The organism is Ensifer sp. ZNC0028 (genome assembly GCF_000799055.1).
Taxonomy (GTDB): domain Bacteria; phylum Pseudomonadota; class Alphaproteobacteria; order Rhizobiales; family Rhizobiaceae; genus Ensifer.
Window position 1 is genome coordinate 1 of sequence record NZ_JTLA01000107.1, and the last position, 56,394, is coordinate 56,394.

The following is a 56,394-nucleotide window of genomic DNA, read 5'->3' on the forward strand; positions in this document are numbered from 1 at the left end:
CGACCGCCCGCCCGACGCCGGCGGTGGTGCCGGCGGCCGTAACGCCCGTCCGCCCGGCAGTCGGGCGCACGGTGCCGCCGATGTACTATGCAATGCCCGACGAGCAGTTTCCGATCCCCGAGGTGAAGATCGCCGAAGTCGATCCGAAGTTCTGGCGGCAGGAGGTGGACTATCCGACCAGCGAGCGGCCCGGTACGCTGATCGTCGATACGCCGGCGAAGTACCTCTACCACGTGCTGCCGGGCGGCCGGGCGATGCGCTACGGCATCGGCGTCGGGCGCGAGGGCTTTGCCTGGTCGGGCCGGGCGATCGTCGCCTACAAGCGCAAATGGCCGCGCTGGACGCCGCCCGACGAGATGGTGGCGCGCCAGCCGAAACTCGAACCCTACAGCATCGCCAATGGCGGCATGCCTCCGGGCATCAAGAACCCGCTCGGCGCCCGGGCGCTCTATATCCACAAGGACGGCAAGGACACGCTCTACCGCATCCATGGTAGTCCGGAGGCGTTTTCGATCGGCAAGGCGGTCTCTTCCGGCTGTATTCGTCTGCTCAACCAGGATGTCGTCTACCTTCACGATCAGGTCCGCGACGGCAGCACCATCGTCGTCATTCCGGATCCGACCAAGGGCGACATGGCGATCGGTTAGGCGAGCGCAGGCGGCGAGCGCGGGAATTCTGCAACACTTCGAAGATGAGTCCCGCCTCGCGCAAGCGATCCACGCCAAAGAAAGATTTTCACCACATTTCGGTCACGGTTCGGCCCAACAGCCTTGGGCCTCCCCTCGGATCCTCCCAACCGAAATCTCCAACCCTGGAATGAATTAAAGTGTCGATGAATTTGTCCCGCCGGTCGCTGCTCGCGGTGGTCGCCAGCTCTGTTTTGAGCGCCTGCACGCAGATCCCGAAACCCGAACCGAAGCCGAAGCTGATCGAACCGATCGCCGGTGACGGCGGCTCGCCGGAGAAGGCGGCGGATGCGGCGGGCGTGCCGACGAAGACCTTCGACTATGCGAAGGTCTACGCCCCGGTGAAGGACGAAGGCTACGACGTTCCGGGCATCCAGTACACCGAGATCAAGTCCCAGTTTCTGCGCCAGGAAGTGGCCTACGCCACCAACGAGCCGCCCCATTCGATCGTCGTCGATACCAACACGATGTTCCTCTACTACGTGCTGCCGGGCGGCCGTGCGATCCGCTACGGCGTCGGTCTCGGCGCGGCCGGCCGCGCCTGGAAGGGCCGCGCCGTGGTGCAGTGGAAGCGCAAATGGCCGCGCTGGACCGTGCCGGACGACATGGTCGCGCGCCAGCCGCATCTCAAGAAATACGGCATCGATGCCGGCGGCATGGATCCGGGCCTCGACAATCCGCTCGGCGCCCGCGCCATGTATATTTTCCAGAACGGCCAGGACACGCTCTACCGCATCCACGGCTCGCCGCAGTGGCGTTCGATCGGCAAGAATGCGTCGGCCGGCTGCGTGCGCATGCTGCAGCAGGATGCGATCGACCTCTATGATCGCGTCAGAGGCAAGACGCCGCTGCTCGTCCTGTAACGGGCGACACTCTGGCGGAAATTCAGCGCCCTTGCCGGACGGATTGCCTCAGAGCGGCTGCGGAAGCGGCAGCCCGTCCGGTCCCATCAGCATATAGTCCGGCGACCGCCGCACCGGCTGCGAGTCCGGCAAGGGTTGCCCATCCGGCAGGGGCTGCGCGTTCTGCATCGGCTGCGATTGCACCATGCCACCGCCCGAGAGGTCGGTGACCACGATCGGCGTGCCGTTCGGCACGCGGTTGTAGAGATCGACGACATCCTGGTTGATCATGCGCACGCAGCCCGACGAAACCGACTTGCCGATCGTCCACCATTCCGGCGAACCGTGAATGCGGTAGAGCGTGTCTTCGCCGTTCTGGAAGATGTACATGGCGCGGGCGCCAAGCGGGTTCTTGAGGCCGGGATCCATGCCGCCCGCCTCGATGCTGAATTGCTGCAGCTCGGGCTGGCGCGCCACCATCTCGTTCGGCGGCTTCCAGCGCGGCCATTCGCGCTTGTACTGGATGACGCCGCGGCCGGCCCAGGCGAAACCGGCACGCCCGAGGCCGACGCCGTAGCGCATCGCCTGGCCGCCTTCATAGACCCGGTAGAGAAAATGGCTGCCGACATCGACGACCAGCGTTCCCGGCTTTTCACCGGTCGGATCGGCGACCATCTGGCGATAGAAGCGCGGATCGATCTTCTCGTAGGGAATGGCCGGCAGCGGGTAGGTCTCGTTCGGCTTCTCGCCGTACATGTCGGCCAGGAACGTATTGGTCTCGGGAACCGGTTCCGGCGCGTAGGAGCGCGTCACCGTGGGCCGCGGCGAGGCGCAGCCGGCGAGACCAGCGGCCGCCAACCCGGCGGAAAGCTGCAGGAAGGCGCGGCGGCGGATCTCTCTTTCGGGCATGGAATCCTCGATCGTCCTCTATTCGCTACCGGCGATGCAACCGACCCTTTAAGTCAATTGTGCGTCGCCAGCCGACGGAACGATCACAGGCCGGCGTAAGGGTCCGCCAGCGCCGCTTCGGGTCGGCTGATAGGATACTTAGTTCCCGAGATCTTCGCGGCCAGCTTTTCAGCGCCGTTTTTCTCAAGAAGCGCCCGGAAGCTCGGATGCATGCCGCCATCGACATAGGCGTTGATGGGCGCCGACGTCTGATTGGCCATCATGCCGGCGAGCTTCGCGTCCTCCGATTGCAGCCGCGCCACCAGTCCGGCATCGGGCGTGGAGATCGCCGCCGGGCAGGCGGCAAGCGGGTCGGACGGTTCGCCATCGGCAAAATCGGTGTTGAAGACGTAGCGGCGGCCGCAGGCCGCGACCTTCGGCTGGCGCTTTGTCGCCTCGAAGATGTCGTAGCCCTGCTTGATGTTCTTCCAGAAATCGAAGTTCGGGTCGCCGCGGTGCTTGGCCATGTTCTCCGCCGTCATGCGGAAGGGATAGGCCTGCACCTGGAACGTGCCCTGGCCGCCGGCGAGCGCGCGCTGCACCACGGCATAGATTTCGCCGACGCCCTGGTCGGTCATGGCGTAGCAACCGGACGACGAACAGGCGCCGTGCACCATCAGCGCCTCACCGGTGTAGCCGAGCGCCGATTCCAGCCGGTTCGGGTAGCCGAGGTTAAACGACAGGAAATATTGCGATTTCGGGTTCAGCATGCCGGCTGAGACGTGGTAGAAGCCTTCCGGCGCCTGGCGATCGCCCGACTTCGTCTTCGGGCCGAGCTTTCCGGACCAGCGGCACATGGGGTAGCTCTTCAACAGGGCGTACTGGCCCCGGCTGTTCTGCTTCCAGACCTCGAGTTCGCTTTCCTGCTTGAAGATGCGGATCAGCACCGGGCTTTCCGGCTTGCTGCCGTTCTTCGCCATGGCGGCGATCAGCTTTGCCGGGATCGGCGGCGGCTCGCGCACGTCGTCGGCGTCGAGCGCCATGCAGCCGGACAGCGCCAGAGCCATCGCGCCGATCGCCAGGGCATGCCGCATCCGTCGCAGCTGCGCGAATATCCTGCCGGCCTGAAGTGTCTCGGAAGAAGGGCTCTTGATCGTCTCGCGCCGCATGCGGGCTCCTGGAAATGCTTCCGCCACCAAGCGTCCTTCGTGTGGCGTGGTGCCGACCCGAAGCGTTCGACGCAGTTCGGTTCAGCCTTGAGTTCAGCGATTAAGCGGTGACAGCCCTGGCTGCAAGCCTTTGTCCCTGGCACTCACGATCAACAATTCTTGAACGCGCGCCGCCATAGCTGACCGCCGATTGGGTCGATGTTGAGACAAGATGGTGAATTTTTTCTCAACGCGGGCGCCGGAAAGGTCCCGATGCTTCAGTCCCGCGGTTCGCTTCCGGGCGCGTAGACGGTCTTCTGCTTGAAGGCGAAGACATTGCCGCAGCGGCAGCGCACCATGTGCTTGGCGGGGTCGGGAGAATTGCGCTCGGTGGAGAAGCCCTTCGGCATCACGTCGATGGTAAAGCCGCGACTGCTGCCCTTGCCGCTGTCGTTTTCCGACGCTTCGGCGAAGCCGGCGGCTCCACACTTGGCGCATTCCAGCTTTCTCGAATACCGATCCCGCGATGCCATGTTCAATCACACTCGATAGCGCTGCCGCATCCAGAAGGGGGGCGGCGGCGCTGGGGTTGCCCGAAACACCGAACTATAGGAGCTGGCTCCCCGTTTCAAGTTTGTCGGTGACGGCTTGCCGGCTGTGCGCCCTAGCGATAGCCGGTCGCGTCGGCCGGCTTGTTTGCCTCCATCACCTCGCGCATATAGCGCCAGCAATCGGGCCGCGAGCCGTCGAGATCGGTAAAGCCGTAGACCTGCGCCAACCCGCCGCTCGACAGCGACTGGCCGTTCCAGCGGGCCTTGTCCGGATCGGCTGCGAGCGCCGCAATGGCGCGGCCGACGAAGCGCGGCGTTTCCGAAATGACGAAATGCGGCTGGTTTTTCGTGGCGTCCTGCCAGTTGTCTTCCCCGACCTCGAAATGTTCGAGCATCATCTCCGAGCGCATCCACCCGGGCGTGATCGAAACCGCGGTGGCGCCGTGCGATGAAAGGTCCTTGGCGTGAGCCCAGGCCATGCGGTTGGCCGAAACCTTGGCCAAATCGTAGAAAGGTGACAGCCGGTAGTTCTCGGCATTGTATTCGGCGGTGCCGTCGGTCACCTCGACCAAGAGGCCGCCGGGTTTCTCGATCATCAGCGGCAGGGCGTAGTGGGCGGTGATCAGGTGGGTATCGACACCCAGATGCAGAAGCTTCAGCCCGTTTTCGAGATTGTGCTCCCAGACCGGCTTGTTCCACTCGAACAGCAATTCGCCGCCCCAGACGTCGTTGACGAGGATGTCGAGCCGTCCCTGTTCATTGCGGATGCGCTCGACGAGCGCCTTGACCTGCTTCGGCTGCAAATGGTCGACCTGGACGGGAATGCCCTTGCCGCCGAGGCTGGTGACGATCTCGGCGGTGTCCTCGATCGTTTCGGGACGCCTGTATTCGGACTGCTGTTGCCGCGTCGTGCGACCGGTCACGTAAACGGTGGCGCCGGCGGCGCCAAGTTCGGTCGCGATGCCGCGCCCGCCGCCGCGCGTCGCGCCAGCGACGAGGGCGACTTTTCCTTCGAGTGTCATGATTCTTCTCCTTCGCGGCCGCTTGCCGACTGGCGTTTTCCTGCTCGTGTGATATATAAATGATTGTTCGGTTATAAATGAGAGTCAAGATGCCTCGCCCAAAAACCATGCCAGACGAAGAAGTGCTGGCCGCCGCCTTCGCACTGATGCGGGCCGATGGTCCCGATGGCCTGACCTTCGCGGCGCTGGCCGCGCGCACAGGTCTTTCCGGCGCAACGCTGGTGCAGCGCTTTGAGAACAAGGCGAAGTTGATCCAGCGGGCGCTCATCCAGGCCTGGGATGGGCTGGACGGGCAGACGACGGAGCTGATGGCGAGCGTGCCGCGAACACCGGAGGGCGCTGTCGCGCTGCTGGTGGGTCTCTCGGGCGATTATGGCGGGATCGACAGCTATGCCGACGACCTCCGGATACTCCGCGAAGACCTGCGCGATCCTTTGCTGCGTGCCCGCGGCGCGAAATGGCGCGACGTGCTCTCGGGCGTGCTCGACGAATGTCTCGCCGGCCTGCCCGCTGCGAGCCCGGGGCTCGGTCTTCTGATGGCGTCGCAATGGCAGGGATCGTTGCTCTGGTGGAGTTTCGACCCGAAGATGCCGGTGACGGCCTTTGTCGAGCAGAGCCTGACGCGTTTCGTCGAAGCCTTCGCACGGCGGCCGGAGGGCTGAGTTCGACGGTGGCGCCCCGCTCACCGGGCTGTCAAATCGCCGTGAGATGGCCGTGCAGTGGATGACGGCGGCGCAAGCCGGTCTTAGATGCTGATCCATGATCAGATTTGCCGCAGTCATCGTCGCCCGCTTCGCCGCCTTGGCCCTCGTCGTCTCGACGCTTGTCGCCTGGCCAGCCGTGGCCCAGACGCCATCGCCGGTTTCGACCTTGCTGGACGAACTGGCCTCGCGGCCGGACCTTGATCCTCTGAAGACCGTGATCGTCGCGCGCGACGGCAAGATCGTCGCCGAGCGTGGTTACGGTCGCAACCGCGTGACGGACTCGACCAACATCAAGTCGGCCTCGAAATCGATTGTCTCGGCGCTGGTCGGCATCGCCATCGACAAGGGGCTGCTCGAGGGTCCGGATCAGAAGATCGCGCCGATCCTGAAAGCGGATCTGCCGGCCTCCCCGGATCCGCGCATCAACGACATCACCATCGGCCACTTGCTGTCGATGCAGGCGGGGCTTGGCCGTCTCTCGGGGCCGAACTACGGTCGATGGGTCGCCAGCCGCAATTGGGTACGCACCGCGCTCGCCCAGCCCTTCGACGACAATCCGGGCGGCGAGATGCTCTATTCCACCGCCTCCACCCATCTGCTTTCGGCGATCCTGACGAAGGTCAGCGGCAAGTCGACCCTGACGTTGGCGCGCGAGTGGCTGGGGCCGCTGGAAGGCTTCCGCATCGGGGCCTGGGACCGCGATCCGCAAGGCATCTACTTGGGCGGCAACCAGATGGCGATGAGCCCGCGCTCGCTGCTGGCCTTCGGCGAACTCTACCGCAATGGCGGGCGCACCGCGTCAGGCCAGCAACTGGTCTCGGCAGGGTGGATCGCGGCCTCCTGGCAGCATCGCACCAATTCGCGCTTCTCCGGCGACGAATACGGCTATGGCTGGTTCGAGCGCCAGATCGCCGGCGAGGAGGTGCATTTCGCCTGGGGCTATGGCGGCCAGATGCTCTACATCATCCCGAGCCTCGATCTGACCGTGGTGATGACCTCGGCCGAAAGCGGACCGTCGGCCCGCAACGGCTACCGCGACGCGCTGCATCTGGTGCTCGGCGAGATCATCACGAAGGTGAAGGCCGATCCGGAAACGGACGGGTGACGAGGCTTCGGCCGCGCTGGCTCGACGCTGCTCCGCGTCAGGCCAGCAACGGTTCCACGATGCCGAGCAGGCATTCGATCGCAACTTCATCTCTTCGCACGTCCTTGGACGCTTCGAATTCCGCGAGTTCGATGCCGGCGATCTGATCTTTCGGGATCGCCGCGAAGATGGCGCGCAAGGTCTGCGGATGAAGGCCGTCGCCGATGGCATAGGCGGCCGGCACATGGTTCGGCTCGAGCACGTCCCAATCGACATGGATCCAGACGGGCGCATCGCCGATCAACGAAAGAATGGCCTCCGGCGTCGCTTCCGCGGGCGGTACGATGCGCACGCCCGCCTGCCGCAACAGATCCATCTCCGCGGGATCGATGTCCCGCGCGCCGACGATGACAACCTGTTCCGGGTTCAGCCCGCTGCCGTGGCCGCTTTCCCAAAGCCCGCAGGCGGCGGCCAGCACCATGCCGCCGAGATAGCCGCTTTCGGTTGTCTGCGGCGTGTTGAAATCGCCATGGGCGTCGATCCAGAGCAACACCGCGTCGGCGCGTTCCCGCGCGACGACAGGCAGTGTCGCAAGGCTGGCGGAGCAGGTATTGGCGATGAAAAGCGGTTTGTCGCCACGTTGCAGTGTTGCGGCAATCGCTGCCTGCAGGCCCGCCAGGGTCTCCCCGGCCTCGGGCAGGCTTGCCGACCAATCGTCTTCCTTCGCGGGCGACGGGCTGCCGATAGTGATCGGCTGTAGCCCGGTGCGCTTGCCCAGAGCTTCGGCCGCTAGGGCCGCCCCGGGGATGGCGCCAGGCGTTCTGTCGGCGATGCGTCCCTGGGAGACGACGAGGTCGTAGGGCACGGGTATTCTCCTTGCATTTTCGGCGGGCGTTTGCGCCGGCCTTTTCGCGCGCCGCGAGGCCACCTGTTCGGGCGTTTTTGGGCGGATGTGTCGGGATCGGCCTGAAAGGAAGCCTCGAAGAATCGATATATCTGATTGGATATATCGATTTCGCGCCGCGGTCGCAATTTCATTGGGGCGAGCGTTGATACGATTGCTGTGCACGGGGCGCCGCGATCGCCAAAGTTGCCCGGCCGTTTGGCGCGGCGCGGTATGCTGCCGAAATTTCAGAGGTGAGAGGCGCTTGCCGCAATCTGTGTCGCGGCAAGTGATTTCAATTTGGATCGACGACCGTGGCGGTTAGCCGCCAAAGCCTTCGATGACGATCTTGCCCTTGGCGGCCCCGGTCTCGATACGGCGATGCGCTTCGCGCAGGTTCGCGGCGTTGATCGGCGAGAGCACCTCTGCAAGGGTCGTCTTCAGCCGTCCGGCGTCGATCTCGTCGGCGACGAAGCTGAGCAGACGATGTTGCTCGATCATGTCTGATGTCTGGTGCATCGGACGGGCGAACATGAACTCCCAGTGCAGGCTCGCCGCCTTGGTTTTCATGCCGGCCATCGGCATCGGCACGTCGGTGTTGTCGATCGAGACGATGCCGCCTTGCGGCCGGATCAGCTCGACGGCGTCGTCCCAGTGGCGCATGTCGTTGAAGATGGCGATGTGATCGACATGGGTAAAGCCGAGCGCCCGGACCTGCGCGACCAATGGTTCGCGATGGCTGACCACGTGGTCGGCGCCGAGCTCCTTGACCCAGGCGATGGTTTCCGGCCGGGATGCGGTGGCGATGACGGTGAGGCCGGCGCGCTTTGCCAGCTGGATGCCGATCGAGCCGACGCCGCCGGCGCCGCCGACGATGAGGATCGACTGGCCGCGGTCGGCGCCGTCCCGGTCGATGCCGAGCCGGTCGAAGAAGGCCTCATAGGCGGTGATCGTCGTCAATGGCAGGGCGGCCGCTTCCGCAAGGGACAGGGTCTTCGGCTTGCGCCCGACGATGCGCTCGTCGACCAGTTGATACTGCTGGTTGGATCCCGACCTCGTCAGGTCGCCGGCGTAGTAGACGGCGTCTCCAGGCCGGAACAGCGTTACGTCAGGACCGACGGCCTCGACGATGCCGCTTGCGTCCCAGCCGAGCACGCGCGGCGTTTCCTCGACCTTGTCCTTCGGGGCGCGCATCTTCACGTCGACCGGATTGACCGCGACGGCGTGGACGGCGACCAGGATGTCATGCCCCTTGGGTTCCGGCTTCGAGAGCTCGACATCGACGAAACTCTCAGGGTCGGAAACCGGGAGATAGCGGGTGAGGGCGACAGCTTTCATGAGTTGCTCCTTTGTGGGGTGAAGAGGTGTGATTGCCGCGGTCATGCCACGCGCTCGAGTGTCGGATAGCTAGAGTAGCCTTCGGCGCTTCCGCCGAAAAGCGTGGCCCCGTCGAAGGTTGCGAGCGGCAGCCCGTCTTTCAGCCGGCGCGGCAGGTCCGGATTGGCGATGAACGGGCGGCCGAAGGCGACGATGTCGGCAAGGCCGGCGGCAAGGATCGCCTCGGCCTTGTTACGATCATAGCGGCCGGCGACGATGATGCGGCCGGAATAGGCGGCGCGCAGTTCGCGGCGGAAGTCGTCCGGGATAACGGGCGCATCGTCCCAATCGGCTTCCACCAGATGGATATAGGCGAGACCGACGCGGTCGATTTCACGCGCGGCTTTCAGGATCGTCGGGATGATCTCGTCGTCCTCCATATTGCGCTGGGTGATATAGGGCGAAAGCCGGATGCCGACGCGGGAGGCGCCGATCTCGTCGGCAACCGCCTCGGCGACCTCGACCAGGAAGCGGATGCGGTTTTCGGCCGGGCCGCCATAGCGGTCGTCGCGTCGGTTGGACGAGCGCCGCAGGAACTGGTCGACCAGGTAGCCGTTGGCGCCATGGATCTCGACGCCGTCAAAACCGGCCTCGATGGCGTTTGCTGCCGCCTGGCGGAAATCCTCGACGATGCCGGCGATCTCGCTCAGCGCCAAGGCGCGCGGCACGGGGCTATCGACCATCGCGCCGATGCCGGTTTCCGGATCGGCCACCCAGACCTTTGCGTCCGGCGAAATCGCAGACGGTGCGACCGGGCTGGCGCCGTCGTGGAAACTCTCATGGCTCATGCGGCCGACATGCCAGAGCTGCAGCACGATGCGGCCTCCGGCCCGGTGCACGGCGTCGGTGACGAGCCGCGAGCCGGCGATCTGCTCGGGAGAGTGGATGCCGGGCGTAAACGAGTAGCCCTGGCCCTGCGCCGAGATCTGGGTGGCCTCGGTGACGATGAGCCCGGCCGAGGCGCGCTGGGCATAGTACTCGGCCATCAGGGCGTTGGGCACGTTGCCCGGCTGGCTGCTGCGCGCCCGCGTCATCGGCGCAAGCGCAATACGGTTGGGCAGGGTCAGCGATCCGAGCGAGATCGGAGAAAAGAGCGATGGCATGGTGAAATCCTTGGTGAGGGGCAGTCGCCGGGCGACCGGGCAAAGTGTGGGGAGGCGCGTCAGTTGATCAGCGCGCCGCCTTCGATGTCGATCACCGAGCCGGTGACGAAGGGATTGTCGATGGCGAAGAGATAGCCTTGGGCGATATCTTCGGGTTGCCCGGCGCGGCCGGCAGGGAGGGTCGCTGCAGCGCGATCGAACATCGCGTCGCGCGCCTCGCCGGTCATGCCGGTATAGGCTTCCGTCCGCGTCAGGCCGGGGCTGACGACGTTCACCCGCAACGGTGCCAATTCCTTGGCCATGACCTTGGCGGTCGCTTCGAGTGCCGCGTTCATCGCCGTCTTGACGAAGGTGCCGGGGACCGTTCGGCGGGCGAGGAAACCCGAGGTGAAGGTGATCGTACCGCCGGCGCGCATGTACCGGGCAGCCTCCCGAGCGAGCACGACCGATCCCCAGAACTTGACGTCGAAGGCCGCCTTGGCGGCATCGAGATCGACATCGCTCACCTTGCCGCCGGGCGCGGCGGAGCCGGCGGTCATGATCAGGTGGTCGATCGGCCCGAGCCTGCGGAAATAGGCAGCCACTGCTGCGGTATCGGCAAGATCGAGACCGGTGGCGCGGCTGGCGATCTCCACCCGGCCCGGGCGCTTGGCAAGCGCCTTGGCGACGGCGGCGCCGATACCGCTGGTGCCGCCGATGACGACGGAGACAGTGGTGTCAGTGAAGGTCATGGTCATTCTCCGGGATAATGGGTGGGAACGGGTTCGGAAAAGACGGCTTCGAGCAGCGGTCCGCCGGGCGCGCGCAGGAACAGCCGGCGCTCGCCGATATCGGCAAGGTCCATGGTCGAATAGGGAATGGCGAGCCGGTCGAGCCTGGCGCGAAAGGCGGCGTAGCCTTCCAGCCGAAAGCCGACATGATCGATCGCTTCGGCCGCCCGCTCGAAGCCCATGCCGCGGCTGCCGATGATGTGAACGATCGGCTTGCCTTCGGCATAGAGCCAGCAGCCGGGGATGTGTCGGATTGCGGCCGGACGTTCCCCGATGGTGAGATCGAAGACCGTTTCGAAGAACGCGCGCGTTCCGTCGATATCGGCAGTGCGAATGGTGACATGGTCGAGCTGCATCACGCGTCTCCTTTCGCTTCGGAATTTAGCGCTTGCGGCGCATCCGGATAATTGGCTTAGTTCCAAAATTATATTTCGGAGAAATCGAAAGATGCTGCTCGACAATCTGGCACTGTTCCTTCTGATCGTCGAAAAGGGCGGGCTTTCCGCCGCCGGTCGCGAGAAGGGGTTGTCGCCAGCCTCGGTGTCCGAGCGGTTGGCTGCACTGGAAGCGCACTATGGCGCGGCACTTCTGAAACGGACGACGCGGGCGATCAGCCTGACGGAGGAGGGGCGTCTGCTGGTGGACGGTGCCCGCCGGTTGCTGGCGGAGGCCGACGAACTGGAAAGCGGCATCCGTTCGGGCACGCGCACGATCTCCGGCCCGATCCGGCTGAGTGCGCCTGAGGATATGGGGCGGCGCTATATCGTGCCGATCCTCGACCGGTTTCTCGCCGAGCACCCCGACGTGACGGTCGATCTCAATCTCACCGACGGTTACCTCGACCTGGTCGGCCAGGGCATGGATTTCGCGATCCGCCACGGCGTGCTTGCCGACAGCACGTTGCGGTCTCGGCCGCTCGGGGAGAACCGGCGCGTGGTGTGCGCGGCGCCGGCCTATCTCGAAGCCGTGGGGCGACCGGAGCATCCCGACGATCTCTCCCGCCACGACTGCATCATCATGCGCTTCGGCGCCAATCTCGATCGCGAATGGGCCTTTCAGGTCGAAGGCAAACCGCACAGGGTGATGGTGCGCGGCCGGCGCGTCGCCAATGACGGTGGGCTGGTGGCGCAGTGGTGCCGGGATGGCCATGGCATCGCGCTCAAGTCCGTCTGGGACATCGCCGAGGACCTGGCGTCCGGTGCCCTCATCGAACTGCTGTCCGAATTTGCGGTCGGCGAGACCGGGCTTCAGATCGTCTATCCGCCGCTGAGCGTGCAGCCGCGCCGGGTGCGGCTGTTGATCGAGCGGATTGCTTCGGAGCTGAGCGTCGTCGAGCTGCCGGCAAAACGTGCCTAGACCGGCCGGTGGCTGGATCGCCGAGCGTTTCGGCTATTCGGCCTTTTTCCTCTGCGTGGCCGAGGTTTCGCCGGCTGCAGTGCCACTGCTGGCGATCCTGTTGCGACGGCCGAAGACGCGGCCGATGCTGGCTGGATGTTCTCAGCGCTGGATCACACGCAGGTAGAGGATCGGCTGCCCGTCCCGAACGAGGGCGACGCCCTCATTGCCATGGAGCACGCCCCGGTGCCTGCCGCGGCACAACCACAGGGAATCTCCGGCCGCCATCGCGTTCAGCAGCGGTGAGAGCAGGACGTGTGGGGCGGGAGCCCGCTCAAGGAATTTCTGGGCGCCGAATTCGCACTCAATCTTCTGGGCGATCCAGTCGCCGAAGCCTTCTGGCGTGGTTTCCTGCACCAGTTCGACGTCGTCCGGGTTGCAATCCAGTCTGGTCATGTCACTGCTGCTTCCGAAGGCTTGCGATCTGAGACGACTCTATTCGACGACTTTTTGTTCTGGAACTGACGGCGATAGCTCGCCGGCGAAATGGAAAACGCCCGGGTGAAATGCTGGCGGAGCGAGACGGTGGAGCCGAAGCCGGCCATGCCGGCGATGTGATCGACGGAACAGGAACCGGTTTCGAGAAGGCGCTGCGCCACCGCGAGACGCTGCGCCAGCAGCCATTGCGTGAAGGTCGTTCCGGTCTTCTTGCGGAAGTGACGGGTGAAGCTGCGCAGGCTCATGCCGGCGTGGTCGGCGAGGCGCTCGAGCGACAGCGGCTCGCCGAGATGTTCGATCGCCCAGGCGATTGTTGCTCCGAGCGGGTCGCCGCTGCCGGGGGCCGGGAGTGGCGCTTCGATATATTGCGCCTGGTCGCCATGGCGGTGCGGTGCGACGACCAGCCGGCGGGCGATGCGGTTGGCGATCTCGGCACCATGATCGTTGCGCACGATATGCAGACAGCAGTCGATCGCAGCAGCGGTTCCGGCCGACGTCAGGATATCGCTCTCGTCGAGATAGAGCGCGTTCCGGTCCAGCGCGACGTGCGGGTAGGCACGCTCGAATTCATCGGCCCAGGCCCAGTGTGTCGAGGCTGCTCGCCCATCGAGCAGGCCGGCTTCGGCGAGCACGAATGTGCCGAGACAGAGACCAACAAGCCGGGCGCCACGGGCGTGGGCCACGCGCAAAGCGTCGAGCAGCCTTTTCGACGGGCGGCGGCCGGGATCATCCCAGGCCGGCACGACGATCGTATCCGCCCCCGCGAGGCTCGCGAGATCGTGCTCCACCTCGATGCTGAAGCCGGACATGGTGCGGATGGAACCGGTCTCCTCTCCGGCAATCAGCAGGCGGTAACGCGGCGCGCCGAGCTTCAGGAGGTCGTCGCCAAAGACGATGCAGGGCACCGAGAGGTGAAACGGGCTGATACCCTCAAAGGCGATGATGGCGATGGTGTGCACGTTCTGGCCGATACTCATTCACTCAACTTGGCCGGAACCTATCACATATTGTCGTTCAGGCCACTTTCGCGTTGAGCCCGCTTTGACGATCTTCGCGAGCGTCGAAACGTGAAAGGAACCTCTGATGACGCAACACCCGACCATCCGCACGATTGCCGGCGCTCCGGCGCCTAAGAGCCTCGATCCCAAGACGACGGCGCTTTTGGTGATCGATTTCCAGAACGAGTATTTTGCCGGCCGTATGCCGATCCCGGACGGCGAAAAAGCGCTCGCCAATGCAAAGCGGCTGATCGCGCGCGCCGATACGGAGGGCATGAAGGTCTATCATGTCAAGCATGTCACGCCGGCCGGGAGCCCTGTCTTCGCCGAGGACAGCGAAGCCTCTGCGTTTCACCGGGACATTCAGCCGGCTGCGAACCATTCGGTGGTGCGCAAATCGTCGGTCAGCGTCTTTGCGAGCACGGATATCAGCATCCAGTTGAAGCAGGCGGGCGTCGAAACACTCGTGATGTCAGGCCTGATGACCCACGCCTGCGTGGCCGGCGCGGCGCGCGACGCGGTGCCGCTCGGCTTCAACGTCATCGTCGCTTCGGATGCCTGCGCGACGCGTGATCTCGATACGGCTGACGGCGATGTCGTTTCGCATGCGCTGCTGCATCGCGCATCTTTGGCGACGATTGATGACACCTTCGGCGATATCCTGACGACCGATCAGGTTCTGGCGCTGCCGCGCCGATCCTGATTGTTGGGCGCGACCGGGCCTCTCTGGAGCGGACTTTTCTGAAAGGTCGCATTCGGGGAGAACGGTTCGCCCGACCCTTGCTAGGCCGAACCGCGCAACATGATCTCGGCGCTCAGAAGAATGCGCTCGTCCTCGGGGAAGGCGCCGCCGTCGTCGGTGGTTTCCCCGAGCTTGAACAAAAGCAACTCGATCGCCAGTCGGCCAATCTCGTTGTAGTTCTGTGCCACAGTCGTCAGCGGCGGGCAGGTGTAGCGCGACAGCGGGTGGTCGTCGTGGCCGGCGACACGCAGATCCGCGTCGGCATCGCGCCCGACCTTGAGGCCCGACTGGAAGGCGGCGGCGATGACGCCGAAGGCGACGCGGTCGTTGGCGCAAAGCACCGTCTTTGTCGGAAAGCCGCCAGCGCCGAGGATGCGCAGCGTCTCGTCGAAGCCGAATTTTTCAAAATCCCAGGCGGCGTTCGGTGTGGTTTCGACCAGCGCCGGCTCCATCTTCAGCTGCTGCATCGCCTCCAGATAGGCGTCGCGCCGAGCGATCGCGTTGTTGTTGACCGGCGGCATGCCGAAGTAGCAGGGCGGACTGCCGGACCGGCAGAGATAGTCGACCATCAGCCGGAAGCTCTGGCGGTTGTCTGTGCCGACGAAGGAGGAGCTGTCGTCGAGTGGCGAGTCCACGTAGATCAGCGGAATGCTGGCGCCGAGCGTTGTCAGCGTCTTGTGATGCGATTGCACGCCGAGCGGGGCGATGATGGCGCCGGCGACGTTCATCGACTTGAAGGTCTCGATCGCCCGTTCCTCCATTTCCGGCCGCCCGTCGGAGGAGAGCACGAAGGCGAGGAAACCCGCCTGGTTGGCGATGTGTTCGATCCGGCGCGTCAGCGCCATGTAGAAGGGGTCGGTTGAGTTCGGAACGATGACGCCGAGGATGTTGGTGCGGCGGCGGTTCAGGTTGACGGCGAAGATGTTCGGGCGAAAGCCCGACTGCTTGATCGCCGCCTCGATGGCATCGCGGGTCTTTTTGCGGACCGAGCCTGGATCATTGAAGTATTTCGAGACCGTCGGGCGCGACAGGCCGACGAACTCCGAAAAATCCTCCATGGTCTTGATCTGTCTGTCCACGGTCGCTGTGCCCCATATTGTTTTGATTTCGTTTATAGGTTCATTTCGAGGGGATAGGCAGTACCGGCTCGCAAATATTCACCGAACAGAGGGCCGGGCGCTAAGCGCGGCAGGCCCTGAAGTAATCCTCGAGAACCCGATCGACGGCAGCAAGTGCCAGCGGTTTTGCTTGAGCCGCCACTTCGCCGTCGCGCACGCGCTCGTAACTGCCGGGGAGATACTGGCTGATCAGCGTTTCCGGAATGGTGACGCCATCGAGCAGCGCCAGAAGTTCTTCGACAGCTGCCGCGACCTTCGGATGCGGCCAGTAATAGCGGATGCGGTCGCTATAGGAGAAGTGCCGCTGCAGTCGCTGGGCTTCTGCCGAGCCGTGGTAATACTTGCCCCAGTTGGCCGGCTCCTCGCGCATCACGCCCTCGGTGACCGCCGTCAGCGTCTGCTTGCGGGCGTCCGGAAAGAGGAAGGCGGCGATCTGGTCGAGGCCGTAAAGCGCTTCGCGCAGAGCGAAGGTCAGGCCCGGGCCGACCTTCAAGATGGCAAAGCCGTCGGAGACAAGATCGCGCAGCGCCTCCGGCGTCTGGTAGTCGGTCGAATGCGCCTCGAAGACGACGCCGTCGAGCCGTTTCAGGCTGGCGCTGAGCTTGGCGGCCTTTGCCCTGTCATAGGCGATGACGTTCTCGTTGCCGAACTCGACGCCCGGCTGGACCACTGCGCCGACGACACGTCCGAAGGCGTCGGCAGCACCGGCTTTCTCGAAGGCCTGGCGATGGATCGATACGGTCTCGATCGCCGCCTCGGGGGCGGTGACTTCCAGCGTGTCGAGTTCTTCCAGCGCGCCGCCCGGAACCGGCACTTCGGTGCCGATAATATAGACGGGAGCGGTGTGGCTCTCGCCACGAAGGGCAGCTTCGGCGGCGGCCGCCAGACGCGCAGCACGTTCTGCGGTCATCGCATCGGGCAGCGCCACCGGCTCGCCGGCGCAGCCCATGCTGGTATCGAGATGCAGCTTGGCGAAGCCGGCCTTCGCATAGGCCGTTATCATCGTCTCAGCCTTGTCCATCGCCTCATCTGCCGGCAGGTGCTTCCACGGGTTCGGGCCGAGATGATCACCGCCAAGGATGATCTTTTCCTTCGGGAACGCGACGCGATCGGCGATCTCGGCAACGAAGCGGGTGAAGTCGGCGGGCGTCATGCCGGTATAGCCGCCGTCCTGGTTGACCTGGTTGCAGGTCGCCTCGATCAGGAGCGCCGCGTCCTCCTTGAGTGCCCGCAGCATGGCGGCTTCGATCACCAGCGGGTGGGCCGAGCAGACGGAGGGAATGCCGCGCGGGCCGGGGCGTTCGGACCAGCGGGCGATGTCGATCAGAAGGTTCTGTTGCATGGCGGTCAGCCCTTTTTCGCGGTGATGAAGATTTCGAGATCGGCGCGCGTCGAGGCGCCTTCCATCGGGCCTGAGATCATGACGGCGCGCGCGCCCGAGGCATTGGCGAATTCCAGCGCTTCAGCGGGTTTGGCTCCGTTCAGCCAGAAGGTGACGAAGGTCGCACCGAAGCAGTCGCCGGCGCCGGTCGGGTCGACTTCCTCGACGGCAAAGCCCGGATGCGAGAGCGTCGTTTCACGATCGAAGTAGCTCGCGCCCTCGGCGCCGCGCTTGACGACAACGGCCTTGATGCCGGCGGCGAGCAGTTCCGCAACGGCTTCCGCCTCGGTCTTTGCCTGCGTGAACAGGAAGAGTTCCTGTCCGCTCGGCAGGAATAGGTCGGTCTTGGCAAGCACCGTCTGCAGCGCCTCGCGCATGCCCGGGCTGTCGAGGATTTCCGGCCGCAGGTTCGGATCGAAAGAGACGGTGCCGCCGGCCGATTTGACGATCTCGATTGCGGCGATGATGCTCTCGACCACGCTCGGGGCGTAGAGCGACGAGCCCATTACGTGCAGGTGGCTGCAGGTTCTGACCAGCGCCCGGGTTGCCTCGTCGAGCCGGATCGTGCCGCAGGCGCTGTGGCGGATGTTGAAGACGAAGGCACGGCTGCCGTCGGCGCGGTAGCGCACGAAGGCGCTGCCGGTGGTGCCGAGGGGATCGACCGCGATACCCGAGATATCGACACCATCGGCCTTGAGCCGATCGAGGTTGACGTGGCCGAAATCGTCGTTGCCGACGCGCGAGATCATGGCCGCTGCCTGGCCGAGCTTGCCGACCTGGTCGATGAAGATCGCCGGCGCGCCCGAGGGGTAGGGACCGATCAAAGGGGTCGCCTGGCGAAAGCCGTCGCCCTTTTCGGTGGCGATGATCTCCACGAGGATTTCGCCGATCGTCAGTATCTTGTGCATGGGAATGTTCTCTTCGGAAAGATCAGCGCTTTGCCTGCTTGGCGCGCACGTCGAGCCAGACGGCGATCAGGATCACCAGGCCCTTGACGATGAGCTGGTAGAAGTAGGGGACGGACAGCATGTTCATGCCGTTGTTCATGACGCCGATGATGAGGGCGCCGATCAGCGTGCCGACCATGGTGCCGACGCCGCCGGCAAGCGAGGTGCCGCCAAGCACGGCAGCCGCGATCGCGTCGAGCTCGTAGCTCATGCCGGCATTGGTCTGGGCGGAAAACAGGCGGGAGGAGAGCAGCACGCCGCTGATGGCCGCCATTACGCCGGAGATCATGAAGATGGTGATCTTCAGCCGGTCGACCTTGATGCCGGAATAGACCGCTGCCTCGCGATTGCCGCCCGTCAGATAGGCGCGGCGGCCGAAACTCGTCTTGCTCAAAAGGATGTGGTTGACGAGGAAGAGCACGGCGACGACCCAGATGATGATGGGCAGGCCAAGGAAGCTCTCGGTGCCGATCGCAGTCCAGGTCGAATTCTCGATCATCGCCGGCGCGCCGTTGGTCGGCAGGCTGACCATGCCGCGGTAGATGCCCATGGTCGCGACGGTGACGATGAAGGAGGGCAAAAGCAGCTTTGCCGTCAGCACGCCGTTCAGCATGCCCATCAGGGCGCCGGCGAGAAGCGTGACGACGAGCGCCGGCGCGAAGCCGAGTCCGAAGGCGAAACATTGCGCCCCGACCATGCCGGCAACCGCGATGATCGAGCCAACCGAAAGATCGATCTCGCCGAGCAGGATCACCCAGGTCATGCCGAAGGCGGCGATCGCCACCACGGCTACCTGCTGCAGGATGTTCATGAAGTTGACGACCGACATGAAGCGCGGGTTGAGGAAGGAGAAGATGACGCAGAGCATCACCAGCGACAAAAGGATGCCGCCATACTGTTTCAGGGCACGCAGGAAGGCGGCCTGGACTTCGGATTGCTGTGTCATGATTGGAATCCCGTTGCGTGCGCCATGATCGTTTCCGGGTTGAGGTCGGCACTGGTGAGCGTTGCGCCGATGACGCCTTCGTGCATGACGACGACACGGTCGCTCATTCCCAGAACCTCCGGCAGCTCGGAGGAGATCAGCAGGATCGCCGTTCCCTCGGCCGCCAGCTGGCGGATGATCTTGTAGATTTCGAACTTGGCGCCGACATCGACGCCGCGGGTCGGCTCGTCGAGGATCAGCACCTTGGGCTTCGTCAGCAGCCACTTGGCGAGCACGATCTTTTGCTGGTTACCGCCGCTCAAGGAGCCGGAGGGCGTATCGAGCGAGTGGGTCTTGATCGCCAGTCGGCCGACTTCCTGGGCTGCCGCCGTGCGTTCGGCGCGGCTGCGGGTGAAGCCGAGCGGGCTGGTGAAGTCGGAAAGGGCGGCCATCGAGATGTTCCAGCCGACACTGTGGCTGAGCACGAGGCCTTCTTCCTTGCGGTTTTCGGTAACGAAGCCGATGCCGCGGGCAATCGCCTCTGCCGGTGAGCGGAAGCGGACCGGTTGCCCTTCGAAGCGCACGGTGCCGGTCGCAGTCTTCATGCCGAACAGCGCGTTCATCACCTCCGAGCGGCCGGAACCGACCAGTCCGAAGAAGCCGAGGATTTCCCCGGGCCGGATGTCGAAGGAGATGTCCTCGAATTCGCCGTCGCGGGTCAGGCCATCGACGGCCAGAACCGGCGTGGCCTTCGCCTTCTGCTCGTGCGCCGGCGGCGGATAGATTTCGTCCATGCGGCGGCCGACCATCAGCGCGATGAGCGCCTCGATGGTGACGTCGTCACGGTCATGGGTGGAGACATATTCCCCGTCGCGGATGACGGTGATGTCGTCGCTGAGCCGCATGATCTCTTCCATGCGGTGCGAGATGTAGATGACGGCGACGCCGCGGCTCTTCAGCCGCCCGATGATCTCGAACAGGATCTCGGCCTCGCTGTCGCTGAGCGACGACGTCGGCTCGTCGAGAATGACGACCTTGGCCTCGTGGCTGAGGCCCTTGGCGATCTCGACCAGCTGGCGCTGGGCGATCGAGAGATTGCCGACCTTCTCGCTGACGTCGATCGGCAGGCCGAGATCGGCGACGATCGCGCGGGCCCGGGCGACCAGTTCCTTGTCGTTGATGAAGCCGAAGCGACGCGGCTCGCGGGTGGCGAGAATGTTCTCGGCCACCGTCAGGTTGCTGCAGAGGCTGAGTTCCTGGAAGACGATGGCAAGCCCGAGCGCGGCGGCATCCTGCGGATTGCGCGGCTGGTAGGGGCGCCCGTCGAGGGCGATTTCACCCGAGGTCGCTTCGTGCACGCCCGCGAGGATCTTCATCAGCGTCGATTTGCCGGCGCCGTTTTCGCCGAGCAGCGTGTGCACCCGGCCGCGCCGGACCTTGAGGCGCATGCCCTTCAGTGCCGCGACCTGGCCGAAGGATTTGGTGACGTTGTCGATTTCGAGAATGGTATCGCTGGTCGAACCAAACATGGCGGCCTCCTTCAGGTCAGCCGAGAGCAGCGCCTCCGGCCAGAGGACGGAAACGGACCCTGATGGGTGCCGCCGCCCCTGCGGTGAGGCGGCGGCTGTCCTGGGAGGACTTACTTCGCGGTGTAGACGCCCGGAACGATCGGCTGTTCGGCCGGGACGGTTTCGCCGGCGGCAACCTTGACGGCGGTGTCGACGGCCTGCTTGCCCATCTGGTCCGGGAACTGCTGGATGACGCCGACCATGACCGGGTTGGTGTCGACGGCGTCGCGGGCTTCCTTCATGCCGTCAAAGCCGATGACCTTGACCTGGGATTCCAGACCAGCCGCCTTGACCGCGACGGCAGCAGCAAGCGCCGCATCGTCGCCGAAGCCGAAGATGCCGGTGATATCGGGATTGGCCTGCAGCATGTTCTGGGCAGCGGCCAGCGCTTCGGCGCGGGTAATGCCGGTCTGGATCGCGACGATCTCCATGTCGGGATGCTTGGCGATCGCCTCCTTGAAGCCGTTGACGCGGTTCACCACCGACTGGACCGTCGGATAGTCGATGACCGCGACCTTGCCCTTGTTGTCGAGGACCTTGGCCATCAGCTCGCCGGCCTTGACGCCGCCGGTGAAGTTGTCGGTGCCGATGTGCGAGGTCACGGTCGCGCCGTTGGCCGGAACGTCGACGGTGATCACCTTGATGCCGGCCTTCTCGGCCTTCTCGATCGCGGCGCGTACGCCCTGGCTGTCGACCGGCGAGATGACGATGACGTCGACGCCCTTGACGATGAAGTCCTCGACGTCGGCGAGCTGCTTGTTCAGATCCTGGTTGGCGATCGAAACCTCGAGCTTGACGTTCTTGGCTTCAGCCTCGGCTTTCATCGCGTCGGCGAGCTCGATGTAGAACGGATGCTGCTGGGTCAGCAGCGATGCGCCGATACCATCGGCGAAGGCGGTGGAGGCGAGGAGCGACAGCGCCGTGCCGGCGGCGAGCGACTTCAGAATGCGGGACATGTTCATGGTTTCCTCCCTGGAAACGGCGCGGGCCTTCTTGTGTCTCAGCCAAGCTGGCGAGGCCCTCCCACCGCCGTCTTGGTGAGGCCGTAAAAACCATAAAAGTTTTCGCGCGTCAACTTTTAAAAATACACGAACAAAATATTTGAAATGTAGTGTGGAAATTTTTAGGTTGCAGTGGTCGCCTTTCCAGTCCATTTGCGGGTGGCTTGTCTTTCCGCCACCCTGCGCCAGATTGCGTGATAGACGACAAGGGAGACGAGCCATGGCTGAGGCCAATAGGACGGCGCTGGTCCGAATTCTCGGGCGGGTGCAAGGCGTTAGCTTCAGGGTCTGGACGCGCGACGAGGCGCGCAGGCTCGGTCTTGTGGGATGGGTTCGAAACGAAGCGGATGGCTCGGTGGCTGCATTGATCAGCGGCCCGGAGGCGGCGGTCACCCTCATGCTAGAGCGCCTGTATGACGGCCCGCCGGTTGCATCGGTTTCGAAGGTCGTTGCCGAATTTGTCGACCCGCCCGAGCACATCGATGATTTTCGCATCACCAGATAGGTCGGGATCGGTTTCTGGCGCCGGGTGGTGTTAGCCCGCCGGGGCCGCTGCCGGCCGGCCATAGGCGCGCAGGAACGTCTTCACCGCCCTGCGGGCGCTGATCTCCAGGTCTTCTTCGCTCGGCGTTTCACCGAAGAGTCCGCCCATCTGCAGGTCCGCCTTGATCAGCGCGATGAACTGGCGCGCTGCGAGGTCGAAGTCGTCGATGTCGAGCGGTGCGACGTGGGCAAGGCGCGCAAACAGCGCCGCCAGCGCCCGGTCGGTCTTGCCCGGTCCCTGCTCCCGCCAGAACTGGAACAGGTGCGGATAGCGGTTGCCCTCGGTCGAAATCAGCTTCTGGATGAACTTGGCGTCCTGGTTGCAATTGCAGTTCTTGTTGAGGCGCACGGCAAATTCGGCCAGGTCTTCCTCGAGATTGTCGGCGTTTTCGGGAAAGGTCGCGAGGATGGAGAAAAGCACGCCGTTGACGCGATCCATGATGTCCTGGATCACCGCCATGAACAGCGTCTCTTTCTCGCGGTAGTGATTGTAGATGGTCTGGCGGGAGACCCCGGCAACGACTGCGATCTCGTCGATGCTGGCGCCGGAAAAGCCTTCCCGACAGAAAACATCGGCCGCGGCCTCCAGGATCGAGAGGCGTTTCGCGAATTGCCCTTTCTGCGGGCGAGCGTCAGCCGAGGCCAAATCAAATTTCTTCATGGACCGAAGATAGGCCCCATTGACGAATTAGACAATACTGTCTAATTTTACACTTGTGTCCAAATTAATGGACGAAATAGTCAGTGCAGGATGCGGTTCCCCAACGCTCTATCCTGGCACGACGATGTCTTTGAGTTTCAATCCGGGCGGCAGCGGTTCGGCTGGCGCGATTTCTGAAAGTTCATTGCCATGACAACGTCCTTCCTCCGCACGGCAATCGTGCTCGGCCTGATCTCGGCGATCGGCCCCTTTGCAATCGACATGTACCTGCCGGCCCTGCCGTCGATCGGCAAGGATCTGGCGGCCGAAAACGGCGTGGTGCAGCTCAGCTTGCTGGCCTTCTTCATCTCCTTTGCCATCTCGCAGCTGATCTATGGGCCGCTCTCCGATATCTGGGGCCGCAAGGCGCCGCTCTATCTCGGCATCGGCCTCTTCACCGTCGCCAGCATCGGCTGCGCGCTTTCGACCGACATCGAAACCCTGATTGCCTTCCGCTTCCTGCAAGGCATCGGTGGTGCCGCCGGCATGGTCATCCCGCGCGCCGTGGTGCGCGACATGCACACCGGCGTTCAGGCGGCGCGGCTGATGTCGATGCTGATGCTGGTCTTCAGCATTTCGCCGATCCTCGCGCCGCTCGCCGGCAGCGCCGTCATCGGCTTCTACGGCTGGCGCGGCGTGTTCTATGCGGTGACCATTGCCGCCTTCATCGGCCTGATCCTGCTGTCGACGCAGTTGCAGGAAACCCGACCGAAGAAGGACCGCGCCGACAGCAGCATCGCAAGCGCGCTTGCCGCCTATCGCCTGCTTCTGTCCGACCGCAACTTCCTGACGCTGACCTTCATCGGCGGTCTCGGCATTTCCGGTTTCCTCGTCTATCTCGCCAACTCACCCTTCGTGCTGATCGACCACTATGGGCTGACGCCGACGCAATATAGCCTGGCGTTCTCGATGAACGCCGTGTCGTTCTTCGCGGTGTCGCAGGCGACCGGCTGGCTCGGCGAGCGTTTTGGCCTGGTGCGCGTCATGCATCTTGCCGTCGGCGCCTTCGCGCTCACCATGGTCACGATGTTCATCGCCATGAGCCTCGGCTTCAACCAGTTGCCCGTTATGGCTGCCTTCCTCTTCGTCGGCTACGGCGTGCTCGGCCTGGTCATCCCGACCTCGGCGGTGCTGGCGCTCGAAGACCACGGCGAGATCGCCGGCACGGCGTCGGCACTGATGGGCACGCTGCACTTCGTCACCGCCGCCGTCGCCATGGTGGTCGCGACCATCTTCTTCGACGGCACGGCGCTGCCGATGGCCGGCGCGATTGCCGCTTGCGCCCTTGCCGCCTTCCTGCTGACCCAGGCCACGATCGGCCGAAGCCGGGTGGTCGCTGCGGAATAGGGGCTGTTATTGCTGAACCAAAAGGCCGGCGAGGTTGTTCCTCGCCGGCCTTTTGTTTTCAGGTGTGACCGGATGGGCTGTCTTTAAAAATCCCAGTCTTCGTCCTCGGTCGCCACCGCCTTGCCAATGACATAGGAGGAGCCGGAGCCGGAGAAGAAGTCGTGGTTCTCGTCGGCGTTCGGCGAAAGGGCGGAGAGGATGGCGGGATTGACCTTGCACGCCTCGGCCGGGAACAGCGCCTCGTAGCCGAGGTTCATCAGCGCTTTGTTGGCGTTGTAGTGCAGGAACTTCTTCACGTCTTCGGTCAGGCCGACGCCGTCGTAAAGCGCCTCGGTGTATTTTGCCTCGTTGTCGTAGAGCTCGAGAAGCAGGTCGAAGGCGAAGTCCTTGATTTCCTGACGGCGCTCTTCGCTCAGACGTTCAAGCGCGCGCTGGAACTTGTAGCCGATGTAATAGCCGTGTACCGCCTCGTCGCGAATGATCAACCGGATCATGTCGGCGGTGTTGGTGAGCTTGGCGCGGCTCGACCAGTACATCGGCAAATAGAAGCCGGAATAGAACAGGAAGCTTTCGAGGAAGACGCTCGCGACCTTCTTCTTCAAGGGATCGGCCGAGGAATACTGCTCCATGATCAGTGCCGATTTCTTCTGCAGAAACTCGTTTTCTTCCGACCAGCGATAGGCGTCGTCGACATCGGGTGTCAGGCAGAGCGTCGAGAAGATCGAGGAATAGGAGCGCGCGTGCACCGCCTCCATGAAGGAGATGTTGGAAAGCACCGCCTCCTCGTGCGGGGTGGCGGCATCCTCCATCAGTCTGACGGCGCCGACGCCGTTCTGGATCGTGTCGAGCAAGGTGAGGCCGGTGAAGACGCGGATCGTCAGCGTCTGTTCCTCGGATTTAAGCGTCGCCCAGGAGGGGATGTCGTTGGAGAGCGGCACTTTTTCCGGCAGCCAGAAATTGCCGGTCAGACGGTTCCAGACCTCCAGGTCCTTGTCGTCCTCGATCCGGTTCCAGTTGATGGCGCGGATGCGGCTTGCGGGTTTGGTGTGCATGTTCATCGGTTTGCCTTTTTGGGTCGTGTCAGCCCCTCATCCACGCGGTGAGGGAATTGTCCCTCATCCGCCTGCCGGCACCCTCTCCCCGCAAGCGGGGAGAAGGGACGAGCCGCACCGTCCTAACGCATCCATCAGCGTTTCGTGGGGCACGTCCCCTCTCCCCGCGAGCGGGGAGAGGGCTAGGGTGAGGGGCACTTGATGGGAACGCGGCGTTAAAGCGCGCAGGAAACGCAGCCTTGGACCTGCGTGCCCTCGAGCGCCATCTGGCGAAGGCGGATGTAGTAGATGGTCTTGATGCCCTTCTTCCAGGCGTGGATCTGGGCGCGGTTGATGTCGCGGGTCGTCGCCGTGTCGCGGAAGAACAGCGTCAGCGACAGGCCCTGGTCGACGTGCTGGGTGGCCGCCGCATAGGTGTCGATGATCTTCTCCGGGCCGATCTCGTAGGCGTCCTGGTAGTATTCGAGATTGTCGTTGGTCATGAAGGCGGCCGGGTAGTAGACGCGGCCGATCTTGCCTTCCTTGCGGATCTCGATCTTCGAGACGATCGGGTGGATCGAGGAGGTCGAGTGGTTGATGTAGGAGATCGAGCCCGTCGGCGGCACGGCCTGGAGGTTCTGGTTGTAGAGACCTCCTTCCATCACTGCCCGTTTCAGTTCCAACCAGTCTTCCTGGGTCGGGATGACAATGCCGGCTTCCTCGAACAGCGCCTTCACCTTTTCGGTCGCCGGCAGCCATTCGGCCTGGGTGTATTTGTCGAAATAGTCGCCAGAGGCGTATTTCGAGTTTTCGAAGCCTGCGAAGCTCTTGCCCTTTTCGACCGCCAGCCGGTTCGATGCGCGGATCGCGTGGTAGGTCACCGTGTAGAAATAGATGTTGGTGAAATCGATGCCTTCCTCGGAGCCGTAATAGATGCGCTCGCGGGCGAGATAGCCGTGCAGGTTCATCTGCCCGAGGCCGATCGCGTGGCTGTCGTCGTTGCCTTTCTCGATCGAAGGTACGGACGAGATGTGGCTCATTTCGGAGACGGCTGTCAGTGCGCGGATCGAGGTCTCGATCGTCTGGCCGAAATCCGGGCTGTCCATGGCAGCGGCGATGTTCAGCGAGCCGAGGTTGCAGGAGATGTCCTTGCCCATGTGCTTGTAGGAGAGGTCGTCGTTGAATTCGCTCGCCTCGCTAACCTGCAGGATCTCCGAGCAGAGGTTGCTCATGGTGATACGGCCGGCAATCGGGTTTGCCCGGTTCACCGTGTCCTCGAACATGATGTAGGGATAACCGCTCTCGAACTGGATCTCGGCGATGATCTGGAAGAAGTCGCGCGCCTTGATCTTGCGCTTGCGGATGCGGGCATCCTCCACCATCTCGCGATACTTCTCCGTCACCGAGATTTCGGTGAGCGGCACGCCATAGACCTGCTGCACGTCATAGGGCGAGAACAGGTACATGTCCTCGTTGTTGCGAGCGAGCTCGAAGGTGATGTCGGGGATGACGACGCCGAGCGACAGCGTCTTGATGCGGATCTTCTCGTCGGCATTTTCGCGCTTGGTATCGAGGAAGCGCATGATGTCGGGGTGGTGGGCATGCAGGTAGACCGCGCCCGCGCCCTGGCGCGCGCCGAGCTGGTTGGCGTAGGAGAACGAGTCTTCCAGCAACTTCATGACCGGGATGACCCCGGAGGACTGGTTCTCGATCTGCTTGATCGGCGCGCCCATCTCGCGGATGTTGGTGAGTGACAGCGCCACGCCACCGCCGCGCTTGGAAAGCTGCAGCGCCGAATTGATGGCGCGGCCGATGCTCTCCATGTTGTCCTCGATCCTCAGCAGAAAGCAGGAGACGAGCTCGCCACGGCTCTTCTTGCCGGCATTGAGGAAGGTCGGCGTCGCCGGCTGGAAACGGCCGGAAATGATCTCGTCGACGAGATCGCGGGCAAGCGCCTCGTTGCCGCGCGCCAAGGCCATCGCCACCATGCAGACGCGGTCTTCGTAGCGTTCCAGGTAGCGCTTTCCGTCGAAGGTTTTGAGCGTATAGGACGTGTAGTATTTGAAGGCGCCGAGGAAGGTCGGGAAACGGAACTTCTTCGAATAGGCGTGGTCGTAGAGATCGCGCACGAAGTTGAATGAATACTGGTCCAGCACTTCCTGCTCGTAATAGCCTTCGGTCACCAGATAATCGAGCTTTTCCCGCAGGTTATGGAAGAAGACCGTGTTCTGGTTGACGTGCTGGAGGAAGTACTGTTTAGCCGCCTGCCGGTCCTTGTCGAGCTGGATCTTCCCCTCCTCATCGTAGAGGTTCAGCATCGCGTTCAGCGCGTGGTAATCCAGCGCCGCTTCCGTCGCCTTCAGGGGGCGTTCGAGTGTTGTGACGTCCAAAATCGTTCCATCCCGTTTTTGACATTGGCGACGTCCTCGTCGGTTCCGAGCAGCTCGAACCTGTAGAGATAGGGTACCCGGCACTTGGCCGAGATCACGTCGCCGGCGATCCCGTAGGTCGCGCCGAAATTGCTGTTGCCCGCAGCAATCACGCCGCGGATGTGAGAGCGGTTGCCCGTATCGTTCAAGAAACGGATCACTTGTTTCGGCACGGCACCCCGGCCGTCGTCGCCGCAATAGGTCGGCACGACGAGCACGTAGGGCTCCGTGACTGTAAGCGTGTCCTTACCTTCCCTGAGCGGTATGCGGGCCGCGCGAAGGCCGAGCTTTTCGACGAAGCGATGAGTGTTTTCCGAGCGGCTGGAAAAATAGACGATCAGGCCCATCGCTTCGTTCCTCAGGCGAGCGCGCCGATCATGTCCGGCCGGAAGCCGGCCCAATGCTGCTCGCCGGCGATGACCACGGGGACCTGGCGGTAGCCGAGGTCCTGCACCAGCGCGAAGGCGTCCGCATCCTCGGAGATGTCGACGATCCTGTAGTCGATGCCCTGGCGATCGAGCGCGCGGGTGGTGGCGGTGCATTGCACGCAGGCGGGCTTGCTGTAGACGGTGACGGACATGGGTTCCTCGTGAATGAAACTGAAAATTGGGCGCAAGAGGTCGTCGGCGCGCGCGGACGCGAACCGTGGGCTTGGCGATAGGGCACGAAACATCGCTCCCCGGTCGCCTCGACCGGAGTGGATGTCGGCAAGCTGGTCCATGTGCAGCTACGCGACCTGGCCGGCTCGTTCTGGTCGGGCGCTCCGGAATTTCCGCGGATGCGGGCTCTCAGGGCGCGGCCTTTCGATCAGGCGCGCAACAATGCGCACCCGTCCGCAGAAGGTGGATCTGAACTGGAAGAAACTGACATGACTTCACCCCGAAGCTTTCGACAGGCTGCCGGGGAGATGTCGAGACGATCGGGCAGGCTCATCCTGCCACGCACTCAACCCCTCCGGACACCCCGCCCGTGGACGTTTATTGCTCGAGGCAGGTCTCCTGGCTTACGGGTCAAAGCTTCCATCCCGACCTTCCCGAGGCCTCATGCCTCAGTGGTCCAATTCCGGACAGTCGCTCGCCGTCTACAGTTGCGGGGGCAGCTACGGCATAGCCTGAGCGGAAAACCCGCCGGCGCACCGTATTCCCGTCTTAGCTCCCAATCCTTGCGAATCGGAAGAACCTCGAACACTACATATAGTAGTTCATCGCAAATCTGCGTCAATAGGTTCTATATGCTGAAGGCGGGGGGTGCAGAGGTCTTTTCTTTTTCGGTGTGGATAACGGGGAGTAAATGGCGGCGCGCAATCAATCCTGTGGATCGAGGGCGCCATGAGCGGCGCCCCCGGCTTGCTCAGGCGGCGAAGGCCGCAACCGGGCGGTTGCGGCTGTCGACGGCCACCATCACGAAAGTCCCGGTGACGGTCAGCACGCGCACGCCGCTGAGCAGTTCTTCCGACCAGAGCTCGACCTCTATCGTTGTGGAACTGCGTCCGGTCCGGGTGACGCGCGCCAGCGTGTCGACGATCGTTCCGGCGGCGACACGCCGCTTGAAATCGCTACTGCAGGAGGCGAGCACCATCGCTTTGCCGGTCAGTCGGGTCGCGGCGACGAAGGCCGCCTTCGTCATCTGGGCGAGTGCATCGCCGCCGAAGAGCGCGCCGGCGCTGTTGGTCTGGCCCGGAAAAACGATGTCGGTCATGCCGACGAAATCCGCCGCGGGCACCACCGCCTCGGGCACCACCGGCGCGGGCTCGGCGAGCGGCGGAAGGCGCCAGTCGGCACCTTTGTCCTGCGGCATCCCAACCATGGTGAACCGTCCGCGTGAGCAAAGATCGCGGCCGCCGGTCGCAAGGTTTTCGGCCACCATCTCGACGTCGACGACCATCGAGCGTCGCCCGACGCGCACCGGGCGGCCAGAGAAACTGACGATCTGGCCGATGCGGGCGGGTGCGCGAAAATCGATCCGGTCGCAGGAGGCGGTGACGAAGGGTATGCGGCCGTGGCGGGTGGCAACGATGAAGGCGATCCTGTCCATCAGCGCCAATGCGGCACCCCCAAAGAGGGTGCCGTGATGATTGGTGTCGCCGGGAAAGACGATATCGACGAGGGTCTGTGGCGCCGGGGTTTCCCCCGACGCCGCTTCCGTGTGGCCCGTCATGCGCGAAGCGCCTTGTAGGGATCATCCGCGAAGGCCTGGCGCAGGGCGCGCGCCGCCGCCACCATGTTGACAAGTGCTGGCCGGGTTTCCTCCCAGCGCCGGGTCTTCAGCCCGCAATCCGGGTTGACCCAGATCTGCGCCGGCGTCAGCCCCTCGGTCGCGCGCTCGATGAGGTGCACCATTTCATCCACCGCCGGTACGCGCGGCGAATGGATATCGTAGACGCCCGGGCCGATCTCGTTCGGATAGGCCCTTCCGGTGAACGCGCCGAGCAGTTCCATCTTCGATCGCGACGTCTCGATCGAAATCACGTCGGCATCCATCGCCGCGATCGCCGGCATGATGTCGTTGAACTCCGAATAGCACATGTGGGTGTGGATCTGGGTGGCGTCGCCGACGCCGGCGGCGCTGAGGCGGAAGCACTCCACCGCCCAGTCGAGATAGGCCTTGCGGTCGGCGGCCCTGAGCGGCAGGCCCTCGCGCAGCGCCGGCTCGTCGATCTGGATGATGGCGATGCCCGATGCCTCGAGGTCCCTGACTTCGTCGCTGAGCGCCAGCGCGATCTGCCGGCACACCACCGACCGCGGCAGGTCGTCGCGCACGAAGGACCATTGCAGCATGGTGACCGGACCCGTCAGCATGCCCTTGACCGGTCGATCGGTCAGTGACTGCGCAAAGGCCGCCCATTCGACCGTCATCGGGTTTGGCCGGGAAACGTCGCCGAAGATGATCGGCGGGCGCACGTAGCGCGAACCGTAGCTCTGTACCCAGCCACTTCGGGTAAAGGCGTAGCCCGACAGCTGCTCGCCGAAATACTGCACCATGTCGTTACGCTCGAACTCGCCGTGTACCAGCACGTCGATGCCGATCTCTTCCTGCCAGCGCACCGCCTGCTCGGTCTCCCGGCGCAGATAGGCGGTGTAGTCGACATAGCTGAGTTCGCCCTTGGCATGCAGGGAACGGGCCTGCCGTACCTCCGGCGTCTGCGGGAAGGAGCCGATCGTCGTCGTCGGAAAAAGCGGCAACGGCAGCGCGTCCGCCTGGAGCGCGCGACGGGCTGGGAAGGGAGACCGGCGCTCGCTGTCGGCTGCCGTCAGCGCCTTCAGTCGCCCGGCAACAAGTGGATCATGGATCCTGAGCGACGTCAGACGCGCCTTGGCCGCTTCGCTCGAGGCGGCAAAGACCCTTTCCGGGCTGGCAAGCCCCGGCTCGAAGGCACGGGCGAGAAGGCTTAATTCATCGAGCTTCTGCACGGCGAAAGCGAGCCACGAGGCAAGCTCCAGGTCGAGCGCCCGTTCCATGTCGAGGTCGACGGGCACATGCAGGAGCGAGCACGAGGGCGCAAGCTCGATCCGGTCGCAGCCATGGGCAGAGACCAGCGGCTGCAGGCGGCTGAACAGGCCGGCAAGATCCGTCCTCCAGACGTTGCGGCCGTCGATGACGCCGAGCGACAGCACCCGGTCAGCCGGAGCGGATTGGATGAGGACCTCGATCTGCTGCGGCGCGCGCACGAGATCGACATGCAGGCCCGCGATCGGCAGCGCAAGGGCGCTCACCATATTGTCGCCGATCGCGCCGAAATAGGTCGCAAGCATGATCCGAAGCCCGGGAACTTTCGCCCGGAACGTATGATAGGCAAGGTCCAGGGCCTGCCTTTCCCGGTCGGTAAGATCGAGCACCAGACTAGGCTCGTCGATCTGAACCCAGTCGGCGCCGGCATCGGCAAGTTCGGTGAGCAGCTCGACGTAAACGGGAAGCAGGCGCTCGATCAGGTCGAGGGGATCGAAATCTCCGCCCTTCGCCTTGCCGAGCTTGAGGAAGGTCACCGGGCCAAGTAGGACCGGGCGGGTTCGATAGCCCAGGGCTTCAGCTTCGAGAAAGGCTTCGAGCGGCCGGTTATGCGTCAGCGCAAAACGTTGATCCGCTTCGAATTCGGGCACCATGTAATGGTAGTTGGTATCGAACCACTTGGTCATCTCGAGTGCGGCGTTGCCGCCGTCACCCGCATGCGTGCAACCGGAAGCACAGGGCGAACCCGTCGAGCCGCGCGCCATGGCAAAGTAAGTGTCGAGATCGACGGGACCGCCCTTCCAGCCATAGGCGGCCGGGACCGCACCGACGAGCACGGCAGTATCGAGCACGTGGTCGTAGAACGAGAAATCGTTCGAAGGGAGGATATCGATGCCGCGCGCCTTTTGCGCCGCCCAGTTTTCGGCCCGAAGCCGGCGGCCGACGTCGAAAAGGTCGTCACGGCTGATCTTGCCGGACCAGTAGCGTTCAAGCGCGAGTTTCAGTTCGCGGTGGCGGCCGATGCGCGGGAAGCCGAGATTGGCAGTCTTGATGGTCATTTCCTTACCCCGAAGGTTGAAGGGCAAGGTTTGAATGCGACGCATCCGCGACGCGAGAAGGGTCCCGCGTCGTCAACGCGCCTCATCGGACACCCCGCCCGTGGACGTTGTTCATCGCGGCAGGTCTCCTGGCTTGCGGGTCAACGCGGACCGTTCCGTCTTCCCGAGGCGTCTTCCTCAGTGACATCATCGAACGGCCGCTCTCCGCCTACAGTTGCGGGGGCAGCTCCGGCCTTAGCGCTTGTCAGCGCCGCACCGAATTCCCTCTTAGCTCCGCCCCGCCGGATGGCGAGGCGCAGAACCACGATGCCGGGACAATGCTCTGCAATCGCTTTCTCGTCAATCGCATAAAGAAATGCTTATGTCTTTATTTTCTCCAGCCAGGGCGCGGGGCGAGACGCGGGCAATGCGCGGCCCTTCGCTGCAAACTGTTTTCGCTGCGGGTTGCACCGGCACGGGATCGGGATCGGGCTCCTCCGGCCAGTGCCACGGATCCGCTGTGTCGCCGACGCGCGCACGGATATGTTCCTGGTCCCGCGTCAGGCCGATATCCCGGAGCTGGAACTCGTTGAACGCGTCGATGGCGACCGGAGCACTGAGGGTCCTGTCGGCCCAATTCAGGACATGGTAAATCATTGATCGCACTGCGCTAAGCATTGCTATCCTCACTTCTCTACAAGGCGTGTGTTCGCGAAAAAAGTGAGGTTTTTTGCCGTTTCGCGCAAAGCGATTTCTCGCATGCTGGCATAAAGAATGCTTATCTCAGCGTCATGAGCAAGATTCCCCCTATGAGTGCAGTGCGCGCCTTCGAGGCCGCCGCCAGGCACCTGAGTTTCACCCGCGCCGCCGAAGAGCTCGGCATGACGCAGGCGGCCGTCAGCTACCAGATCCGGTTGTTGGAGGACCGCATTGGCGCGCCGCTCTTTGTCCGCCTTCCGCGCGAGGTGCGGCTGACCGGTGCCGGGCGGCAGCTGGCGCCAAAGGTAACCGAAGCGATCGATCTTTTGGGGGCGGCCTTCTCGGAGATTGCCGACAAGACCGAACATCACCTGCACATCTCGGTGCTGCCGACCGTCGTTTCGAGCTGGCTCGGCCAGCGGCTCGCCACCTTCCAGACCGCGCATCCGAACATCAGCATCAGGGTGCACATGTCGACCGAACTCATCGATTTCAAGCGTGATGCCATCGATCTCGCGGTGCGCAGCGGCGCCGGCGACTGGCCGGGTAACGATGTCTTTCCCTTGTTTCCGCTCGATTACGTGCCGGTCTGTACGCCGTCCTTCCTGGAGAAACATCAACTCAAGGAGCCCGCCGACGTCTTGAGGATCCGGCGTTTCGGCAACGCCAACTGGTGGCGACGCTGGATGATCGAAACCGGCGTCGAGCCGCCGGCGAGCAACGGTACCGAGCTGATCTTCGACGTCCAGGCGATGGATGTCGCCACCATCCTGGCGGATCACGGCATGGCGATTGCCGTCTCGACCTTCCTGATGGATGAACTGAAGAGCGGCAGGTTGATCCGGCCGTTCGAGCATGTGGTGCGCGACGGCCGCGCCTATTGGCTGGTCTATCCGCAAAGCACCAGGCGGCAGAAGAAGATCCAGGCCTTTCGCGACTGGGTCGTCGCCGAAGCAGACGCGTCGAATGCGATGCTTGCGACCGTTATGGAGCAATCCTGTCCGGCATCTATTCGGGGCGAGCTCGGTGCAAAGTGGTGAGTCTGGGGAAAGAAGACGCAGACACATCCGGTGCGCGCGTGCCGGTTCGCGCCGGCCGGGCTTCGGAAAATGACGCTTTCATGGAGAAACTGAAAATCAGCTGAGAACGGCTGTTACCAAACTGACATGGCGGCTCCCTAAAGACTGCGGCCAACCGCAGAGAAGGGGAGAGACAGCCCTCCGACGCGGATACCGCAAGCCATCGTCGGAGGCCCGTTTCCATGAAAATCGTCCAGATCAGCGACACCCATCTCAGCCCCGCCAAAAGCCATTTCAACGGCAATTGGGAACCGGTTCGCGCCTGGATCGAGGCGGTAAAACCCGATCTCGTCATCCACACGGGCGATGTCACCATCGATGGTGCCGACCACGAGGACGATATCTCCTTCTCGCTCGATCTGATCGGCCAGCTCTCGATGCCGGTCGCGATCGTTCCCGGCAATCACGATGTCGGCCATCTGCCGGGCTCGCACCAGCCTGTAGACCCCGTCCGGCTTGCCCGCTGGCGCCGTCTCGCCGGTCCGGACTACTGGGGCCGCGACCATGGCGACTGGCGGCTGCTCGGCCTCAACAGCCTGCTGATCGGCTTCGAGGACGAGGAAGAAGACAGGCAATTTGCCTGGCTGGAGGAACAACTGCTTGGTCGCGACGGCCGCCGGGTGGCGGTGTTCGCCCACAAGCCGCTCTTCGTCGACGCCCCGGCCGAAGGCGACACCGGCTACTGGGGCATCCGTCCCCGCCAGCGCCAGCGGCTCTTTGATCTTTTCGCCGAAGCCGAGGTGGCGTTGCATGCCAGCGGTCACCTGCACTGGGCCTGGACCGGCGAACATGCAGGGACGTCGCTCGTCTGGGCGCCGCCGACCTCCTTTATCATCGACACGCTGGAACGGCCGATGCCGGGCGAGCGGCTGGTCGGTGCCGTCGTGCACGCGTTCACCGATGCCGGCGTGACCAGCGAAATCGTCGCGGTGCCGGGTCTGACGAGCCACGTGCTCGACCCGATCGTCGAGGACGTCTATCCGCTCGCCGCCAAGAAGAAGGTTCGCGTGGAGGCAGCGCAATGAGCGTGCTTTCGCTGGATGGCATCACCAAGTCCTATGGCGGCAACGCCATCCTGAAGGGCGTCAGCCTGGAGGCGGAAGCCGGCGAGTTCATTGCGCTCGTCGGCCCTTCCGGCTGCGGCAAGAGCACGCTTCTGCGCATCGTCGCCGGCCTTGATCACGGCAATGCCGGCGAGATCGTCATCGGCGGCCGCAGTGTCGCGCGCATGGCGGCGGCCGATCGCAACGTGGCGATGGTGTTCCAGTCCTACGCGCTCTATCCGCACCTGACGGCAGGTCAAAACATTGCCGTGCCGCTCGCCATGCGGCGCCTGACGGCGATGCAGCGCCTGCCCATGGTCGGCAATCTTCTGCCGGGGCAGAAGCAGATCCGCAGCGATATCCAGCGCCAGGTCAAGGAGATGGCCGGAGCGCTGAAGATTGATCATCTGCTCGACCGCAAGCCCGGGCAGATGTCCGGCGGCCAGCGCCAGCGCGTGGCGCTTGCCCGCGCCATGGTGCGCCGTCCGGCCGTGTTCTTGATGGACGAGCCGCTCTCCAATCTCGACGCCAACCTGCGCGTCCATGCCCGCGGCGAAATCGTCGATCTGCACCGCCGCGCCGGCGTGCCGACACTCTATGTCACCCACGACCAGTCCGAAGCGCTGTCGATGGCCGACCGCGTCGCCGTCATGATCGGCGGCAATCTCTTGCAACTGGCGAGCCCGAAGGAGATCTACGACAACCCCTCCCATATCGAGGTTGCGCGCTTCCTTGGTCAGCCGAAGATCAACGTACTCGAAACCCGCACGGATACCGCAAGCATTGTGCGCTTCGGCGATCTCGTGCTTCTGGCAAGCCGCGGGCAGGCGCCGGATGCACCGGTGAAGCTCGCGATCCGCCCGGAATTCGTGCGCTTCCATGCGGCAGGCGCCGGCCGGCTGACTGCGCGGGTCGAGCGCATGGAGTTTCTCGGCTCCGAGGTGATCGTCCACGCTCGCCTCGATGCGATCGGCGAAGTGATCACCGCCAAGTCAGCACCCGCCGAAGCCGCAGCACTCGCGATCGGTCAGCCCGTCGATGTCGCGTTCATGCCGGAACGGGCGATGCTGTTCGACGGCGAGGGCACCCGGGTGGCAGCCGAGCCGATCGCTATCGCCGCGACGCTGGAGAAGGTCCATGGCTAGTGTCGCAACCTTCGAAACCGCGAGTGCTGCGTCTCACCCCGATCGCCGCGAAGCCCGCATCGCCTGGTTGCTGGCGCTGCCAGCCATCACGCTGCTCTTCCTGTTCATCCTGCTGCCGACCGCTGCCGTGATCGTGCTCGGCTTCACCGATTTCGAGCTCGGCTACGGCAGCTTTCGTTTCGTCGGTTTCGAGAACTATGCCGAGCTCTTCGGCGATCGCACCTTCCTTCGCTCGCTCTGGAACACCGCCGTCTACACCGCGATCGTCACGCCGGTATCGATCGTGCTTTCGCTGGCGATCGCCATGTTGATCGAGGCGGAAACCAAGGGCCGAGCCTTTTTCCGGACCGTCTATTTCCTGCCGGTCGCCTCGCTGCTCGTTGCCATGGCCACGGTCTGGCAGTTCCTGTTCCACCCGACCATCGGCCCGATCAACACCTTCCTCGCCGTTTTCGGCATTGCCGGCCCCAACTGGCTCGGCGCCTCCGGCACGGTGCTCTATGGCCTGTCGATCATCGGCATCTGGCAGTCGGTCGGCTTCAACATGGTGCTGTTCCTCGCCGGCCTCACGGCAATCCCGCGCGAACTCTATGCCGCTGCCGAAGTCGATGGTGCCAAGTCGTGGTTCGATCGCTTTCGCCTGGTGACCTGGCCGATGCTCGGGCCGACGACGCTGTTCGTCACCACCATCAGCATCATCAATTCGGTCAAGGTGTTCGAGACGGTGAAGACGCTGACGGAGGGTGGTCCGAACAAGGCGTCGGAGGTGCTGCTTTTCACCATCTACCAGGAGGGTTTCGTCTACCTGCGCGTCGGCTACGCCTCGGCCATGACCGTCGTCTTCCTCGCCATCCTCGTCGTCCTGATGTTCCTGCAGTACCGCGTGCTCGACCGGAAGGTGCATTACGCATGACCACCAACGCTCCTTCCGTCGCCCGCATCGTCCGTCTTGCGGTCCTTTCGCTCGGCTCGCTCCTCTTCCTTGCGCCCTACATCTTCATGGTCTCGACCGCCGGCAAGGCGCAGAGCGAGATCTTCTCCTCGTCGCTGTCGCTGATCCCGCAGCAATGGTCCTATGTCGAGAACTTCTCCAAGGCGCTGTCGCGCGTTTCGATGTCGACCCTGCTCTTCAACGGCGTGATCGTCTGCGCGCTGATCTTCGTCATCCAGATCGTCGTTGCCATACCTTGCGCCTATGCCATGGCGAAGCTGAAGTTCCGGGCCGCCCGCACGATGATGGTTCTGGTCATGCTCGGCCTCCTGGTGCCGATCCACGCGACGGCGCTGCCCATATATGTCGCCTTCGACAGGCTCTCGGTCCTGAACAGCTACACCGCACTTGTGGCGCCGTTCTCGATCTCGGTGTTCGCGATCTTCCTGTTCCTGCAGTTCTTCCGGGCCATGCCCGACGATCTGATCCACGCGGCGCGCCTGGATGGCATGTCGGAGGCGGGCATCGTTGCGCGGGTCATCGTGCCGAATGCCTGGCCGGCGATCACGGCTTTCGCGATCTTCTCGGTCGTCGCCCACTGGAACGATCTCTTCTGGCCGCTGATCGTCGTCACCAACCAGGATTACGCCACCCCGCCGCTTGGTCTTCTCTACTTCCGCGCCGCGGAAGCAGGCGACGACTACGGCGCGCTGATGGCCGCCACTCTCATCATCACCCTTCCTCTCGTCACCGCCTTTCTGCTGGCGCAGAAGCGCTTCGTCGAGGGCATCACCATGACCGGTCTCAAAGGCTGAACGGTCCAACCTGGAGCGCAACCATGACACATCTGAGACAGCTTTTTACCGCGGCTGCCGCATCGCTGATGCTCGCTGCCCCCGCTTTCGCCGAGACCCAGCTGACGGTGCATTACCCGATGCCCGGCTTCTTCAAGGACGTGATGGACACGATCTCGAAGAAGTTCATGGAAGAAAACCCCGATATCAAGATCACCTTCGCCAACCCGTCGGCGACCTATGAGGAAGGCATCCAGACGATCATGCGCCAGGCCGGTACGGCCGAAATGCCCGATCTCACCTTCATCGGTCTCAACCGCCTGCGCATGGTCAACGAGCGCGACATCCCCGTCGATCTCGGCCCGTTCATCGCCAAGGACGGCAACATGGCCGAGCAGGGCTTCTCGGAAAACATCCTGAAGCTCGCCCAGGTCGGCGGCAAGCAGGTTGGCCTTGCCTTCGCCACCTCCAACCCGATCATGTACTACAATGCCGATCTGGTGCGCAAAGCCGGCGGCGACCCGGAAAACCCGCCGAAGACCTGGGACGAGGTCATAGCGCTCGGGGGTAAGATCAAGGCGCTCGGCGACGGTAACGAGGGCATCGACTTCCGCTGGCAGGGCGACGACTGGATGTTCTCCGCGCTGCTCTTCGGCGCCGGCGGCGAGATGTTGAGCGAAGACGAAGGCAAGGTTGCCTTCAATGGGCCCGAAGGTGAGAAGGCTGTCGAAGTGCTCGACCGCATGGTCAAGGAAGGTGGCCTGCCGGTTCTGACCAAGCAGGCGGGCGAGCAGGCCTTCGTTGCCGGCAAGGTCGGCTTCGCCTTCCAGACGACGGGGGCACTTCGCAACACCATCAAGAATGTCGGCGACAAGTTCGACCTGCGCACCGCCCATATTCCGCTGATCGATCCGGCCAAGGGCAAGCTGCCGACCGGCGGCAATGCCGTCGTCATCCTGACGCGCGACGCCGAGAAGCAGGAAGCCGCCTGGAAATTTGCAAAGTTCGCCGCCGGCCCCTATGGCGCCTCGGTCGTCGTTCCCGGCACCGGCTACGTGCCGAACAACGAGCTGGCCGCCAAGTCGCCGGACTATCTCGCCAACTTCTACAAGGAGAACCCGCTGTTCCGCGCCGGCCTCGAGCAGATGCCGCTGATGCGCCCCTGGTATGCCTTCCCGGGCAGCAACGGCGTGAAGGTCACGCAGACGATCGTCGAGAACCTGTCGCGCATCGTCGAGCAGCAGGCCACGCCGAAGGAAGCGCTGGACGAAGCTGCAGCCGAAGTCGAAAGCCTGCTGCCGCGCAGCTGATCCTGTACCTAGGTGACAAGCGTCGCCCCGGGGAAATCTCGGGGCGGCGTTTTCGTGTTTGGTCAGGCGAGGTGGCGAACCGTGCCGCCGGGATATAGGCGGCAGTCGAGATTGAGATGGCGGCAGACCGACGCGTTCTCCGCCATATCGAGCAGCAGGGCGGCTGCCGCAAGCCCCATGTCGCCGTCAGGCATGGAGATGGTCGTCAGCGCCGGCGTCATCAGCCGTCCAAGGGCGATGCCGTCGAAGCCGGCGACCGAGACATCGTCCGGAACGGCAAGGCCTTCGCGCCGAAGCGCCGCGATCACGCCGAGCGCCAGAAGATCGTTGGAAGCGATGATCGCCGTCGGGCGGTGCTGCGTTAGAACCGTCGCGAGGTCGAGGTTCTCGTAGCCGTCGACGAAGGGGATCTCGACCGCTTCCATCGGCTGGACACCCGCTTCTCTCATGGCGGCGGAATATCCGTCGTAGCGCAGGCGCGCCCGGTCGGACGAACGGAAGTGGCCGGAGACGACGAGGATGCGGCGATGACCGTGGTCGAGCATGTGGCGGGTGAGCTCGAAGCCCGCCCGGTAATTGTCGACGGTGACGGCAGCGGCGAAGCGAGCAACCGGACGGTTGTTGAGAAGCACCGTCGGCGGCAGCGCCGCCGAAAGCGCCTCGCTGGTCTTGGCGTCGCAGAGCGTCAGGATCAGCCCGGTCGGCCGCTGTTCGAGCAGCGAGCGCACGGCGCGTGCCTCGAGTGCGGGATCGTAATTGGACTGGGCAATCAGCACGCCATGGTTTGCGGCCTGCAATCGATGCTGGATGCCGCCGAGCGAGGCGGCGAACACAGGGTTGGTGACGCTTGGCACCAGCACGCCGACGATCGGCTGGCTGCGGCTGGCCGCGCGGCCCGTGGCCGGCTGTGGCCGGTAGCCGAGTTCGGCCGCGGCCCGGCGCACGCGGCGCACCATTTCGTCGCTGACCGGGCCTTCGCCCTTCAGCACCCGCGAGACGGTCGCCAGCGAGCAGCCGGCATGAAAGGCGATCTGTTGCAGGGTAATCATGTGCGCGCTCTAAAGGGTCTGCGTGACAGCTGATTGAAGGACCAGACCCGAGTTTTCCCACGTCGCGCATGAATTATTATTCATGCTATGAATTATATTGACAGAGGCTGAGTCCGCGGCTTAAATCGCAATTGTCGGAAGTCGAGGAGGAGTTCCGGCAAACTCATACATTCAGCGGCCGCAAGCAAACGGCCCTATCGGTTTTTTGGGAGGGGCTTCGGCCTCGAGGAGGACGCGTGCGCAAATTTCTCAGCACGACCGCTCTGGCGGTCATTGCAGCTTCGTTCTGGGCAGGTTCGGCCAGCGCCGAAACGGCGAACCCGTTTCGCTGCCAGCCCGGCGAAAAATACGTCATGAACGTCATGGTTTCGGGCGTCGAATACTGGTTCCCGGTCTATGAAATGTTCAAGCAGGCCGGCCAGCAGTTCGGCTGCGAGACCGAATATACCGGCACGCCAGAATATGACGTCAACAAGCAGATCGCCACTTTCGACCAGGCGCTCGCCCAGAACCCGGCCGGCATTCTGGTACACCCGATGAACTCCGATCCGTTCATCGAGCCGATCAACCGGGCGATCGACCAGGGCACGGCCGTTGTGACCTTCGCGGCGGACTCGCCGCTGTCGAAGCGCGTCTCCTTCATCACCTCGGACAACACCCGCGAAGGCATCTATGCCGCCGACGCGATCGCCGAGAAGATGGGCGGCAAGGGCGAATATGCCGTTCTTGAAAACCCCGGCCAGGACAACCACGACAAGCGCATTACCGCCTTCGTCAATCGCATGGCCGAGAAGTGGCCCGACATGAAACTCGTCGGTCGCGCCGCCTCGAACCAGGATCCGAACAAGGCCTATCAGGGCCTGATGAGCCTCATCCAGGCCAATCCGAACCTCGGCGCCGTGTTCATGCCGGAAGCCAACTCCGCGATCGGTGCGGCTCAGGCCAGCAAGGAGAGCGGCGGCAAGGTGCTGGTCATGTGCGCCGACGTCAACGCCAATATCCTGGACATGATCAAGGCCGGCGAAGTCTTCGGCTCGATCAACCCGAACCAGGGCATGCAGGGCTACATGGGCTTCATGCTCCTGTGGATGGCCAAGCACCCGGAACTGATCGACCCGATGAACGATGCCAAGCGTTCCGGCTTCAACCCGATGAGCATCCCCTTCGTCGACAACGGCCTTTCGATCGTTACCGCCGAAAATGCCGACGACTTCTACTGGGACAAGTACCTGAAGCGTCGTGGCACCAAGGGTATCGACGAGTAAGATCGTGCATTGGCTGCCCGGGCGTTTCCGGGCAGCCAGGAGTGCGGGTGGAGGACAGCATGACAGCACAACCGGTTCTGGAGGTCCGGCGCGTCACCAAGCATTTCGGTGCGGTGAAGGCGCTGACGGAGGTGGATTTTCGCCTCGAGCGGGGAGAGATCCACGCACTCTGCGGCGAAAATGGCGCCGGCAAATCCACGCTGATGAACATCCTTGCCGGGGTGCTGCAGCCGAATGACGGCGAGGTGCTGGTCGATGGAGCCCCCGTGAAGATTGCCTCGCCGGCGATCGCCCAGACGCTCGGCATCGGCCTCGTCCACCAGGAAATCGCCCTCTGCCCGGATGCGACGGTGGCGGAAAACATGTTCATGGCGGCCACCAACCGCCGCCGTTCGCCGCTGATGAATTACGGCGCGCTCGAGCGCGAAGCCCAAGTTGTGATGAACCGGCTGGCGCCGATCGACGTTCGCCGCAAGGTCGCCGACCTTGCCATTTCCAGCCAGCAGCTCGTCGAGATCGCCAAGGCGCTGACGCTCGACTGCCGCGTGCTGATCCTCGACGAGCCGACCGCGGCGCTGACGGAAGCCGAAGCGCAGGCGCTGTTCGCCATCATCCGCGATCTCAAGGCCGCTGGTATTTCCATCATCTATATCAGCCACCGCATGGCCGAAATTTTCTCGCTTTGCGACCGCGTCACTGTGTTTCGCGATGGCCGCCATGTGGTCACCGAGAAGATCGCCGACGTGACGGCCGACGATGTGGTGCGCCGCATGGTCGGCCGCGAAATCAGCCAGCTCTATCCGCAAAAGCAGGCGCCGGAGGCGCGCTCGGACGAGACCATTCTTTCGGTCCGGGCCTTGAGCGACGGCGATCGTATCGACACCGTTTCCTTCGACCTGAAGCGCGGCGAGATCCTTGGCATCGGCGGACTGATCGGCTCCGGTCGAACCGAGATCGCCGAAGCGATCTGTGGCCTCAGGGCCAAGTCGAAGGGTGAGATTACGCTGCGCGGAAAGCCGCAGCGCATCGGCAATTACCGCGATGCGGTCGATGCCGGCATCGTCTACCTCTCGGAGGATCGCAAGGGCTCCGGCGTCTTCGTCGACCTGCCGATCGCCCAGAACATTTCCGTGCTTGACCTCAAGACGCTGACCGGGCCGCTCGGATTGCTGAATTCCAGGGCCGAGGCTGATCTCGCCCGCGATTTCGTGCGCCGGCTCGGCGTGCGCATGGGCGGCATCGATATGCCCGTCTCGTCGCTGTCGGGCGGCAACCAGCAGAAGGTGGCGATCGCCAAGCAGCTTGCCGTTCGCCCTCAAGTGATCCTGATGGACGAGCCGACGCGCGGCATCGACGTCGGCGCAAAATCCGAAATCCATCGGCTGCTGCGAGAGCTCGCCGAAACCGGCATCGGCATCGTCGTGATCTCGTCGGAGTTGCCGGAGCTGCTCGGACTTTGCGACAGGGTGCTAGTGGTGCGCGAAGGCGCAATTGCCGGCGAGCTTGATGATACGGACATGAGCGAGGAGGCGGTGATCCGCCTGGCGTCGGGGGTGACGCAGGCGGATGGAACCGCAACAGGCAGGACAGCCCATGTCGCCTGAAAGAACGGAAAGAGCCGGGGAGGCGGAAATGGCAGTGGATACGATGGTTGCAACCGAGAGGCAGGCGCCGGCCTGGAAACGCATCGGAACGATGCGCGAGGCAGGGCTGATCGCGATCATCCTGGCGCTCGGGCTCGTCATGAGCATCGCCTCACCGCACTTCCTCACCTTCGGCAACATGCGCGCTATGCTGATGAGCTTCTCGGTCGAAGGCATCGTCGTCGTCGGCATGACGATCCTGCTCATCGTTGGCGGCATCGACCTTGCGGTCGGTTCGGTGGTCTGCTTCGCCATGGTGCTGGCCGGCTCACTCTTCCTCGCCGGTGTCGATCCCTGGACAGCCTCGCTGGTCGGTATCCTCGCCAGCAGCATGATCGGCATGATCATGGGCTTCTTCGTCACCGTCGTCGGGCTCAATCACTTCATCACGTCACTGGCGGCGATGGTGATCGTGCGTGGCCTCTGCCTCGTGATTACCAAGGGCACGCCGCTGTCGCTCTTCACGCTGCCGGCGTCGTTCAAGGCGGTGGGGCAGGGCACCTTCCACGGTGTCCCCTATGTCATCCTGATCTTCGTCGCCGTCGTCGTGCTCTTTGACTTCCTGCTGCGCCGGGCGACCGCCTTCCGCAAGGTGTTCTATACCGGCAGCAACGAGAAGGCGGCGCTCTATTCCGGCATCAAGACCAAGCAGGTGAAGTTCTGGGTGACGGTGCTGTGCTCGACGCTCGCAGGTGTCGCCGGCGTCATCTACATGTCGCGCTTCGGGGCCGCGACCCCCACCTTCGGCGTCGGCATGGAGCTCAACATCATCGCTGCGGCCGTCATCGGCGGCGCCTCGCTTAACGGCGGCTCCGGCACCATCCTCGGCGCAATCCTCGGCATGGCCCTGCTCTCGGTCGTCACCAGCTCGTTGATCCTGCTCGACGTCTCCGTCTATTGGCAGGACATGATCAAAGGCTGCATTCTCTTGGCTGCCGTTTCCATCGACCACTTGCTGCACAAGCGGAAGGCCGCCTGACCATGCCGATTGCCAAACCCATTTTGTCCCAGGCCCCAACCGCGCGAGAAGAACTCGTCGTCGCGCGGCAGATGCACCAGGCGCTCGTCCTGCATTTCCTTGAAGGGCTGACCCAGTCGCAGATCGCCGACCGCCTCGGCATCTCGCAGCCGACCGTCAACCGCCTGATCAAGCGCGGTCGCCAGCTCGGTCTGGTCGAGATCAAGATCAAGTCGCCGATCGAGCCCTTGGTCGACATGGAAGAGCAACTGCTTGCGATCGGCGGCATCCGCCGGGCGATCGTGGTACCCACCGTCTCGGACAACCAGCAGACCGCGCTCCAGGCGGTCGGTGAGGCGGCGGCTCGGCTGCTGCTTGAGGAGATCGGCGATGGCGACACCATCTGCATCACCGGCGGCAAGGGCGTCAGCGCCGTCGTCGCCGGGCTGCAGGCGCCGCGCCGCTTCGATGTCGAGGTCATCCCCGGCACCGGCTGCGTCCAGGGCAAGCACTATACGGACGTGAACCACGTCTCGACGATGATGGCCGATCGGCTCGGCGGGCGGTCCTTCCAGATCCACGCGCCGCTCTTTGCCGACAGTGCCGCCGAGCGGGCGATGCTCATCAACATGCGCTCGGTGGCCGATGTCTTCGGACGGGCGCGCGAGGCGAAGGTGGCGGTCGTCGGCATCGGTTCGATCCTTTCGGACGATTCGAGTTACTACGACCTGCATCCATCCTCGAGCACCGACCGGGCGGCGATCGAGCGGTCCGGCGCAAGCTGCGAACTGCTCGCCCATCTGCTCGATGATAAGGGCCAGGTCTGTGACTACAGCCTCAACCGTTCGCTGGTGTCGTTGACGCTCGAGGAATTCGCCTCGATCCCGACGAAGATCGGCGTGGCGAGCGGACCGAACAAGGCCGGGCCGATCCTCAGCGTCATGCGGGGGCACCACCTCGACACGCTGGTGACGGACGAGGCGACCGGCGAGCGCGTGCTCGCCATGGCACAAGAAAAGGGACTTCTGGCATGAGCGGGTATCAATTGATGCGGGAGATCGGCCGGTCGGGCGTGAAGGCTTCGGCCGTCGGGCTCGGCACCTGGGCGATCGGCGGCTGGATGTGGGGCGGCACGGACGAGCGGGAATCGATCGCGGCGATCCAGGCCTCGCTCGACGCCGGCGTGACGCTGATCGATACGGCACCGGCCTATGGCCTCGGCCGCTCCGAAGAAATCGTCGGCAAGGCTTTGGTCGGTCGTCGCGACAAGGCAATCATCGCCACGAAATGCGGCCTCGTCTGGCATACGGACAAGGGGCGGCACTTCTTCGATCAGGACGGCAAGCCGGTGCATCGTTACCTCGGCCGCGATGCCATCCACCATGAAGTCGAGCAGAGCCTGAAGCGGCTCGGCACCGATTACATCGACCTCTACATCACCCACTGGCAGGACCCGACGACGCCGATCGAGGAAACGATGGCGGCACTCGAAGAGCTGCGGCAGGCGGGCAAGATCAAGGCGATCGGCGCCAGCAATGTCGGGCGCGGCGAACTGGAACAGTACATCGCGATCGGCGGGCTCGATGCCATCCAGGAGCGCTTCAGCATGATCGATCGCGAGATCGAGGCGGAGCTTTTGCCGCTGACGCGGCGCAACGGTGTTGCGACGCTGAGCTACTCCTCGCTGGCGCTCGGCCTTCTATCCGGGGGCATCGGACCGGAGCGGGTGTTCTCGGGCGACGACCAGCGGCGCGACAACCCACGCTTCTCGGTCGGCAACCGCGAAAAGGTCGCGGTCTTCGCTAGGGCGATCCGGCCGGTCGCGGAGAAGCATGGCGCGACGATCGCCCAGATCGTCATTGCCTGGACGCTCTGCCAAGAGGGCGTGACTTTCGCGCTCTGCGGGGCACGCAATCCGGCGCAGGCACTCGATAACGCACGGGCCGGGACGATCCGGCTCGATCAAGACGATCTCAAGGGGATCGACGCGGCGATCGCGGCGACGCTCGTCAACATGGACAGCTAACGGACTGCCATCATGAACCGGGAAGAGATTTTCAACGGGCTCGCCAAGAGCCCGAAGGTGGACGTGTGCGTCCTCGGCGGCGGCATCAACGGCCTCAGCGTCTTTCGCGAACTGGCGCTGCAAGGGGTGAACGTGCTGCTTGTCGAGAAGCACGACTACTGTTCCGGCGCCAGTGCGGCACTGTCGCGCATGGTGCATGGCGGGCTTCGCTATCTCGAAAATGGCGAGTTCAGCCTGGTCCGGGAATCGCTGGTCGAGCGCGACCGGCTGCTGAAGAACGCGCCGCATTACGTGGCGCCGCTGCCGACGACCGTGCCGATCTTCGATATCTTCTCCGGGCTTGCCAATGGCGCGGTGCGCTTCCTGGGGCTTACCCGTCGGCCGAGCCGCCGCGGTGCCATCGCCGTCAAGATGGGCCTCGGCATCTACGATTTCCTGACGCGCAAGCGGGCGCTGATGCCCAAGCACGCCTTTCGCGGCCGGCGCGCCACGCTTGCCCGCTGGCCGGCGCTCAACCCTGATATCAAGAGTTCCGCCACCTATTACGACGCCTGGGTCAGCCAGCCGGAGCGTCTCGGCATCGAGCTCTTGAAGGACGGCCTTGCCGCCGGTTCTCACGCCCAGGCGTTGAACTACACGGAACTGGCGCTGGCGGCATCCGGACGCTACGAACTGAAGGACGGTGTCACCGGCGCGGTCGCTGCGATCGAGCCCGGCCTCATCATCAACGCCACCGGCGGCTGGATCGACATCGCCAACGGCGCGCTGTTTCCCTCGACCTCAAAGCCGGCGCCGCTGATGGGCGGCACCAAGGGTTCGCATCTGATCATCGACAATGCCAAGCTCATGGCTGCGCTCGATGGCCACATGATCTACTACGAGAACGAGGATGGGCGGATCTGCATCCTCTTTCCCTATCTCGGCAAGGTGCTGGTGGGCTCGACGGACATTCGTGTCGATGATCCCGAAACCGTGCGCTGTGAAGTCGACGAGCGTGACTACATCCTGCAGTCGCTCGCCTTCGTCCTGCCCGATATCCGGATCCGGCCGGAAGAGGTGGTCTTCCAGTTTTCGGGTGTCCGGCCGCTGCCGGCAAGCCAGGACAGCTTTACCGGACGCATCCCGCGCGACCATTTCTGCACCTTCGTGGAGGGCGCCGACGGCGGCCCGCCGGTGCTCTGCATGATCGGCGGCAAATGGACGACATTCCGCTCCTTCGGCGAAATGGCGGCGGACCTCACCCTGGAACGGCTTGGACGGCAGCGCCGGGTGAGTACGGGCGAGCGCGCCATCGGTGGCGGGCAGCACTATCCCTCCGATCGCGACCGGTGGATCGACGATGTTGCGGCAGCCACCGGGCTTTCGCGGGAGCGCTTGCGCGTGCTTTTTGTCCGCTATGGAACGGGCGCGCGCGATGTCGCCGATTTCATCGCTGGCGGTGCCGACCATGCCTTGCCGCACCCGGATTACTCCGCGCGTGAGCTGCAATATCTGATCCGCAGCGAAGCCGCCGAACACCTCGACGACCTTTTGCTGCGCCGCACGACGCTTGCAATCACCGGCGCGCTCTCGCTCGACATGATGGACGCGGTGCTCGCTCTGCTTGCCATCGAAAAGCAGTGGTCGCCGCCACGTGTCGCTGCCGAGCGTAAGCGATTTCTTACCCTTCTCGCCGAGCGCCATGGCGTCGACGAGGAAACCCTATCCGTACGGAACGAACAAAGGAGTGCATTATGCGAAACAACAGCAAGGTCCGGATGAACCGTCTGCTCGGCGGTGGACGTTGCCTCGACGTGGCGATCGACCACGGCGTCTGCAACGAACCGTCCTTCCTGAACGGGCTGGAAGACATGTCCGCCGTGGTCAAGGCCTTGGTTGCGGCCGCACCGGATGCGATCCAGATGAACTATGGCCAGTCGGATCTGTTGCAGGAGGTGCCGGGCAAGGACAAGCCGGCGCTGGTCATGCGCCTCGACATGGGCAATCCCTATAACCGCATTCGCCACCGGCACATGTGGGCCGTTCTGCAGAACGAAGCCGAGCCGCTGATCGGCGCGCTGGCGATGGATGCGGCCTGCGTCGTCGTCAACCTGTTCATGCTGCCGGACGAGCCCGATCTCTTCCGCCAATGCGTCGCCAACATCTCGCGCGTGCGTGCCGATTGCGACAAGTACGGCATGCCGTTGATGATCGAGCCGCTGGTGATGCAGCCGGTCACCGAGCATGGCGGCTACATGGTCGATGGCGACGCCGAGAAGATCGTGACGCTCACCCGGCTTGCGCGCGAAATGGGTGCCGACATCGTCAAGGCGGATCCGACCACCAATGCTGAAGATTTCCACCGGGTCGTCGAGGCGGCGCGCTGCCCGGTTCTGGTGCGCGGCGGCGGCAAGGAGGATCTGCGCAACGTCTTTGACAAGTCTGCGGCCTTGATGCGCCAGGGCGCAATGGGCATGGTCTATGGGCGCAACATCTACCAGCACGCCAATCCGAGCGCCGTCGTGCGCGGCCTGATGGCGATTATCCACGAGGATGTCAGCGGCGAAGAAGCCTACGCGCTCTACCAGCGCGGTTGAAATCGCTCAACCGGAACCGCTTCATGAGCGATGCTCCGGGGCAAGAGGAACGCTGCCGCTGTGAGGACACCGGCGGCGTTCCGGAAAAGGAATTATGGACCTTGGGAGGGGTTCGGCAATGGGTAAATATCTGCTCGGGATCGATGCCGGGAACACCGTGATCAAGACGGTACTTTTCGATCGCGACGGGAACGAGATCGCGATGGCTGCGGAAGAAGGACACAGCCACGTGCCGATGCCCGGCCACGTCGAGCGTGGGCTCGGCGAACTGTGGAGCCATGCCAAGGTGGTGATCCGCGCCTGCATCGAGCGCGCCGGCATCGATGCCAGCCAGATCGCCGCGATCGGTTGCGCCGGGCACGGCAACGGACTTTATGCGCTCGATCAAGACGGGGAACCGCTTGTCGGCATCCAGTCGCTCGATACACGCGCCGCTGGCCTCGTCGAAGAGTGGCAGGCCGCAGGTGTCGGCGAGCGAACCTATCCGATCGCCGGACAGAAGCCCTGGCCATCCCAGACGCCGACCTTGCTTGCCTGGCTGAAGCGCCATCGGCCGGAGCAGTTTGCAAGGATCGGCACGGTGTTTCTCTGCAAAGACTTCGTCGTCAATCGCCTGACCGGCGCGCGCGTCAGCGACGTCTCGGACATGAGCGGCGCGGGTCTGCTCGATGTCGCCGGCCGGCGTTACGATGCGGGATTGATGAAGGCCTATGGCCTCGGCGACGACATGGCCCTGCTGCCCGATCTCGCCGAAAGCGCTGATATCGTTGGACGCGTCACCGAGGAAGCGGCGGCGCAGACGGGTCTGGCTGCCGGCACGCCCGTCGTAGGTGGGCTCTTCGATGTGGTCGCCTCGGCGATCGGCTCAGGCGTCACCCGCACCGGTGCGGCCTCGATCATCGCGGGCACCTGGAGCATCAACCAGGTGATCATCGATCAGCCGGATCTTTCGCGCCCGCTCTTCATGTCTTCGACCTTCGACCGCGAGCGCTACATGGCGATCGAGGCGAGTGCCACGTCTGCCGCCAATCTCGAATGGCTGGTGCGCGAACTCTTCCCGCATGACGGAAAGGACGGCCGGTCGCCCTTCGATCTCTGCTGCCAGCTGGCGGCCGAGATCACGCCGGCCGCGGATGATCCGCTTTATCATCCGTTCCTCTATGGCGCGCAGCAGGACGGCAACGCGCGGGCGGGCTTCTACGGCGTTGCCGGCTGGCACGGCAAGGGGCATCTGGTCCGCGCCGTGCTTGAAGGTGTCGCCTTCGGCCATCGCCAGCATATCGCGGCGTTGCGCGCGGCCGGCGCGCGCTTCGACGAAGCTGTGCTTTCGGGTGGCGGATCGCGCAGCCTGATCTGGCCGCAGATCTTCGCCGACGTGCTCGACGTGCCGGTCACGGTCGCCCGTTCGCGCGAGACCGGCGCACTCGGTGCGGCGATTACGGCAGGCGCCGGCATCGGCCTTTTCGCCGACATCTCCGCCGGTGCGGCGGCGATGGTCAAGACCGAGCGCCACTACCGGCCGAACCCGGCACTTGCCGCGCATTACAACAGGCGCTTTGCGCTTTACGGCGAGATCGCCGCCGCTCTGGCGCCGCTCTGGCGCCGGCTGGCGACGCCCGAGCGATCGGCGCGGGAAGCGGCGGAGTGATCAAGGCAGGGGCATCGATCTGTGGGGGCGCTGCGGGGAGGAACGTTGCCGCGCCGCCGCAAACCGTCTGACCCGTCAGAAACGCATGTTGATGCCGGCCTTGATGACGTGGCTGTTGATGTCCTTCTCGCTGGAGCCTGAGCTCGTGTGGGTGCGGACATCGGGCGTCGTGATGTAGTTGTATTCGAGCTTGGCGGAGAGGCCGCCGGCAAAGGCCTGTTCCACGCCGGCGCCGAGCAGATAGCCGCCCTTGAAGCCGACGTCGTTACGCACGTCGCCGCCCTTCTTGTAGCTGGTCATGGCATAGCCGGCCGTGCCGTAGACGAGCGTCTGGTCGAAGGTGAGACCGGCCTTCGCCTTGATCGCGCCGCGCCATTTCTCCTTGAGCTTGCCGCCATTGACCTTGTGCTCGGTGTCGCCGAGATAGGAGCCTTCGATTTCCGCGCCGACGATGCCGGGGCCGGCCTGCATGTTGTAGCCGGCCTGGACGCCGAGTGCGACGCCGTTACGGTCGGCGAACGGATTGGGGCTGCCGGTAAAGCCAAGGCCGCCATGGGCACCGACATAGGCGCCGCTCCAGCTGAAGGCTGGCGGGTCCTGATAGGTGGGGGCGGAGAAATCAGCCGCCCGGGACGATTGTGCGCCGCAGAGGGCGAGGAGGGTAAGACCCGACCAGATGGAAAGCTTGCTGGACTGCCGCATTTTCTTGCTCCGTGCATAGGAAACGCGCCTTGGTGGCGCTTGCGTCCTCCCATGCGCGCTCACCTTCGGGGCGAGATGGCCATGTTTGGACGGTACACCGCCTTTGTCGGCCTCGCGGATTGCATCAACATTGCGCAACTTGTCTAAGTTGCTGATTTTGTTGTTAGTTGTCTGTTAACCATAAGCCCCACGGAGACATGACCTAGCCGGTCGGCAAGGTGATCCGGAAGCAGGCGCCGCCCTTGGGATCGTCGACCACCGAGATGTGACCCTTGTGGCGGCCGATGATTTCGCTGACCAGATGCAAGCCGAGGCCGGCGCCATGGTCTCGCGGCTGCAGGCGGTGGAAGGGCTCGAAAATCCGCGCGCGTTCCCTTTCCGGAATGCCGGGGCCTTCGTCGGTAACCTCGATCACGCCGCCGCGCTCCACCCGGATCGTGATCAGGCCGCCGGCATGTTCGATGGCGTTGCGCACGAGATTGGTGACCGCCCGCTCGATGGCGCCGGTATCGCCGCGAACGACGACGCGCTCCGTGCCCGGAGCGAAGGAAAGGTCGCAGCCGGCCGAAAGGGCAAGCGGAGCAAGGTCGGCCGTCACGTCGCGGCAGAGCGAAACCAGGTCGAGCTGCCCGAAATCCGTGCCGTCACGATCGATGCGTTCGAGATCGAGCAACTGTTCGGCAAGCCCGGCAATACGGTTGGAATCGATCAGCAGGCGGTTCCGGAGCGGGCCGGCCTCCATGCTTTCCAGGCGCGTATGCAGGATCGCGACCGGGGTCCGAAGCTCGTGCGCGGCATCGAGGATGAAGCGCTGGCGGCGTTCGTAGCCTTCATCGAGGCGCTGCAGCGCGCCGTTGAAGGCCTCGACGAGCGGCCGCACTTCGCCGGGAATGCGATGATCGGGCAGCCGAGCGCCGCGGCGGTCGACATCGATCGTCTTGGCCTGGTCGACCACCTCGGCGAGGCCCGCAAAGGCGCGCCTCACAATGATCGGAATTGCGAAGGCCGGGATCAGCACCACGATCAGGACGATCGGCAGCAGCAGCAGGTTGGCCAGGATGAACACCGCGAAGGACGCGCTCCAGAGCCGCCCGCCGCCGGCAAGCACCGTGTAGGTGCCGCTGTCCGTGGTTACCGAGCGCACGATCGACGAGAGTGTATAGGGCTCGATGCTGTCGCGCATATCGCCAAAGGCGATGCGGTCAAGGTGCTCGCCGATGCTGCGATAGGCGTCCGGCACAGGCCCGCTGCGGATCATCTCGCCGCGTTCGTTCCGCGCGACGAACCAGAAATCTGCGGACTCGGCCCGCATGGCAAGCAGTTGCGGCGTTTCCACCAGCGTCAGTCCACCGGCAGGATCCGGCCGGATAGCCCCGGCTGCGATCGATGCCGCATCGGCATCGAGGAACTTACCGCCGAGATCGGCCCGCGTCAGCAAGGCCATGAAACCGGCGATGACCGCCATCAGCAGCAGCACCTGAAAGGTCAGGATCTGCCAGATCAGCCGCTTCTTCAGCGAGTTGGTGGAAACGTTTTTCATGGAGTGGGTCTCAGAAGGTAGCCGACGCCGCGGATGCTGTGAATTTCGACGCCGGCACCGGTTTCCGAGAGCTTGCGGCGCAACCGCGAAACATGCGCGTCGAGAGAGTTGGACTGGATTTCGTCGTCATAGCCATAGACGGATTCTTCCAGCGTCGAGCGCTGCACCGTGCGCCCTTGCCGGCGCGCCAACGCCTCCAGTACCAGGAGTTCCCGCCGCGGCAGGTCCAGCACCCGGCCGTCGACGCGGGCCTGTCTGCCTTCGAAATCGAAGATCAGCTGGCCGATGCGGGCGGTGATCGGCGCAATATCCGGCGAACGCCGCATCAGGGCACGGATGCGCGCCAGCAGTTCCTCCACGGCAAACGGCTTGGCGAGATAGTCGTCGGCGCCCATGTCGAGCCCCCGGACCCGTTCGTCGATCGCGCTGCGCGCCGTCAGCACGATCACCGGGATACCCGATCGCAGCGCGCGCACCCGAGGGATCAGCGACAGGCCGTCGCCGTCCGGCAGTTGCCGGTCGAGGATGATGCCGTCGTGAACCTGGTTGGCGAGCGCCGCCATTGCATGGTCGATCGACGGTGCATGGTCGAGGATCATGTCATAGCGGCTGAGCGCGGCGCTGAGCGCGGCCGCCATTTCCAGCTCATCCTCGACAAGGAGCAGGCGCATTGAATATCTCCGAATCCGATAGGCGTGTCTCGTTCACGTCTGGTGGACGAGGATTGCAACAACGTTGCGGCCTTTCCTGCCTTTTTAGCGGCGAGGGCGGGAGCCCGGCAATGCAGCGCGGGTGATGCTTACCGTGTTCGGATGGGACGGAGAGAATGCCCGCGCATCCGGACGGCGGGCGATCGGAAGAAGGCCAGTAAAGTAGCCTTGCGCGGCAGCGCCGGTGGGCTGCCACGCGAGACCGTCATCAAAGCGTGATCAGCGCGATTTGGCCTTGAACAGCGCGGTCACGCGCTGCGGGTTCCAGTCGACGGCCTCGAAGCCCGCATCGATCAGGATGTTGAAGACGGGGACCAGAGTGCTCTCCTTGTTGACGCCCTTTTCAAAGCCGCAGTCGACCGTGACATAGGCGGTCGATTTCAGCATTTCGCGTGCGCCGGTCAAAATCTCAGGCTCGGCGCCTTCGGCTTCGATCTTCAGGACGGCGATCTTCTTCAAGCCGACCTCGGCGGCGAAGCTGTCAAGGCTGCGCACCTTGATCTTGAATTGATCGACATATTCATCGGTTTCGAACAGCGAGCCATCGGCGGTCGAAGGTTTCGAATAGAAGGTCAGTTCGCCATCATGCGACCAGAGCCCGAAGCGGTTCGTCCCGCGCGCGCCGTCGAAATTGTTGAGATCGCAGCAATCGGCCTCGAGGTTCTCGGGCTCGAAGGCGTGGTACTCAAGCCCCTTGCCGCGGCTAAAGTTGCCGAGTTCGCCCACATTCGCGCCGCAATCGATGAAGGCCCCTTCAAGCGGTTCGGTGATGTGGTGCAGCAGGTATGAGCGCGTCAGTTGGGTCATGCGCGCATCGATGCCACGCTTGTAGAGCCAAAGCCGATCGCGGCGGCAGATATGCAGTTCGTTTTTGCCATCCGTCAGCGTCATGATGGCGTCGTTGTCGTTCATCGCGATGCGATGCTTGTGACCCTTCAATGCACTCGTGCTGTTTGCCAGTCTGACGAACTGACGGTTGGAGATCCCCTCAATCAATGATTGCTGAGCGCTTTTCAGCAGCTTCATCTAAATTTCGCCCCCGCGATATAATCATGTCGTGTTGCCCCGAGATCAGATGGGAAATAGCCCAATGATCCCATATGATTGCCCTCTCAGGCATTCCTGTCGGGCCGTCAACGGGGAGTGTGACGGTTTTCCTACTCATGATTGCATTTGTACCCAGGAAAATCGCTGGCTATCGCTTTTGCCGCGGCGGTGTTGACACCGCAGCCCCGGCGCGTCGCCGCCGCTATGAAGCAGGGCCGAGCGACCGCAGGTGCGTGCGCGATCAGGGAGAGGTTTGGGAGCCAAGGATGTGCCGCTGCCCAAGGGCACGCAGCGGCACGGACCGGCCATAAGCCGGTCGATGGTGGCGGTCAGGCGACCGCCATGATCCGCTGGAATGCGTCATAGGCCGCGAGCACCGTTTCCTTCTGCGCCTCGTGGCCGGCAATGAAGGCATCGCCGTAGATGGTCTCATCCGGGTACTCGGTGATCAGCGTCAGCGGTGCCGTGTGGCGGTCGTCGACGGAGATCATGCAGGGGAAGCCGTTGATGATGCGGAAACCGGTCTCGCCGGCATGCGTCTCGTAAAGCGCGATCTGCGCGTTGTTATAGGCGAGCAGGCCCGGAACGGCCGCAAGCCGCTCGGTGACTTCCGCGATCAGCTGTTCGGCGCGCGCTTCCCATTCGGCGTGGTGGCGCATGATCAGGAAGAAACCCTTGGGCAGGGTCCACATGGCAAAGCCGCGCGGCACATAGCCCGAAAGCGGTCGCGTCCATTCATGCGAGGGATAGCCGTGCAGGTTGACGTGCAGCTGCGCGCCCGTGAGGCGCTCGGCCTCCTTGCGGATCTCGCGCTCGTTGAGTACGGCACCCGTACGGTATTCGAGATCGTCGCCGAGAGCTGTGTAGCGGGCGGCGTGGTGCATGTGCAGCGGGTTGTCCACCCGCAGCCGCTGGTGCACGGCGTAGCCGTCGGGGTTTTCGAGCGGCGAAATGGTGAAGTGGCTGCCGGCGCGGGCGCCAAGCGTCTGGGCGGCGCGAAGCACGCCGACGATGCCGGTCGTCTCGTTCGGGTGCTGACCGCCGCTGATCATCACAGCGGCGTCGGTTCCCTTGTGGTAGCGAGCCTTGACCGGCCGGCCGGCACGCGACTTCGCCTCGAAGGGCTCGCCGTCGATCGCGGTGAGTTCGGCGTGGATCTGCGCCACCGCCAGCGGTGCCTCGGCGGTATTAAGCGGCAGGGTTTCGCCGTCGACATCAGTCGCCTGCAGCGGCAGCACCTTGACGACGACCGTTGGCTTGCCGACGCCGAAGACGATCTCCGGCACGATCTGGCCCGGCTTCAGGCCGCGGTCGCCGAGCGGACGTCCGGATTTCTTCTGGAAGACTTCGAGCAGCGAGAAATAGAAGTCCTCGTGCAGCGCCTCGCGAAGGCTGATGACCTCTTCGCCAACCGGCAGGCGGAAGTCGGTGATCGGCAGGGTCGCGCGGATGTTGAGCTCTTCGAAATAGGGCTCGCTGTCGCCCCAGGCGTGATCGGCGATCGCCTGCATCGTACCGGCAAACAGCCGCTCATAATCGGTCTCGAGGTGGCACTCGCGATGTTTGTCGCAGCCCTCGTCGAGGCGGATCCAGCCCGTCGGCGACAAAAGCGTCTCGCCGATGAAATCGGTGTGGATGCGGTTCGGGGCAAAGACCGCGTGGTTTTCCTGGCGCCCGTCCCGGAAGGCCAGCGCCACATCGTAGGTGAAGGCCTTGGTGCTGCCGGCCTCGAAGCGGATCTCGGCGTCGCCGACGAGAGCTGCGAGCGGATAGGCTTCGAGCAGGAAGCGGTTCTGAGGGGCGCCCTCATGCTGGGGATAGCGGACGACGACGCTTGAAAGCGCTGCGCGATCCACTTCTTCCAGGAAGAAATGCAGCAGCGGCTTGTAGGCGCTCCTGAGCGCTGCCTTGACGCCAAAGCTTGCGAGCTTCTGTTCGGCGGCCTTGCGGCTGGCGGCATCGTCGAACAGCCAGGCTTCGAGCTTGGTGCCGCGGGCGGCTTCCTTGCCGTAGGTGGTCAGCAGCGTGTCGAGCGTGCGCTCGAAGGCGCCTTCGAAAATCGTCGTCATCGTGAAGTTCTACCGGTTGGGTCGAGGCTGTCGCGCAGCCAGTCGCCGAGAAGAT

General features: G+C 63.9%; 54 protein-coding genes and 2 riboswitches (1 of these 56 only partly in view). Of the genes, 22 read left to right on the forward strand and 32 right to left on the reverse strand.

The features are described 5' to 3' along the window. Positions 1-23: 23 nt before the first annotated feature. Together L981_RS24680 and L981_RS24685 are read left to right on the forward strand one after the other, a co-directional pair. Positions 24-647, forward strand: a complete 624-nt coding sequence (locus L981_RS24680) for a L,D-transpeptidase (protein ID WP_082006153.1) — start codon at positions 24-26, stop codon at positions 645-647. Between the two features lie 185 nt (positions 648-832). Further along, entirely contained in the window at positions 833-1,549 is a 717-nt protein-coding gene (locus L981_RS24685; protein ID WP_043622551.1) for a L,D-transpeptidase, read from the forward strand. Between the two features lie 48 nt (positions 1,550-1,597). Here L981_RS24685 and L981_RS24690 read toward each other — a convergent pair whose 3' ends face one another. The 4 genes from L981_RS24690 to L981_RS24705 form a co-directional block, all read right to left on the reverse strand. Further along, entirely contained in the window at positions 1,598-2,437 is an 840-nt protein-coding gene (locus tag L981_RS24690) for a L,D-transpeptidase (protein ID WP_082006150.1), read from the reverse strand. A gap of 83 nt (positions 2,438-2,520) precedes the next feature. Next, positions 2,521-3,510: a murein L,D-transpeptidase family protein gene (locus L981_RS24695; RefSeq protein WP_156134227.1), complete on the reverse strand. Its 990-nt coding sequence runs from the start codon at positions 3,508-3,510 to the stop codon at positions 2,521-2,523. Positions 3,511-3,842: 332 nt separating this feature from the next. Continuing rightward, entirely contained in the window at positions 3,843-4,097 is a 255-nt protein-coding gene (locus tag L981_RS24700) for a hypothetical protein (protein ID WP_043622555.1), read from the reverse strand. 131 nt (positions 4,098-4,228) lie between these two features. Continuing rightward, complete coding sequence (locus tag L981_RS24705) at positions 4,229-5,137, reverse strand: SDR family oxidoreductase (RefSeq protein WP_043622556.1); 909 nt, start codon at positions 5,135-5,137, stop codon at positions 4,229-4,231. 89 nt (positions 5,138-5,226) lie between these two features. Here L981_RS24705 and L981_RS24710 point away from each other — a divergent pair, with 89 nt between their 5' ends. After that, positions 5,227-5,799 carry a TetR/AcrR family transcriptional regulator gene (locus L981_RS24710; protein WP_043622557.1) on the forward strand — a complete coding sequence of 191 codons (573 nt, stop codon included), beginning with the start codon at positions 5,227-5,229 and terminating at the stop codon, positions 5,797-5,799. Between the two features lie 97 nt (positions 5,800-5,896). Continuing rightward, on the forward strand, positions 5,897-6,946 hold the full coding sequence (locus L981_RS24715; protein WP_043622558.1) for a serine hydrolase: 1,050 nt from the start codon (positions 5,897-5,899) through the stop codon (positions 6,944-6,946). A gap of 37 nt (positions 6,947-6,983) precedes the next feature. Here the strand turns inward: L981_RS24715 and L981_RS24720 are convergent, their stop codons facing one another. From L981_RS24720 to L981_RS24740, 5 genes are all read right to left on the reverse strand, one after another. Then, the gene (locus L981_RS24720) at positions 6,984-7,994 is read right to left on the reverse strand and encodes an arginase family protein (RefSeq protein ID WP_245281713.1); all 1,011 of its coding nucleotides are present in this window, start codon (positions 7,992-7,994) and stop codon (positions 6,984-6,986) included. Between the two features lie 135 nt (positions 7,995-8,129). Next, positions 8,130-9,146, reverse strand: a complete 1,017-nt coding sequence (locus L981_RS24725) for a zinc-binding alcohol dehydrogenase family protein (RefSeq protein WP_043622566.1) — start codon at positions 9,144-9,146, stop codon at positions 8,130-8,132. Between the two features lie 41 nt (positions 9,147-9,187). After that, a complete protein-coding gene (locus L981_RS24730) occupies positions 9,188-10,288 on the reverse strand; it encodes an alkene reductase (RefSeq protein ID WP_043622567.1) in 1,101 nt (366 codons plus the stop codon). 59 nt (positions 10,289-10,347) lie between these two features. Beyond that, complete coding sequence (locus L981_RS24735) at positions 10,348-11,019, reverse strand: SDR family oxidoreductase (RefSeq protein WP_043622569.1); 672 nt, start codon at positions 11,017-11,019, stop codon at positions 10,348-10,350. Positions 11,020-11,021: 2 nt separating this feature from the next. Continuing rightward, positions 11,022-11,414 carry a glyoxalase gene (locus L981_RS24740; RefSeq protein ID WP_043622571.1) on the reverse strand — a complete coding sequence of 131 codons (393 nt, stop codon included), beginning with the start codon at positions 11,412-11,414 and terminating at the stop codon, positions 11,022-11,024. A gap of 91 nt (positions 11,415-11,505) precedes the next feature. Here L981_RS24740 and L981_RS24745 point away from each other — a divergent pair, with 91 nt between their 5' ends. Next, on the forward strand, positions 11,506-12,414 hold the full coding sequence (locus tag L981_RS24745) for a LysR family transcriptional regulator (RefSeq protein WP_043622573.1): 909 nt from the start codon (positions 11,506-11,508) through the stop codon (positions 12,412-12,414). Positions 12,415-12,555: 141 nt separating this feature from the next. On the opposite strand, the gene L981_RS24750 is transcribed toward L981_RS24745, so the two are convergent. Continuing rightward, positions 12,556-12,849, reverse strand: a complete 294-nt coding sequence (locus tag L981_RS24750; protein ID WP_043622575.1) for a hypothetical protein — start codon at positions 12,847-12,849, stop codon at positions 12,556-12,558. Further along, a complete protein-coding gene (locus L981_RS24755; RefSeq protein ID WP_245281714.1) occupies positions 12,846-13,868 on the reverse strand; it encodes a GlxA family transcriptional regulator in 1,023 nt (340 codons plus the stop codon). The genes L981_RS24750 and L981_RS24755 overlap by 4 nt, the downstream gene beginning before the upstream one ends. Positions 13,869-13,974: 106 nt before the next feature. On the opposite strand from L981_RS24755, the gene L981_RS24760 reads away from it, so the two are divergent. Continuing rightward, positions 13,975-14,592 (forward strand): cysteine hydrolase family protein, encoded by a 618-nt coding sequence (locus tag L981_RS24760; protein WP_043622578.1) that lies wholly within the window; start codon positions 13,975-13,977, stop codon positions 14,590-14,592. 80 nt (positions 14,593-14,672) lie between these two features. Here L981_RS24760 and L981_RS24765 read toward each other — a convergent pair whose 3' ends face one another. The 6 genes from L981_RS24765 to L981_RS24790 form a co-directional block, all read right to left on the reverse strand. Beyond that, positions 14,673-15,689: a LacI family DNA-binding transcriptional regulator gene (locus tag L981_RS24765; RefSeq protein ID WP_043622652.1), complete on the reverse strand. Its 1,017-nt coding sequence runs from the start codon at positions 15,687-15,689 to the stop codon at positions 14,673-14,675. A gap of 121 nt (positions 15,690-15,810) precedes the next feature. After that, positions 15,811-17,091, reverse strand: a complete 1,281-nt coding sequence (locus L981_RS24770) for a D-tagatose-bisphosphate aldolase, class II, non-catalytic subunit (protein WP_052202005.1) — start codon at positions 17,089-17,091, stop codon at positions 15,811-15,813. 5 nt (positions 17,092-17,096) lie between these two features. After that, positions 17,097-18,038 (reverse strand): sugar kinase, encoded by a 942-nt coding sequence (locus tag L981_RS24775; protein WP_043622579.1) that lies wholly within the window; start codon positions 18,036-18,038, stop codon positions 17,097-17,099. A 22-nt stretch (positions 18,039-18,060) separates the two neighbouring features. Then, positions 18,061-19,023 (reverse strand): ABC transporter permease, encoded by a 963-nt coding sequence (locus tag L981_RS24780; protein ID WP_043622580.1) that lies wholly within the window; start codon positions 19,021-19,023, stop codon positions 18,061-18,063. Beyond that, positions 19,020-20,531 carry a sugar ABC transporter ATP-binding protein gene (locus L981_RS24785; protein WP_043622583.1) on the reverse strand — a complete coding sequence of 504 codons (1,512 nt, stop codon included), beginning with the start codon at positions 20,529-20,531 and terminating at the stop codon, positions 19,020-19,022. The genes L981_RS24780 and L981_RS24785 overlap by 4 nt, the downstream gene beginning before the upstream one ends. A 110-nt stretch (positions 20,532-20,641) precedes the next feature. Beyond that, positions 20,642-21,532 (reverse strand): substrate-binding domain-containing protein, encoded by an 891-nt coding sequence (locus L981_RS24790; RefSeq protein WP_043622584.1) that lies wholly within the window; start codon positions 21,530-21,532, stop codon positions 20,642-20,644. Between the two features lie 259 nt (positions 21,533-21,791). Between L981_RS24790 and L981_RS24795 the strand changes: the two genes are divergently transcribed. Next, positions 21,792-22,076: an acylphosphatase gene (locus tag L981_RS24795; protein WP_043622585.1), complete on the forward strand. Its 285-nt coding sequence runs from the start codon at positions 21,792-21,794 to the stop codon at positions 22,074-22,076. 30 nt (positions 22,077-22,106) lie between these two features. Here the strand turns inward: L981_RS24795 and L981_RS24800 are convergent, their stop codons facing one another. Then, a complete protein-coding gene (locus L981_RS24800) occupies positions 22,107-22,775 on the reverse strand; it encodes a TetR/AcrR family transcriptional regulator (protein ID WP_052202006.1) in 669 nt (222 codons plus the stop codon). Positions 22,776-22,964: 189 nt separating this feature from the next. Between L981_RS24800 and L981_RS24805 the strand changes: the two genes are divergently transcribed. Continuing rightward, a complete protein-coding gene (locus L981_RS24805) occupies positions 22,965-24,161 on the forward strand; it encodes a multidrug effflux MFS transporter (RefSeq protein ID WP_043622594.1) in 1,197 nt (398 codons plus the stop codon). Between the two features lie 83 nt (positions 24,162-24,244). On the opposite strand, the gene nrdF is transcribed toward L981_RS24805, so the two are convergent. The 7 genes from nrdF to L981_RS24840 all read right to left on the reverse strand — a co-directional run bounded on the left by nrdF (position 24,245) and on the right by L981_RS24840 (position 32,762). Further along, complete coding sequence (nrdF, locus tag L981_RS24810; protein WP_043622595.1) at positions 24,245-25,219, reverse strand: class 1b ribonucleoside-diphosphate reductase subunit beta; 975 nt, start codon at positions 25,217-25,219, stop codon at positions 24,245-24,247. A gap of 209 nt (positions 25,220-25,428) precedes the next feature. Further along, positions 25,429-27,582 carry a class 1b ribonucleoside-diphosphate reductase subunit alpha gene (gene nrdE / locus L981_RS24815; RefSeq protein WP_043622597.1) on the reverse strand — a complete coding sequence of 718 codons (2,154 nt, stop codon included), beginning with the start codon at positions 27,580-27,582 and terminating at the stop codon, positions 25,429-25,431. After that, entirely contained in the window at positions 27,552-27,968 is a 417-nt protein-coding gene (gene nrdI / locus L981_RS24820) for a class Ib ribonucleoside-diphosphate reductase assembly flavoprotein NrdI (protein ID WP_043622598.1), read from the reverse strand. The genes nrdE and nrdI overlap by 31 nt, the downstream gene beginning before the upstream one ends. An 11-nt stretch (positions 27,969-27,979) precedes the next feature. Further along, complete coding sequence (nrdH, locus tag L981_RS24825) at positions 27,980-28,201, reverse strand: glutaredoxin-like protein NrdH (RefSeq protein ID WP_043622599.1); 222 nt, start codon at positions 28,199-28,201, stop codon at positions 27,980-27,982. Between the two features lie 390 nt (positions 28,202-28,591). Continuing rightward, positions 28,592-28,819: riboswitch (cobalamin riboswitch) on the reverse strand. A 152-nt stretch (positions 28,820-28,971) separates the two neighbouring features. Next, positions 28,972-29,778, reverse strand: a complete 807-nt coding sequence (locus L981_RS24830) for an acyl-CoA thioesterase (RefSeq protein ID WP_043622600.1) — start codon at positions 29,776-29,778, stop codon at positions 28,972-28,974. Beyond that, a complete protein-coding gene (gene metE / locus L981_RS24835; RefSeq protein ID WP_043622658.1) occupies positions 29,775-32,126 on the reverse strand; it encodes a 5-methyltetrahydropteroyltriglutamate--homocysteine S-methyltransferase in 2,352 nt (783 codons plus the stop codon). The genes L981_RS24830 and metE overlap by 4 nt, the downstream gene beginning before the upstream one ends. 100 nt (positions 32,127-32,226) lie before the next feature. Further along, a riboswitch (cobalamin riboswitch) is annotated at positions 32,227-32,447 on the reverse strand. Between the two features lie 18 nt (positions 32,448-32,465). Next, entirely contained in the window at positions 32,466-32,762 is a 297-nt protein-coding gene (locus L981_RS24840) for a hypothetical protein (RefSeq protein ID WP_156134225.1), read from the reverse strand. Positions 32,763-32,914: 152 nt separating this feature from the next. On the opposite strand from L981_RS24840, the gene L981_RS24845 reads away from it, so the two are divergent. The 6 genes from L981_RS24845 (at position 32,915) to L981_RS24870 (ending at position 39,106) form a co-directional block, all read left to right on the forward strand. After that, positions 32,915-33,844: a LysR substrate-binding domain-containing protein gene (locus L981_RS24845; protein ID WP_052202007.1), complete on the forward strand. Its 930-nt coding sequence runs from the start codon at positions 32,915-32,917 to the stop codon at positions 33,842-33,844. Positions 33,845-34,065: 221 nt separating this feature from the next. Further along, positions 34,066-34,908 carry a metallophosphoesterase gene (locus tag L981_RS24850; protein WP_043622606.1) on the forward strand — a complete coding sequence of 281 codons (843 nt, stop codon included), beginning with the start codon at positions 34,066-34,068 and terminating at the stop codon, positions 34,906-34,908. Then, positions 34,905-36,071 (forward strand): ABC transporter ATP-binding protein, encoded by a 1,167-nt coding sequence (locus L981_RS24855; protein ID WP_043622608.1) that lies wholly within the window; start codon positions 34,905-34,907, stop codon positions 36,069-36,071. The genes L981_RS24850 and L981_RS24855 overlap by 4 nt, the downstream gene beginning before the upstream one ends. Next, positions 36,064-36,984, forward strand: a complete 921-nt coding sequence (locus L981_RS24860; protein WP_043622610.1) for a carbohydrate ABC transporter permease — start codon at positions 36,064-36,066, stop codon at positions 36,982-36,984. The genes L981_RS24855 and L981_RS24860 overlap by 8 nt, the downstream gene beginning before the upstream one ends. Next, positions 36,981-37,817, forward strand: a complete 837-nt coding sequence (locus L981_RS24865) for a carbohydrate ABC transporter permease (protein WP_043622612.1) — start codon at positions 36,981-36,983, stop codon at positions 37,815-37,817. Before L981_RS24860 ends, L981_RS24865 begins: the two co-directional genes overlap by 4 nt. Before the next feature lie 23 nt (positions 37,818-37,840). After that, positions 37,841-39,106, forward strand: coding sequence for an ABC transporter substrate-binding protein (locus L981_RS24870; RefSeq protein ID WP_043622613.1), 1,266 nt, complete (start codon positions 37,841-37,843; stop codon positions 39,104-39,106). A gap of 62 nt (positions 39,107-39,168) precedes the next feature. Here the strand turns inward: L981_RS24870 and L981_RS24875 are convergent, their stop codons facing one another. Continuing rightward, positions 39,169-40,155 carry a substrate-binding domain-containing protein gene (locus tag L981_RS24875; protein WP_043622615.1) on the reverse strand — a complete coding sequence of 329 codons (987 nt, stop codon included), beginning with the start codon at positions 40,153-40,155 and terminating at the stop codon, positions 39,169-39,171. Positions 40,156-40,391: 236 nt separating this feature from the next. Between L981_RS24875 and L981_RS24880 the strand changes: the two genes are divergently transcribed. The 8 genes from L981_RS24880 (at position 40,392) to L981_RS24915 (ending at position 50,271) form a co-directional block, all read left to right on the forward strand. Further along, positions 40,392-41,420 (forward strand): substrate-binding domain-containing protein, encoded by a 1,029-nt coding sequence (locus tag L981_RS24880; RefSeq protein WP_034805587.1) that lies wholly within the window; start codon positions 40,392-40,394, stop codon positions 41,418-41,420. 59 nt (positions 41,421-41,479) lie between these two features. Beyond that, the gene (locus L981_RS24885) at positions 41,480-43,024 is read left to right on the forward strand and encodes a sugar ABC transporter ATP-binding protein (RefSeq protein WP_043622618.1); all 1,545 of its coding nucleotides are present in this window, start codon (positions 41,480-41,482) and stop codon (positions 43,022-43,024) included. A 28-nt stretch (positions 43,025-43,052) separates the two neighbouring features. After that, complete coding sequence (locus tag L981_RS24890; protein WP_043622623.1) at positions 43,053-44,042, forward strand: ABC transporter permease; 990 nt, start codon at positions 43,053-43,055, stop codon at positions 44,040-44,042. Positions 44,043-44,044: 2 nt separating this feature from the next. Continuing rightward, entirely contained in the window at positions 44,045-45,055 is a 1,011-nt protein-coding gene (locus L981_RS24895) for a sugar-binding transcriptional regulator (protein WP_043622624.1), read from the forward strand. Beyond that, positions 45,052-46,047: an aldo/keto reductase gene (locus tag L981_RS24900; protein ID WP_043622625.1), complete on the forward strand. Its 996-nt coding sequence runs from the start codon at positions 45,052-45,054 to the stop codon at positions 46,045-46,047. The genes L981_RS24895 and L981_RS24900 overlap by 4 nt, the downstream gene beginning before the upstream one ends. A 12-nt stretch (positions 46,048-46,059) precedes the next feature. Then, entirely contained in the window at positions 46,060-47,808 is a 1,749-nt protein-coding gene (locus L981_RS24905; RefSeq protein WP_043622626.1) for a glycerol-3-phosphate dehydrogenase/oxidase, read from the forward strand. Then, complete coding sequence (locus L981_RS24910; protein ID WP_197067193.1) at positions 47,805-48,623, forward strand: class I fructose-bisphosphate aldolase; 819 nt, start codon at positions 47,805-47,807, stop codon at positions 48,621-48,623. The genes L981_RS24905 and L981_RS24910 overlap by 4 nt, the downstream gene beginning before the upstream one ends. A 118-nt stretch (positions 48,624-48,741) precedes the next feature. Further along, the gene (locus tag L981_RS24915) at positions 48,742-50,271 is read left to right on the forward strand and encodes an FGGY-family carbohydrate kinase (protein ID WP_043622628.1); all 1,530 of its coding nucleotides are present in this window, start codon (positions 48,742-48,744) and stop codon (positions 50,269-50,271) included. Positions 50,272-50,346: 75 nt separating this feature from the next. Here L981_RS24915 and L981_RS24920 read toward each other — a convergent pair whose 3' ends face one another. From L981_RS24920 to L981_RS24945, 6 genes are all read right to left on the reverse strand, one after another. After that, positions 50,347-50,973 carry an outer membrane protein gene (locus L981_RS24920; protein ID WP_043622629.1) on the reverse strand — a complete coding sequence of 209 codons (627 nt, stop codon included), beginning with the start codon at positions 50,971-50,973 and terminating at the stop codon, positions 50,347-50,349. A gap of 202 nt (positions 50,974-51,175) precedes the next feature. Beyond that, entirely contained in the window at positions 51,176-52,513 is a 1,338-nt protein-coding gene (locus L981_RS24925) for a HAMP domain-containing sensor histidine kinase (RefSeq protein WP_043622630.1), read from the reverse strand. After that, a complete protein-coding gene (locus L981_RS24930; RefSeq protein WP_043622631.1) occupies positions 52,510-53,184 on the reverse strand; it encodes a response regulator transcription factor in 675 nt (224 codons plus the stop codon). Before L981_RS24930 ends, L981_RS24925 begins: the two co-directional genes overlap by 4 nt. Positions 53,185-53,442: 258 nt before the next feature. Further along, positions 53,443-54,249 (reverse strand): FkbM family methyltransferase, encoded by an 807-nt coding sequence (locus tag L981_RS24935; protein ID WP_043622634.1) that lies wholly within the window; start codon positions 54,247-54,249, stop codon positions 53,443-53,445. 350 nt (positions 54,250-54,599) lie between these two features. After that, entirely contained in the window at positions 54,600-56,339 is a 1,740-nt protein-coding gene (locus tag L981_RS24940; protein WP_043622637.1) for a M14 family metallopeptidase, read from the reverse strand. Beyond that, a protein-coding gene (locus L981_RS24945) for an ABC transporter permease (RefSeq protein WP_043622639.1) crosses the window boundary here: on the reverse strand, positions 56,336-56,394 show its 3' end. The gene runs 796 nt beyond the window's last position; the window shows 59 of its 855 coding nt (coding positions 797-855); its start codon lies beyond the right edge, outside the window; the stop codon is at positions 56,336-56,338. The genes L981_RS24940 and L981_RS24945 overlap by 4 nt, the downstream gene beginning before the upstream one ends.

Bases quoted from the DNA above. Each gene is read 5' to 3' on its own strand.
- L981_RS24725 (WP_043622566.1), bottom strand. From the start codon at position 9,146: ATGAAAGCTGTCGCCCTCACCCGCTATCTCCCGGTTTCCGACCCTGAG.
- nrdF (WP_043622595.1), bottom strand. From the start codon at position 25,219: ATGAACATGCACACCAAACCCGCAAGCCGCATCCGCGCCATCAACTGG.
- L981_RS24770 (WP_052202005.1), bottom strand. From the start codon at position 17,091: ATGCAACAGAACCTTCTGATCGACATCGCCCGCTGGTCCGAACGCCCC.
- L981_RS24855 (WP_043622608.1), top strand. From the start codon at position 34,905: ATGAGCGTGCTTTCGCTGGATGGCATCACCAAGTCCTATGGCGGCAAC.
- L981_RS24840 (WP_156134225.1), bottom strand. From the start codon at position 32,762: ATGATTTACCATGTCCTGAATTGGGCCGACAGGACCCTCAGTGCTCCG.
- metE (WP_043622658.1), bottom strand. From the start codon at position 32,126: ATGACCATCAAGACTGCCAATCTCGGCTTCCCGCGCATCGGCCGCCAC.
- L981_RS24775 (WP_043622579.1), bottom strand. From the start codon at position 18,038: ATGCACAAGATACTGACGATCGGCGAAATCCTCGTGGAGATCATCGCC.
- L981_RS24695 (WP_156134227.1), bottom strand. From the start codon at position 3,510: ATGCGGCATGCCCTGGCGATCGGCGCGATGGCTCTGGCGCTGTCCGGC.
- L981_RS24865 (WP_043622612.1), top strand. From the start codon at position 36,981: ATGACCACCAACGCTCCTTCCGTCGCCCGCATCGTCCGTCTTGCGGTC.
- L981_RS24765 (WP_043622652.1), bottom strand. From the start codon at position 15,689: ATGGAGGATTTTTCGGAGTTCGTCGGCCTGTCGCGCCCGACGGTCTCG.
- L981_RS24685 (WP_043622551.1), top strand. From the start codon at position 833: ATGAATTTGTCCCGCCGGTCGCTGCTCGCGGTGGTCGCCAGCTCTGTT.
- L981_RS24740 (WP_043622571.1), bottom strand. From the start codon at position 11,414: ATGCAGCTCGACCATGTCACCATTCGCACTGCCGATATCGACGGAACG.
- L981_RS24750 (WP_043622575.1), bottom strand. From the start codon at position 12,849: ATGACCAGACTGGATTGCAACCCGGACGACGTCGAACTGGTGCAGGAA.
- L981_RS24875 (WP_043622615.1), bottom strand. From the start codon at position 40,155: ATGATTACCCTGCAACAGATCGCCTTTCATGCCGGCTGCTCGCTGGCG.
- L981_RS24850 (WP_043622606.1), top strand. From the start codon at position 34,066: ATGAAAATCGTCCAGATCAGCGACACCCATCTCAGCCCCGCCAAAAGC.
- L981_RS24895 (WP_043622624.1), top strand. From the start codon at position 44,045: ATGCCGATTGCCAAACCCATTTTGTCCCAGGCCCCAACCGCGCGAGAA.
- L981_RS24710 (WP_043622557.1), top strand. From the start codon at position 5,227: ATGCCTCGCCCAAAAACCATGCCAGACGAAGAAGTGCTGGCCGCCGCC.
- L981_RS24900 (WP_043622625.1), top strand. From the start codon at position 45,052: ATGAGCGGGTATCAATTGATGCGGGAGATCGGCCGGTCGGGCGTGAAG.
- L981_RS24800 (WP_052202006.1), bottom strand. From the start codon at position 22,775: ATGAAGAAATTTGATTTGGCCTCGGCTGACGCTCGCCCGCAGAAAGGG.
- L981_RS24745 (WP_043622573.1), top strand. From the start codon at position 11,506: ATGCTGCTCGACAATCTGGCACTGTTCCTTCTGATCGTCGAAAAGGGC.
- L981_RS24690 (WP_082006150.1), bottom strand. From the start codon at position 2,437: ATGCCCGAAAGAGAGATCCGCCGCCGCGCCTTCCTGCAGCTTTCCGCC.
- L981_RS24885 (WP_043622618.1), top strand. From the start codon at position 41,480: ATGACAGCACAACCGGTTCTGGAGGTCCGGCGCGTCACCAAGCATTTC.
- L981_RS24785 (WP_043622583.1), bottom strand. From the start codon at position 20,531: ATGTTTGGTTCGACCAGCGATACCATTCTCGAAATCGACAACGTCACC.
- L981_RS24920 (WP_043622629.1), bottom strand. From the start codon at position 50,973: ATGCGGCAGTCCAGCAAGCTTTCCATCTGGTCGGGTCTTACCCTCCTC.
- L981_RS24755 (WP_245281714.1), bottom strand. From the start codon at position 13,868: ATGAGTATCGGCCAGAACGTGCACACCATCGCCATCATCGCCTTTGAG.
- L981_RS24700 (WP_043622555.1), bottom strand. From the start codon at position 4,097: ATGGCATCGCGGGATCGGTATTCGAGAAAGCTGGAATGCGCCAAGTGT.
- L981_RS24935 (WP_043622634.1), bottom strand. From the start codon at position 54,249: ATGAAGCTGCTGAAAAGCGCTCAGCAATCATTGATTGAGGGGATCTCC.
- L981_RS24790 (WP_043622584.1), bottom strand. From the start codon at position 21,532: ATGAACATGTCCCGCATTCTGAAGTCGCTCGCCGCCGGCACGGCGCTG.
- L981_RS24760 (WP_043622578.1), top strand. From the start codon at position 13,975: ATGACGCAACACCCGACCATCCGCACGATTGCCGGCGCTCCGGCGCCT.
- nrdI (WP_043622598.1), bottom strand. From the start codon at position 27,968: ATGGGCCTGATCGTCTATTTTTCCAGCCGCTCGGAAAACACTCATCGC.
- L981_RS24715 (WP_043622558.1), top strand. From the start codon at position 5,897: ATGATCAGATTTGCCGCAGTCATCGTCGCCCGCTTCGCCGCCTTGGCC.
- L981_RS24925 (WP_043622630.1), bottom strand. From the start codon at position 52,513: ATGAAAAACGTTTCCACCAACTCGCTGAAGAAGCGGCTGATCTGGCAG.
- L981_RS24730 (WP_043622567.1), bottom strand. From the start codon at position 10,288: ATGCCATCGCTCTTTTCTCCGATCTCGCTCGGATCGCTGACCCTGCCC.
- L981_RS24870 (WP_043622613.1), top strand. From the start codon at position 37,841: ATGACACATCTGAGACAGCTTTTTACCGCGGCTGCCGCATCGCTGATG.
- L981_RS24860 (WP_043622610.1), top strand. From the start codon at position 36,064: ATGGCTAGTGTCGCAACCTTCGAAACCGCGAGTGCTGCGTCTCACCCC.
- L981_RS24830 (WP_043622600.1), bottom strand. From the start codon at position 29,778: ATGACGGGCCACACGGAAGCGGCGTCGGGGGAAACCCCGGCGCCACAG.
- L981_RS24735 (WP_043622569.1), bottom strand. From the start codon at position 11,019: ATGACCTTCACTGACACCACTGTCTCCGTCGTCATCGGCGGCACCAGC.
- L981_RS24795 (WP_043622585.1), top strand. From the start codon at position 21,792: ATGGCTGAGGCCAATAGGACGGCGCTGGTCCGAATTCTCGGGCGGGTG.
- L981_RS24940 (WP_043622637.1), bottom strand. From the start codon at position 56,339: ATGACGACGATTTTCGAAGGCGCCTTCGAGCGCACGCTCGACACGCTG.
- L981_RS24705 (WP_043622556.1), bottom strand. From the start codon at position 5,137: ATGACACTCGAAGGAAAAGTCGCCCTCGTCGCTGGCGCGACGCGCGGC.
- L981_RS24915 (WP_043622628.1), top strand. From the start codon at position 48,742: ATGGGTAAATATCTGCTCGGGATCGATGCCGGGAACACCGTGATCAAG.
- L981_RS24845 (WP_052202007.1), top strand. From the start codon at position 32,915: ATGAGTGCAGTGCGCGCCTTCGAGGCCGCCGCCAGGCACCTGAGTTTC.
- nrdH (WP_043622599.1), bottom strand. From the start codon at position 28,201: ATGTCCGTCACCGTCTACAGCAAGCCCGCCTGCGTGCAATGCACCGCC.
- L981_RS24905 (WP_043622626.1), top strand. From the start codon at position 46,060: ATGAACCGGGAAGAGATTTTCAACGGGCTCGCCAAGAGCCCGAAGGTG.
- L981_RS24910 (WP_197067193.1), top strand. From the start codon at position 47,805: ATGAACCGTCTGCTCGGCGGTGGACGTTGCCTCGACGTGGCGATCGAC.
- L981_RS24780 (WP_043622580.1), bottom strand. From the start codon at position 19,023: ATGACACAGCAATCCGAAGTCCAGGCCGCCTTCCTGCGTGCCCTGAAA.
- L981_RS24805 (WP_043622594.1), top strand. From the start codon at position 22,965: ATGACAACGTCCTTCCTCCGCACGGCAATCGTGCTCGGCCTGATCTCG.
- L981_RS24890 (WP_043622623.1), top strand. From the start codon at position 43,053: ATGGCAGTGGATACGATGGTTGCAACCGAGAGGCAGGCGCCGGCCTGG.
- L981_RS24930 (WP_043622631.1), bottom strand. From the start codon at position 53,184: ATGCGCCTGCTCCTTGTCGAGGATGAGCTGGAAATGGCGGCCGCGCTC.